Origin of the sequence: Bartonella sp. AA1HLJMS (assembly GCF_042197445.1) — a bacterium.
In the GTDB taxonomy this organism is placed as follows: Bacteria; Pseudomonadota; Alphaproteobacteria; order Rhizobiales; family Rhizobiaceae; genus Bartonella.
Map to the genome: position 1 here is coordinate 1 of NZ_JBHIRW010000006.1, position 57,671 is coordinate 57,671.

General features: G+C 38.9%; 37 protein-coding genes and 1 pseudogene. 25 read left to right on the forward strand and 13 right to left on the reverse strand.

What is annotated here, in order from left to right:
- Nucleotides 1–30 precede the first annotated feature (30 nt).
- The 3 genes from korA to ACFIQE_RS03110 all read right to left on the reverse strand — a co-directional run bounded on the left by korA (nt 31) and on the right by ACFIQE_RS03110 (nt 1,691).
- Nucleotides 31–330, reverse strand: a complete 300-nt coding sequence (gene korA, locus ACFIQE_RS03100) for a KorA family transcriptional regulator (protein WP_015857010.1) — start codon at nt 328–330, stop codon at nt 31–33.
- Nucleotides 331–447: 117 nt separating this feature from the next.
- Entirely contained in the window at nt 448–1,077 is a 630-nt protein-coding gene (locus tag ACFIQE_RS03105; protein WP_375673644.1) for a TrwN protein, read from the reverse strand.
- Nucleotides 1,077–1,691 (reverse strand): hypothetical protein, encoded by a 615-nt coding sequence (locus ACFIQE_RS03110; RefSeq protein ID WP_375640656.1) that lies wholly within the window; start codon nt 1,689–1,691, stop codon nt 1,077–1,079. The genes ACFIQE_RS03105 and ACFIQE_RS03110 overlap by 1 nt, the downstream gene beginning before the upstream one ends.
- Before the next feature lie 128 nt (nt 1,692–1,819).
- Here ACFIQE_RS03110 and ACFIQE_RS03115 point away from each other — a divergent pair, with 128 nt between their 5' ends.
- A complete protein-coding gene (locus ACFIQE_RS03115) occupies nt 1,820–2,107 on the forward strand; it encodes an H-NS family nucleoid-associated regulatory protein (RefSeq protein WP_015857007.1) in 288 nt (95 codons plus the stop codon).
- A 1,575-nt stretch (nt 2,108–3,682) separates the two neighbouring features.
- Here ACFIQE_RS03115 and ACFIQE_RS03120 read toward each other — a convergent pair.
- On the reverse strand, nt 3,683–4,960 hold the full coding sequence (locus ACFIQE_RS03120) for a ubiquinone biosynthesis hydroxylase (RefSeq protein ID WP_375707259.1): 1,278 nt from the start codon (nt 4,958–4,960) through the stop codon (nt 3,683–3,685).
- Nucleotides 4,961–5,701: 741 nt separating this feature from the next.
- Between ACFIQE_RS03120 and ACFIQE_RS03125 the strand changes: the two genes are divergently transcribed.
- The 7 genes and pseudogenes from ACFIQE_RS03125 (at nt 5,702) to ACFIQE_RS03155 (ending at nt 15,464) form a co-directional block, all read left to right on the forward strand.
- Nucleotides 5,702–8,143 (forward strand): DNA translocase FtsK 4TM domain-containing protein, encoded by a 2,442-nt coding sequence (locus ACFIQE_RS03125; protein ID WP_375707260.1) that lies wholly within the window; start codon nt 5,702–5,704, stop codon nt 8,141–8,143.
- Nucleotides 8,144–8,866: 723 nt separating this feature from the next.
- Nucleotides 8,867–9,127: pseudogene (locus ACFIQE_RS03130) on the forward strand (DNA translocase FtsK); the annotation flags it as partial.
- Nucleotides 9,128–9,248: 121 nt separating this feature from the next.
- Entirely contained in the window at nt 9,249–9,857 is a 609-nt protein-coding gene (locus ACFIQE_RS03135) for an outer membrane lipoprotein carrier protein LolA (protein ID WP_375707261.1), read from the forward strand.
- A 33-nt stretch (nt 9,858–9,890) separates the two neighbouring features.
- On the forward strand, nt 9,891–10,706 hold the full coding sequence (locus ACFIQE_RS03140; RefSeq protein WP_375621032.1) for an exodeoxyribonuclease III: 816 nt from the start codon (nt 9,891–9,893) through the stop codon (nt 10,704–10,706).
- Between the two features lie 61 nt (nt 10,707–10,767).
- Nucleotides 10,768–12,249, forward strand: coding sequence for an efflux transporter outer membrane subunit (locus ACFIQE_RS03145; protein ID WP_375621031.1), 1,482 nt, complete (start codon nt 10,768–10,770; stop codon nt 12,247–12,249).
- Nucleotides 12,246–13,472, forward strand: coding sequence for an efflux RND transporter periplasmic adaptor subunit (locus ACFIQE_RS03150; protein WP_375621030.1), 1,227 nt, complete (start codon nt 12,246–12,248; stop codon nt 13,470–13,472). Before ACFIQE_RS03145 ends, ACFIQE_RS03150 begins: the two co-directional genes overlap by 4 nt.
- 3 nt (nt 13,473–13,475) lie before the next feature.
- A complete protein-coding gene (locus tag ACFIQE_RS03155; RefSeq protein ID WP_375621029.1) occupies nt 13,476–15,464 on the forward strand; it encodes a MacB family efflux pump subunit in 1,989 nt (662 codons plus the stop codon).
- A gap of 991 nt (nt 15,465–16,455) precedes the next feature.
- Here the strand turns inward: ACFIQE_RS03155 and ACFIQE_RS03160 are convergent.
- Nucleotides 16,456–16,629 carry a hypothetical protein gene (locus ACFIQE_RS03160; protein WP_375707262.1) on the reverse strand — a complete coding sequence of 58 codons (174 nt, stop codon included), beginning with the start codon at nt 16,627–16,629 and terminating at the stop codon, nt 16,456–16,458.
- A 929-nt stretch (nt 16,630–17,558) separates the two neighbouring features.
- Between ACFIQE_RS03160 and ACFIQE_RS03165 the strand changes: the two genes are divergently transcribed.
- A complete protein-coding gene (locus ACFIQE_RS03165; RefSeq protein WP_375707263.1) occupies nt 17,559–22,511 on the forward strand; it encodes a DEAD/DEAH box helicase in 4,953 nt (1,650 codons plus the stop codon).
- A gap of 1,188 nt (nt 22,512–23,699) precedes the next feature.
- Nucleotides 23,700–23,834, forward strand: a complete 135-nt coding sequence (locus tag ACFIQE_RS03170; RefSeq protein WP_375611713.1) for a hypothetical protein — start codon at nt 23,700–23,702, stop codon at nt 23,832–23,834.
- A 19-nt stretch (nt 23,835–23,853) separates the two neighbouring features.
- On the opposite strand, the gene ACFIQE_RS03175 is transcribed toward ACFIQE_RS03170, so the two are convergent.
- From ACFIQE_RS03175 to acs, 4 genes are all read right to left on the reverse strand, one after another.
- The gene (locus ACFIQE_RS03175; protein WP_375621027.1) at nt 23,854–24,522 is read right to left on the reverse strand and encodes a YdcF family protein; all 669 of its coding nucleotides are present in this window, start codon (nt 24,520–24,522) and stop codon (nt 23,854–23,856) included.
- Between the two features lie 4 nt (nt 24,523–24,526).
- Complete coding sequence (locus ACFIQE_RS03180; RefSeq protein WP_375621026.1) at nt 24,527–25,480, reverse strand: cell division protein FtsX; 954 nt, start codon at nt 25,478–25,480, stop codon at nt 24,527–24,529.
- On the reverse strand, nt 25,473–26,132 hold the full coding sequence (gene ftsE / locus ACFIQE_RS03185; protein ID WP_273723097.1) for a cell division ATP-binding protein FtsE: 660 nt from the start codon (nt 26,130–26,132) through the stop codon (nt 25,473–25,475). Before ftsE ends, ACFIQE_RS03180 begins: the two co-directional genes overlap by 8 nt.
- 555 nt (nt 26,133–26,687) lie before the next feature.
- Nucleotides 26,688–28,631, reverse strand: coding sequence for an acetate--CoA ligase (gene acs / locus ACFIQE_RS03190; protein ID WP_375621025.1), 1,944 nt, complete (start codon nt 28,629–28,631; stop codon nt 26,688–26,690).
- A 1,322-nt stretch (nt 28,632–29,953) separates the two neighbouring features.
- Between acs and ACFIQE_RS03195 the strand changes: the two genes are divergently transcribed.
- Nucleotides 29,954–30,277 carry a hypothetical protein gene (locus ACFIQE_RS03195; protein ID WP_375621024.1) on the forward strand — a complete coding sequence of 108 codons (324 nt, stop codon included), beginning with the start codon at nt 29,954–29,956 and terminating at the stop codon, nt 30,275–30,277.
- 131 nt (nt 30,278–30,408) lie between these two features.
- On the opposite strand, the gene ACFIQE_RS03200 is transcribed toward ACFIQE_RS03195, so the two are convergent.
- The gene (locus ACFIQE_RS03200; protein WP_375621023.1) at nt 30,409–31,098 is read right to left on the reverse strand and encodes a YggS family pyridoxal phosphate-dependent enzyme; all 690 of its coding nucleotides are present in this window, start codon (nt 31,096–31,098) and stop codon (nt 30,409–30,411) included.
- Between the two features lie 167 nt (nt 31,099–31,265).
- Between ACFIQE_RS03200 and leuS the strand changes: the two genes are divergently transcribed.
- Both leuS and lptE read left to right on the forward strand, forming a co-directional pair.
- A complete protein-coding gene (gene leuS / locus ACFIQE_RS03205) occupies nt 31,266–33,908 on the forward strand; it encodes a leucine--tRNA ligase (RefSeq protein ID WP_375707268.1) in 2,643 nt (880 codons plus the stop codon).
- Entirely contained in the window at nt 33,895–34,491 is a 597-nt protein-coding gene (gene lptE / locus ACFIQE_RS03210) for an LPS assembly lipoprotein LptE (protein ID WP_375621022.1), read from the forward strand. Before leuS ends, lptE begins: the two co-directional genes overlap by 14 nt.
- On the opposite strand, the gene fsa is transcribed toward lptE, so the two are convergent.
- Nucleotides 34,488–35,141 (reverse strand): fructose-6-phosphate aldolase, encoded by a 654-nt coding sequence (gene fsa, locus ACFIQE_RS03215; RefSeq protein ID WP_375621021.1) that lies wholly within the window; start codon nt 35,139–35,141, stop codon nt 34,488–34,490. The genes lptE and fsa overlap by 4 nt on opposite strands.
- Nucleotides 35,142–36,291: 1,150 nt before the next feature.
- On the opposite strand from fsa, the gene ACFIQE_RS03220 reads away from it, so the two are divergent.
- The 8 genes from ACFIQE_RS03220 to ACFIQE_RS03255 all read left to right on the forward strand — a co-directional run bounded on the left by ACFIQE_RS03220 (nt 36,292) and on the right by ACFIQE_RS03255 (nt 47,417).
- Nucleotides 36,292–38,487 carry a primosomal protein N' gene (locus ACFIQE_RS03220; RefSeq protein WP_375621020.1) on the forward strand — a complete coding sequence of 732 codons (2,196 nt, stop codon included), beginning with the start codon at nt 36,292–36,294 and terminating at the stop codon, nt 38,485–38,487.
- Nucleotides 38,488–39,507: 1,020 nt separating this feature from the next.
- Complete coding sequence (atpH, locus tag ACFIQE_RS03225; RefSeq protein WP_375621019.1) at nt 39,508–40,089, forward strand: ATP synthase F1 subunit delta; 582 nt, start codon at nt 39,508–39,510, stop codon at nt 40,087–40,089.
- Nucleotides 40,089–41,624 carry a F0F1 ATP synthase subunit alpha gene (atpA, locus tag ACFIQE_RS03230; protein WP_273790513.1) on the forward strand — a complete coding sequence of 512 codons (1,536 nt, stop codon included), beginning with the start codon at nt 40,089–40,091 and terminating at the stop codon, nt 41,622–41,624. The genes atpH and atpA overlap by 1 nt, the downstream gene beginning before the upstream one ends.
- A gap of 20 nt (nt 41,625–41,644) precedes the next feature.
- Nucleotides 41,645–42,556, forward strand: a complete 912-nt coding sequence (locus tag ACFIQE_RS03235) for a F0F1 ATP synthase subunit gamma (RefSeq protein ID WP_375613175.1) — start codon at nt 41,645–41,647, stop codon at nt 42,554–42,556.
- Between the two features lie 19 nt (nt 42,557–42,575).
- Nucleotides 42,576–44,201: a F0F1 ATP synthase subunit beta gene (gene atpD / locus ACFIQE_RS03240; RefSeq protein WP_375613176.1), complete on the forward strand. Its 1,626-nt coding sequence runs from the start codon at nt 42,576–42,578 to the stop codon at nt 44,199–44,201.
- A 108-nt stretch (nt 44,202–44,309) separates the two neighbouring features.
- Entirely contained in the window at nt 44,310–44,726 is a 417-nt protein-coding gene (gene atpC, locus ACFIQE_RS03245) for an ATP synthase F1 subunit epsilon (protein WP_375611725.1), read from the forward strand.
- A gap of 23 nt (nt 44,727–44,749) precedes the next feature.
- Nucleotides 44,750–46,378, forward strand: a complete 1,629-nt coding sequence (locus tag ACFIQE_RS03250) for an MFS transporter (protein ID WP_375707264.1) — start codon at nt 44,750–44,752, stop codon at nt 46,376–46,378.
- A gap of 31 nt (nt 46,379–46,409) precedes the next feature.
- Nucleotides 46,410–47,417, forward strand: a complete 1,008-nt coding sequence (locus tag ACFIQE_RS03255; protein ID WP_375611727.1) for an HlyD family secretion protein — start codon at nt 46,410–46,412, stop codon at nt 47,415–47,417.
- 468 nt (nt 47,418–47,885) lie between these two features.
- On the opposite strand, the gene ACFIQE_RS03260 is transcribed toward ACFIQE_RS03255, so the two are convergent.
- Nucleotides 47,886–48,170 carry a hypothetical protein gene (locus ACFIQE_RS03260; protein WP_375673637.1) on the reverse strand — a complete coding sequence of 95 codons (285 nt, stop codon included), beginning with the start codon at nt 48,168–48,170 and terminating at the stop codon, nt 47,886–47,888.
- 850 nt (nt 48,171–49,020) lie between these two features.
- Between ACFIQE_RS03260 and ispG the strand changes: the two genes are divergently transcribed.
- The 3 genes from ispG to ACFIQE_RS03275 all read left to right on the forward strand — a co-directional run bounded on the left by ispG (nt 49,021) and on the right by ACFIQE_RS03275 (nt 53,319).
- Nucleotides 49,021–50,262: a flavodoxin-dependent (E)-4-hydroxy-3-methylbut-2-enyl-diphosphate synthase gene (ispG, locus tag ACFIQE_RS03265; RefSeq protein WP_375611729.1), complete on the forward strand. Its 1,242-nt coding sequence runs from the start codon at nt 49,021–49,023 to the stop codon at nt 50,260–50,262.
- Nucleotides 50,263–50,764: 502 nt separating this feature from the next.
- On the forward strand, nt 50,765–51,916 hold the full coding sequence (locus ACFIQE_RS03270) for an MFS transporter (RefSeq protein WP_375632067.1): 1,152 nt from the start codon (nt 50,765–50,767) through the stop codon (nt 51,914–51,916).
- 803 nt (nt 51,917–52,719) lie between these two features.
- The gene (locus ACFIQE_RS03275) at nt 52,720–53,319 is read left to right on the forward strand and encodes a hypothetical protein (RefSeq protein ID WP_375632066.1); all 600 of its coding nucleotides are present in this window, start codon (nt 52,720–52,722) and stop codon (nt 53,317–53,319) included.
- 1,686 nt (nt 53,320–55,005) lie between these two features.
- Here ACFIQE_RS03275 and ACFIQE_RS03280 read toward each other — a convergent pair.
- Complete coding sequence (locus ACFIQE_RS03280; RefSeq protein WP_375629668.1) at nt 55,006–55,908, reverse strand: polyprenyl synthetase family protein; 903 nt, start codon at nt 55,906–55,908, stop codon at nt 55,006–55,008.
- A gap of 425 nt (nt 55,909–56,333) precedes the next feature.
- Here ACFIQE_RS03280 and rpmF point away from each other — a divergent pair, with 425 nt between their 5' ends.
- A complete protein-coding gene (rpmF, locus tag ACFIQE_RS03285; protein ID WP_005774555.1) occupies nt 56,334–56,513 on the forward strand; it encodes a 50S ribosomal protein L32 in 180 nt (59 codons plus the stop codon).
- Nucleotides 56,514–57,671: the final 1,158 nt, after the last annotated feature.

The following is a 57,671-nucleotide window of genomic DNA, read 5'->3' on the forward strand; positions in this document are numbered from 1 at the left end:
GTTAAAGCTGCAGAAAATGCAGCAATTTTATTACGAGCTGTTGTGTGAAGAATATTTAATTGTTTCATGTTCTTTATCCTGATTAAGATTAAAACTCCCACAAATGACCCCTCTTTCATGAAGAAACTTAAAAAGATATTTTGGATCAGCCCAAGTTCTTAGTTTTCCTCTTTGTGTAAGTAACGTATATTTATTTGGCTTTCCGGTGATTGGATCATCGGAAATAAACGTAAAATACCATTCCCTTTCTGAAAGCATCACGACTGTAATCTCACGTGCTGCTTTTTGACTAAATGCTATATCAACGCTGTTTTGTTCTATCATTTTCATTATCGTTGCCCTCAATTAGAATAGATTTTGTTCAATCTTACTAATTAGAGCTTTAACATTTTCTTATCTACCTTTCATTATAATATCCTATCAAAATTCTGGATTTTCGTGAAAATATCAGTCATCACTCAGTGATCTTCTCGATGAAGAAAAATCTTCAGCTGAAAAAGCATCGTGGGCGCTACTTTCTTTATGTGTAAATGCATCTTCTTCTCCTTTTGAAGAGAGAGGAAGAGAATCTACTTTAGTTGTCTGTTCTGGTTCTTCTTTTTTAAGCTTTATAGGCTCCTGCAAGCCCTCATTTCCTCGTACAGCAGCTTTTACTCCAATATATGAAGTAATTTTTTGCATACGGGCGTGGTTTGAGTTTTCTGTATTGTAAAAATTCAGCACAGACTGCAAAGTCGCTTTTTCAAAGATGCACTTTGATGTTGTTTGTTCATAGCAGTAAGTTAAAGCGCTTTGTACAGCTGTAATATTTCTGCAAAAATCAAACGCATCAAAAAGAGAAAACAATTTCACATTCCCAACATCAATTTGCCCTAAAATTATGTTAAAATTATGTTCACTCTGTTTAGCTGTTGCGATTGTTTCCTTAAACTGAGATGATTGATAGAAGAAGTTATCTTTATCATCTGTTACATAGACATTGTCCCGCGCTTCTTGTTCGGCGATAACTGAAAATGTTATGGGAGGCGTATTGGATATGTATGCAGCAGCAAAAAATGTGAAATCTGGAACAATCATTAGCAATACACCTTATTATGAAGAATTTTATTAATACAAATGCTAATTCTTTGTAGTACATTTTCTCGTTGTTTTTTGATTTTATAAATTTGCAGAATGAGATTGTTTAGCTTAGAATATTCTTTGTGATTATTGCTTTGTTCTCTTCTAAGAATATTTCTAATATATGCGAATACCCAACCAACAAGATAAAAGTGTGGAATAAAATAGAGCACATTACGCCAACCAATATTATTGGAATCACGAAGAAAGGCGCTGCTTTTAAAAAATAATAATCTTTGATACTGTATTGAAGCTGCTTGTTTTATATAATTCTCTAGTTGCAAAAATCTTTTCAAAAAAAATTTATACGAAGTAAAAAGCCGTTGTGTATGAGGGGAGGTTTTCTTGTCATAATGAACTACACTATCATTATACAGAGAGGGCTTGTTCTTTGTTGCGTATTGCCATAACTTATAGAGTGACGATTTATATTTACTTTTGACTACTGATTCATAAGAGTCAGAGAGGTGTGATGGCGCTTGAGCACTGCATTTAGTAGTTCCAGCAATTGAACTGAAAAAAGATGCAGTGGTGGTAATTGATATACCAATAAACAGCTCTTTGTGGTTCAAAGCACATCTCCGTCAAAGTGATATATGTATCGTAATTTTAATTTCGATAATAAATGGACAGAAATTGTCTATAATTGTGTTTAAAATATGGCAAAAAGAAATTCTTTTTTGCAAGGGGAGTAATTAAGGTGAATGATCTCAAAAATATGAATTTTGATGAACTACAAGAGATGCGTACACAAATCGATGTGGAATTAAAAAAACGGCAAGCAAAGGAAAAGCAAAATGCGCGACGAAAAATTCTTGAAATTGCTAATGCCCATGGAATTGATATCGCTGATCTTGTGAGCAAAGAGCGCCATTATAGAAATCCCAATAACCAATGGGAATTATGGAATGGGCGTGGACGTAGACCTAAGTGGATTAAAGAGTGGTTGGAGAATGGGTATACACTTGATGAACTCGAAGTAACGTAACACGTGTGCGATCTTTACAAGATAAGGGAATACCAAGGAATGTAAATGCAAGAAGTATGCTCTTTTGGGTAATTTAATTGTATAAATATACTGAACGAATATATTAAAGTATTGAGTTACCAAATACAATGATAGGGAGCGTGAAAAAGTTTATTTAAATGCAAAAGGTATTGTTGTTATAATCTGGTAAGAATAATGATGATGCCAGATTGGAATATTGTAATTGCTTTTGGCATGTGAGAGAGGGGGGATATTTTACTTCTTTTTATCGTTTCATTAACGTTGCTCTTTTTAGTCTATGTAAATAAATAGTTTTATTGATTATTTACAAAAATGGTCGAAATGAGAATAATTTATTGCATAGGGATTTTAACTCAATATGTAAAATGATAATTTTATCAATTAATGTGTTAATAAATTAGCATACTTATATTTTTGGAATACTGTTCTGTAGAACAAGCCTGATGTTATAGATTTTGTTTGGTATTTTTTCTGTAAGATTATATATGAGGCATTTACTTTATTTATCGTTCGTTTAGTTGAGATGAGTGAGTGTGTAGAAAATGGAAAATTTCTATGGCTGTTATGGGTTTTATAGAATTTATGACATATTTCTGAGCGTTTGTGATTAAAATTCATTTATGAGCGTTTATGAATAATGAATAAAGAGCGTATTTGAAAATAAAAGGATTGGATTATTTCTATTGAAGTTTATCTTCTTTTATGGTGTGAAATAGGGGGATGATATGCGGTTTTACAATTGTGTGTGATGGTATAGAGTACGGAATACTTTGTTATATATTGGAATATTTTTTCTAAAGTCGTGTGGTATTCCACAATAAGTTAAAGAGTTTGTCTGAGAAGCAGAATGCCCCAAACGGAATACATTTATGTTTCCAATTTACACGCTTTTTTAAAAGAAAAATTTTTCAATGCAACTAAGCTTATTTTATAGCGCTTCTCGTGAATAGTATAACGTAAAAGTCTCTATGAGCATATAAAATCCATTGTACACCACCATTTTTACTTCAATAAAAAGTATAAGCCGGTGCCATTATATACTTTACTCGCCTCCAATATTGCTAAAGTCCTTAGTTCTTGAGAGAGGGAGGCTTTTGTCGCTTTGTTTAATTGTTTTATTTATACGACACTTTCGCTTGTGATGTGCAAGCGAATGATTTTGATTGCTTCAACATGAGAGAGATTTGAAATAAGGGTATTTTATGATCTTTAGATTTCTCACTCAGTATGAGAATAATGAATTTATTATTTATAAAGAAAAGTGTTGTGTGCTAAAATGTCTTGTTTATTTTATTATGCTGTGAAATGGCTCCTTTAAAGGTGTGGTGATATAAGGCAACCTCTTTGAGACATTAAATGTTTTTTTCAGTGTATGGTGAGTATTCTTAAAATGTAGCTTGCTTGTCGAGTCTTATGTGGAGTGAAATATGGGGGGAGGAAGGCAAGAGAAAATTACTCGACAGGAATCCGGTTTGCAAACAGATTAGATGAGATAGGAATTTTTTGTTCTTTGAAGGAGGGAGGCAAAGGTTATAAAATAGTATGAATTTTTGTTTAAAGTGGGAAGCCGTGTAGAAGACGTGGGGCATTTGGAGTGAGTCCGGCAGCTTCTTGAATGAAGTATTTTTTTATTTTTGGTGCTTGATTAATGATTCCAAGGCCGGTATCGCGGAGCATCCTTAAAAGAAGGTTATCATTAGAAAAGAGTTTATTAAGCCAATCATTGCTTAAAGCCATACGGACAATTTCAAAACGTCTCCAGCTTTGATAGCGCTCTAAAGCTATGAGGGAGCCAATATCAAGACCTAGTCGTGCTGTTTCAATAATCACTTCAGCCAGCGCAGCGCTATCGCGTAATCCTAAATTGAGTCCTTGTCCTGCAATGGGGTGGATGGTATGGGCGGCATCGCCAACAAGAGCAAAACGTGGTTTAATGCATTGACGTGTTAAAGAAAGGCTCAAAGGAAAAGCTTGACGTTCGCCATCCCAAGAGAGTTTACCTAATCGATGGCCAATGCGTCTTTCGAGTTCTGTTTCAAAAATAAGTGCATCAGCTTTGAGATAATATTGCGCAGTTCTATGATCTTCATTCCACACAATAGCGGATCGGTTGCCTTTGAGAGGGAGAAGAGCGAAAGGGCCAGCAGGTAAAAAATGTTGAATTGCTTGACCATTATGGGGTTTTTCATGTTCAACTGTGCAGATGATTGCTGTTTGTTTATAGGGATGAGAAAAATTTTTCAGACCAGCTTTTTGGCGTAATTTCGAATGGGCTCCGTCAGCTGCAATAAGCAATTTTGTTTGCCAAACCTCTTCATTATTTAAAGTGACGGTTGTATGTTGATCTTCTTGATGAAAATCAATGACACGGGTGTTTGTAATAACAGGGATATTGAGACCTTTGACACGTTTTTTTAAAGTGTTGATGAGTTCTCTATGCTCTACCATAGCAGCAAAGGGCTCGCCGGGATTAATGTCGCCTTCAAAGGTTAAAAGAGTGGGTTTGACAGGATCATTTGTGCTTGTATCTGTGATGATCATTGAATGAATGGGTTGCGCATAGGGTTTTATAGGTTCCCAACATTGTAATTGTTTTAACATACGAATAGAAGCAGCAGCAAGGGCAATGGTTCGTATGTTAGAAGCAGGGGGATCTCCTTGTGGAGCAGCATCAACGATTTTTATTTTCAGATTAGGGGCTGTTTGCTTGAGTGCTATCGCTAAGGTTAAACCGACAGCTGCCCCTCCGGCAATGAGCAGATCACATTGTTTAGTTTTATGAGATTTAATTTTTTTATTGGGTTGTACGTTTTTATTGCGATTAGAACACACAATACTTCTTCCATTGTTTATAGTTTGCTTTCTTTTAAAAAGAATATCTTTTTACATTGCCTAAAATATCTTAACCTTTACTTTTCTCTCTGCTTTACAAAAACGAGGTTTCTTTTTAGCGCCAATCTGATGACAGATTGGTTTTTCAGAGTTTTTCTGCTTAATCATTTATGTGATTCATCTTACAGATTTATCGGATAAGCTTTTTTTAATATCTTCTTCAATTCTTTTTACACTTGGTTGATAAAAAAGAAAACTAAAAATAAACAAAGATGGTCGTGTATTTTTTAAGTTGTGTGAGTTACTTCAGTATGCTTGTCCTGAAGGGGGCTATTTCGTTAGTATGATAGATAAAAATAGATAAAAATTGTGGTCATTCGTGATGGTTAAAACAGTATTCATATTTTGCCGTTATCATGATGTAGCGTAAAAAATATTATTTGTTTAGGAAGGTGCTTATAGCACCCATGTAACACTTTACACATGAGGTGTTTTTTGGTTGATCGTGTGATAAATATTCAGGGAGAGCTTTTTGTGCGCCTTATGAAGGATTGTCTCTTAGGGTGGTGGGTATATGAATGATATAAAGTGGTTAGAGGTAGAACACGCTAGATAAGAAGTCGGATTGTTTACAGGCTATTTGTTTACAAATCGGCACAGAGTTTAAGCTTCATGCTTTTTTAGAGAGAGAGGGAGTTATAACTCTTTAAAATATGAAAGTTTTGTATTTGGAATTGATAGATGCACCGAAGTTCTTCTCCTTATGATTCATTAGAAGTGCGAAATTCTCAAGGTTCGCGTCTTATTGAGATGTTTTTACGTCAGATAGGAGTATTTATTGGGCTCGGGCTTTTGGGCTTTATTATTTTTTGTGTGTTTGCTTTGGCGACGTGGAATGTTGCGGACCCATCTTTAACCCATGCAAGTACAAATGAGGTTACAAACCTTATGGGGTGGATGGGGGCAATTTTTTCAGATTTTATTATGCAGTTTTTTGGCTTGGCCAGTCTTTCTGTTTTGTTGCCACCGTTATTTTGGTCTTTTCTCTTGTTGGCGCAAAAGAATATCTACAATTTGACTTTGCGCTTTTTTTTATGGGTGCTATCAACGATTTGTTTTTTAATTGCTTTTGCCCTTATGTCACCTGTTGCTTCTTTTACTTATTGGCCATTGCCAATGGGATTGGGAGGGGTTTTAGGAGATAAAGTTTTAAGTGTTGCTTCTTCAGTCTTTCCTCTTTTTCTTTCTCCTCCTTACACGGTGTTTTTCAGTGTTGTTTTTATTCTTTTAGGTTTTTTCACCGCTGCTTTTGCTGGTAATGTGATATGGCGGCGTCGAACAAAGAAAAGAAAAGAAAAAAGCATTCCAAAAGACGAAATCGTTAATCCAGTCTTTGAGTTGGAAGAAGATACGGAATATGCCGCAGAGGAGGATCGTGAAAATCATGGTTTTTTTGCGACAACTTGTGGCGCTCTTTTGCATCTTTTTTATTTTTTACAAGCGCGTTTTTTTCGTTTATTCTGTTTCAAAAGGCGTTTTCAGAGTAAAGGGCAAGGAAAGCCATTTGATCGGATTGAGCCAACTTTTTTAGGTGAAAAAGTAAAGTGTGAGGAAAATCAAAATAAAGCCTATGTTTCTCCTGTTAAAAATCGAAAGTTTTTAACAGCTTCTTCAAAGGGTGGTTTTGTTCTTCCTCTTGTAGATTATCTTTCGGTTCCACCACCGTCTGTTAAGGATGCAAAACTTTCTCCTGCTGTTTTAAGAGCAAATTCTCAGGAGCTTGAAGGGGTTTTGTTAGATTTTGGAGTCAAAGGAAAAATTATAGATGCTTGTCCTGGACCGGTGGTAACTTTGTACGAATTTGAACCGGCAGCAGGCATTAAGTCTTCCCGTATCATTGGTTTGGCAGATGATATTGCACGCTCGATGCGTGCGATTTCGGCGCGTGTTGCGGTGGTTCCAGGACGTAATGTTATTGGAATAGAACTGCCTAATGCAAAGCGTGAGATGGTTTATTTACGAGAAATGTTGCAGGCGCAAGAATTTATTGACAGCAAAGCCAAGCTAGGACTTGCTTTGGGTAAGACAATCGGGGGGGAAGCTGTTGTTGCAGATTTAGCAAAAATGCCCCATCTTTTGGTTGCTGGTACAACAGGATCGGGAAAGTCTGTTGCTATCAATACAATGATTTTATCATTGCTTTATCGTATGACACCTGAACAATGTCGTCTCATTATGGTGGACCCGAAAATGCTTGAGCTTTCGGTTTACGATGGCATTCCCCATTTATTAACACCCGTGGTGACGGATCCTAAAAAAGCCGTGATTGCTTTAAAGTGGGCTGTTCGTGAAATGGAAGAGCGCTATAGTAAAATGTCAAAACTAGGCGTTCGTAATATTGATGGGTTTAATGCACGTCTTAGGGAAGCTGCAAGTCAGGGAGAGACAATGGTGCGGACAATTCAAGTTGGATTTGATCGTGAGACTGGTGAGCCTCTTTATGAAACGGAAACACTTGATTTTAGTCCTATGCCCTATATTGTTGTCATTATTGATGAAATGGCTGATTTGATGATGGTTGCTGGTAAAGATATTGAAGGAGCGGTTCAACGTTTAGCACAAATGGCACGTGCTGCCGGTATCCATGTAATTATGGCGACACAGCGTCCTTCCGTCGATGTTATTACTGGGACGATCAAAGCCAATTTTCCTACACGTATTTCTTTTTCTGTGAGTTCAAAAATTGATAGCCGAACAATTTTAGGCGAACAGGGGGCCGAGCAATTATTGGGACAAGGAGATATGCTCTTTATGATGGGAGGAGGACGTATTCAGCGTGTGCATGGGCCTTTTGTTGCGGATGATGAAGTGGAGCAGGTTGTTGCGCATCTCAAAGAGCAAGCACGACCTGATTATTTAGAAACAATTACGCAAGAAGTTGAAGAGGATGGTGCTGATGTTTCTTTGTCTTCTCCTTCAGAAGATGATCCCTATAGTCAAGCTGTTGCTATTGTGCTTCGTGATCGTAAGGCTTCAACCTCTTATATTCAACGCCGTTTAGGCATTGGTTATAACCGCGCTGCGACATTGATTGAGAGGATGGAAGAAGAAGGTATTATTAGTCCAGCAAATCACGCAGGGAAACGAGAAATTTTAGTGCCTGCTGAAGAAGAGCGCTTTTGAAAAATCTTTATAGTTGTTTTTTATAATACCTTATAAAATAAGTGTTTATCCTATTGTATCGTAGAAAGTCTGCATTTTCATATACCAGCTCTCAATTTGCGATAGCTCCTTGGTACTTAAGACTCCTTATAAGGGGATTCTTTATCTTATATAACTTTTATCCATACACCAACCTTGCTTGTAATGTGCAAGCAAATGATTTGAATTGATTTAATATGAGAGAGTATGTGATGAGAGAATCTTATTGTATTTGGCGTTATGATTTAAGTTAAAAAGATAAATTGTTATAAATCAATATCTTGGTATAAAATAATGTCATTGCGAGTGTAGAGGGGGGTAAAAGCATGTAAGGTTTGGTATTTAAGTGTCTTTTTAAGTGCGCTCTAAATATTTAGGGCAAGGCTGATCTGTCGAGTCTTAATATAAATGAATTATATGGGGTGGGAAGCTAAGTGAAATTTGCTAAACTCCAAACTGTTTACAGAGTGGTTCGGATGAAGATTTTTATTCTTTTGGGTGGGAAGGAAGTCAAAAAAACATTTTTGACACTTAAAAGAGCTTTCAGGTTCGCGAGTAATATGTTTAGTCCTTAATCCATTATGTATTGACTATAATTTATGTTGCTTCATAGATTAGGGGTGGGAAAGAATATATTATGCGTTTAGAAAATCAGCAGAAAAGCAGGAAAATTTGATGATTTCGGAAACTTAAACGCAGACTGGTTATTTGGAAACGATACCGCAAGAAATAAAAAAGGATGTTTCTTTAGCTTTTTCTTTAGCAGATGATTCCTATTGTCAAGCTGTTGCTATTATGCTTCGTGATCGTAAGGCTTCAACTTCTTATATTCAATGTTGTTTAGGCATTGGTTATAATCGTGCCGCCACATTGATCGAAAGGATGGAAGAAGAAGGCACCATTAGTCCAGCTAATGATATAGATAAGCGAAAAGTTTTGGAGACTGTCGAAGAAGAATACTTTTAAAAATCTTTTGATATTTTTTTCAAACAATATCTTTATCTTATAAAGAAGAGTATTTATTCGTCGTTGATCACTTAAGTTATGAATTATAAAGTCAATTAAGTATTGCTTGGGAGCATTTTTTATGAAAACGTCTTTTTTACTGCAAAGAAGAGTCTTTGGGTTGGTGGGAATTATTGTCTTTTGGTGTTTAACTGTTCCTGTTTTTTCGCAAGCATCTAATAAAGTGATAAAGGCGCAAAATGTTGTGAATCACTTTGCGGCAATCAAAACAATGACAGGTGATTTTATTCAGTTTAGTCCAAAGGGAAAAATGTCTCAGGGGACATTTTATTTAGAGCGCCCAGGGAAAATTCGTTTCATTTACAAAAAAATGCCTTTACAGATTATTTCAGATGGCCAATTTGTGGGTATTAACAATCGGGCTTTGAATACTTGGAACTTTTCACAACTTTCGCAAACGCCAATGAAATTTTTGTTGGATGATAAAATTGATGTATCTTCTGGGCGCTTGTTCGCATTTCGCGAAGATCCAGGGGCTGTAACGATTGTTCTGCGTGATAAAACGATTGGGGCAGGGCAAATAAGGATGGTTTTTGATTCTAAAGGCTCTGCTTTGCGACAGTGGACAATTGTTGACCAACAAAATTTGGAAACTACTGTGCAGATTATGAATGTGCGGACAGACGTCCGGTTCGCTAATGGGATGTTTGCACTTCCTTCGAAGAAATGAAGAAAGAGTGTTACGTCATTGGGATTAAAACAAATGTTCTTTCGTATTGCGACTTGGAATATTAATTCTATTCGTTTGCGTCTTGCACAGGTTTTTCAGTATTTGGAACTCTTTTCCACAGATGTTTTGTGTCTACAGGAAACAAAATGTCCAGATGCTTTATTTCCAGTGGAGGCTTTTGAAGCAGCGGGTTATAAGCATATCGCATTGAGTGGACAAAAATCTTATAACGGGGTGGCTATTGTTTCTCGTTTGCCTTTTAAAAAGGTAGAAAAACGTTTTTTTTGTCAAAACCAAGATTGCCGTTATATCTCAGTTATTGTGGAAGCCCATGGGAGAAGCTTGCGGATTCATAATTTTTATGTTCCTGCTGGGGGAGATATCCCTGATGCTGATGTGAATGAAAAGTTTCGTCATAAGCTTGATTTTTTAGAAGGAATGTCCTCCATTCGTGCGGATCAAGGCGATGGTCTTTCTTCTCTTTTGGTGGGAGATTTAAATATTGCTCCTTTGGCAGAGGATGTTTGGTCTCATCAGCAATTGTTGAAGGTTGTAAGCCATACTCCCATTGAAACCGAGCGTTTACAGGATTTGTGTTGTCAAGGTGGATGGGTTGATCTGATGCGGTTGCATATTCCTGTTCCTACCAAGCTTTACACATGGTGGAGTTATCGTGCTCGCGATTGGGCATTTACCGATTATGGGCGGCGGCTTGACCATGTTTGGTCTTCTCAAGATTTAGCCCCTTTTGTTGTAGATCTTTCGATTTTTCGTGATGCGCGCGGATGGGAACGTCCTTCAGATCATATTCCTGTGCAAACTGTATTTGATTTTTCACGTCAAGTTTGAAATAAGAGGTAAATAAAGTATTAATATTAAATAATGATTCTGAAAGAATGCGGGAGACTGGATGTATATCAGAAATCTCAAATGGGGCGCTTCTCGTGGATTATTTTTTAGTGTCTTGTTGTGTTTGCTTTTGTCAGGATGTATGGTTGGTCCTAATTACCAGAAAACATCTTTTCGTGTTCCAGCAGTTTGGGGAGAAAAATCTGCACAGACTGCAGGGCAGCCCATTGCGCTTGCCGGATGGTGGCGGCATTTGAATGATCCTGTTCTAGATGCGTTAATGGATTACGCGATTTCTGGAAATAATAATGTTGCTGTTGCCAAAGCTCGGGTACGTGAGGCGCGTGCGGGTTTAGGACAGGTTGTGGGAACTCTTTTGCCAAATGTGTCCAATTCAATTTCAGGAACCCGTAGTCGTTCTGGACAGTCTGATGCATTGTTCAACCAGTATAGTAGTGGTTTTGATGCAAGCTGGGAGCTTGATTTTTTTGGTGGGCATAAACGTGCGGTTGAAGCGGCGCGTTATGGCCTTGATGCGGCTGTGGAAGATATGCGCGCTACCATGGTGACATTACTAGGAGATGTGGCAACAAATTATGTGCAAATGCGTGGCTGGCAACAAAAGTTGTTTATTGTGCGGCAAATTGCTGTATCACAACGTAAAACTTATGAACTGATGCGCGCTAGATTAACAGCTGGTGATGTTTCTGAGCTTGATGTTTCAAATGCGCAAGCACAAATGGCAAATACAGAAGCAGATATATCACAGATGGAAGCGAATTTAGCAATGAGCGTTCATCGCCTTTCTGTCTTAACTGGTCGTGTGCCTACGGCATTGAAGGATCTTTTACAAAAAAATGCTAAGCATGCAAAGATTCCACAACCACGCTGGCCGATACCAGCAGGAATTCCAGCCGATATTTTGTTAACACGTCCAGATTTGCGACGGGCAGAGCGTCAATATGCGCAAGCGACAGCACGGATTGGTCAACGTGAAGCAGATCGTTATCCATCACTTACTTTAACAGGTAATATTTCGACAGCAGCAACGGCAATTGATCAATTATGGAAAAATTCAACGATTGGCTGGTCTTTTGGACCTGGTCTTCGTTTTCCTCTTTTTAATGGAGGTCAGGTCGAGGCTTCTATTGCGGTAGCGCGCGCGCAGCGTGATCAAGCTTTTATTACTTATCGAGCTGCTGTGTTGGAAGCTTTAGAAGATGTAGAAAATGCGCTTGTAAGATTAACGAAGGAACATCAACGCTTAGAAAAGCTAATCGTTGCGAATAAAGCTTCTCTTCATTCCTTAAAACTTTCACGGAACCTTTTTGAGAATGGAAATACTAGTTTTCTTGAATTGTTAAATGCTGATCGCTCTTATTATTCTGCACAAATGGCGCTTAAAGATAGCCGTGTTTCTTTGGTTACGCAATATATCACGTTGATGAAAGCATTGGGGGGGGGCTGGGATGGCGTTGTTGATGTATCGCGTCCAGAAGTCGTTGATAATGCACCTCGTTCGCGTGCAAAGGTAGGGAAATGAAAAAAAACTTACTCAAAAATTTCATTACAAAACACAAAAAACTTTCCTTCTTTTTAACTGCTATATTTCTCATTCTCTTGCTGTTATGGTTACGTTCTGTTTTTTTTGGAACATCTACTCCAACTTATATAACAGCGGTGGTGAAACGTGGGGATATTGAGGAAAGTGTTTTAGCTTCTGGTCTTGTACGTCCTTACCGGTTGGTGGCTGTTGGTGCGCGAGCAACAGGGCGTGTGGTGTCAATGCATGTTTCCCCTGGAAGTGTTGTGAAAGAAGGCGATCTCTTGGCAGAAATTGATCCTACAGATCAGGAAAATGATTTAAAAAGAAAAAAAGCAGCATTATCGCATTATTATGCGAGTTTGGTAGAACAAGAAGCCTATCTTTCTCTTGCACAGAAAAATTTAGAGCGTCAGAAAAAAATGATTGAAACACGGGCGATTTCACGGGCGAACCTCGATGAGGCTGCGACACAGGTGAAAATACGCGAGGCGCAAATTGAACAACTTCGTCAGCAGATTGTGCAAGCACAAATTGATGTGGAGAGTGCAGAGGTTAATTTAGGTTATACACGCATCACTGCCCCTGCAGCGGGAACGGTTTTGGCAACAGTTGTGGAAGAAGGGCAGAATGTGAATGCGGTTCAGTCGGCGCCAACAATTGTTATTTTGGGTGATTTATCAAAGATGACGATTAAGGCGCAAATCTCAGAAGCAGATATTCTTAAAGTCCGAGCTGGACAACCACTTTATTTTACAGTTTTAGGTAATTCACAGCGTCGTTATGAAGGCGTTTTAGAAAAAGTAGAGCCGGCTCCTGAAACAATTCGTGCTGATGTGAGTATTAATCCTGGTATGGTGAGTGGTTCTAGTGCTTTAATATCATCGGCTATCTATTACAATGGAATTCTACATGTTGATAATGCGGACAATTTTTTGCGAACCTATATGACTGCTCAAGTTCATATTATCTTAGGGCGCGCACAGAATGTCTTGTTGGTTCCAAGTAATGCTTTACGCGATGAGACAAGAGAGCGTAAAGCATGGGTTTCTGTTTTGGTGGGGGAAAATAAGTTGGTTACTAAACAGGTGAGCGTTGGGTTGAATAATAAGGTTATGGCAGAGATTATTTCAGGACTTAACGAGGGTGATGTCGTCGTCACCAGTTCGTCTGATGGATTGATGCCCGAGTCTTCTAACATGCATAGCGAAGACGAGAGTTAAAGCATGAGCACAAATCAAGCAGATGCTGTCTTCGTCTTGGAAAATATTGTGCGCAAATTTCCTGCGGGCGAAGCGTTTGTTACCGTTTTGAAAAACATCAATCTTACCATTAAACGTGGTGAAATGGTGGCAATTGTAGGTGCTTCCGGTTCAGGTAAATCTACCTTGATGAATATTTTAGGCTGTCTTGACCGCCCAACTTCTGGCCGTTATTGGATCTCTGGTAAAGAAATAGCTTCCCTTTCTGCGGATGAATTGTCGGCTTTGCGACGTAATCATTTTGGTTTTATTTTTCAGCGTTACCATTTGTTGAATGAATTGACAGCTCTTGGTAATGTTGAAATTCCGGCTATTTATGCGGGAAGTGCCGTGGAAGCAAGGAAACAGCGGGCACAGGATCTTTTAACACGTTTGGGCATGGGTGATCGGATAAATCATCGTCCAAATCAGCTGTCCGGTGGTCAGCAACAACGTGTTTCTATTGCTCGGGCGCTCATGAATAATGCGGAGGTCATTCTTGCAGATGAACCAACTGGTGCATTGGACAAAAAGAGTGGGCAAGAAGTATTGCATATTTTGGATGAACTTCATCAAGAGGGACGTACTATTATCATTGTAACCCATGATATGCAGGTGGCTGAAAGAGCAGAGCGTATTATCGAAATCAGTGATGGGGAAATTATTGCTGATAAGCGGTCAAGGGTTGCAAAAACAAAAGTTGGTGGAAAATCTCTTCAGGAACAACAAAATCTAAAAGGCCAACAAAAACTGGGCTTTTTTCGTTCTTTTGTTGAGCGATTCCGTGAGGCGTTTGTGATGGCTCTGTTGGCAATGAATGCACATCGCATGCGGACTTTTCTAACAATGCTTGGGGTGATTATCGGTATTGGGGCGATTATTGCTATGGTGGCTTTAGGGAATGGTACACGAGAGAAAATTCTGGAAAATTTTAAAAGTTTGGGTGCTAATACATTAACCATTTTTCCTGGCAAAAGTTTTTCTGATCCACAAGCAGAAAAAATAACCAGTTTGGTTGAAGCTGATGCAGAAGCCTTGTCTGGGTTACCTTATGTTTCTGGTGTAACACCTCAGATTTCAACAAGCTCAAAAGTGCGTTTTGGTGCAGTTGAAGTCAATGCTGTCATTGTGGGGGTGGGAGAACAATTCTTTCAGATACAGGGGCTTAAAGTTTTCAAAGGACAGTTTTTTGATCAAAAAAGTGTCCATGATCGGGCGGTTGATCTCGTGATTGAAAAAGAAGCATTGTCTGTTCTTTTTCCCCATAGCCATGAAAGCCCTCTTGGCAAAGTGGTGCATGTGGGTAATGTTCCAGCGCGTATTATTGGTGTTGTTGATTCGCAAAATCACGCAAATGGAAATGCATCAAATACATTACAGCTTTATTTGCCCTATACAACAGTGCAAACGCGTTTTCTTGGTACAACAGAAGTTCGTGCAATTACTGTTAGGATTGCTGATGATGTCGATTCACATTTAGCGGAAAACATGGTGAAACGTTTTCTCATTATGCGGCATGGTGGAGAAGATTTTTTCATTAGAAATTCAGAATTCTTTCGTGAACGTATCATGGAGAGTACACATATCTTAACACTTTTAATTTCTTCAATTGCAGCGATTTCCCTGATTGTAGGTGGTATTGGGGTGATGAATATTATGCTGGTCACCGTTTCTGAGCGGATCAATGAAATTGGTGTGCGTATGGCAGTTGGTGCACGCCAAAGTGATATTTTGCAGCAGTTTCTCATTGAAGCGGTGTTGGTTTGTGTCATTGGTGGTGGTTTGGGGATCTTGCTTGGGCTTTCTATCGGTGGCTTGTTTCTTCTGTTTAAGGCACCTATCCATCTTATCTATACCATTGAATCGATCATTATGTCTCTTACTTTTTCAACCCTCATAGGAATATGTTTTGGCTTTTCTCCAGCGCGGCAAGCTTCACGGCTTGACCCTGTTGTCGCTCTTTCACGCGATTAAGCTTTATCAATTGGGGCATGTTTGTTCGTGATGCTTTCCACTGGATGAAGCATTTATGAAGCGAAACATGAATGGAAAAAGTTTAGCATTATTTGCTGCTCTATTTTAGAAAACGCTTTGTTCATTAAGTGGAGCGTACCACTAGAGGTGAACGTTTTATAGGGCACCCCATCATGTGAGATATGGTAGGCATATAAGCCTTATTGAGGCATTAAATGTTTTGAGAATGCATGATGAATATTTTTAAATCTTTCTTGTCGAGTCTTATGGAAGTAAATCCTATTAAGGAGAAGTTAAATGGAACCCGTTAGAATGAGATTGCTTGCAGACTGAATTTTGTTAAAAATTCTCGTCTTCTGAGATGTGAAGAGGAGAACAAATGAAATATACTGCGCGACGATTCTTAAGATTTAATCTAAAAAGAGGCGGGGGAAGTGAATAGTATATTTGCTAACAAACAAAAGAACAAAAAAGAAGGTTGATGCCAAAAACAGCTTAAACCTCCGTTCTTCCAAAAAAATGAACTGATATCGAGATAGTTGAGCAGTTTAAGAGGTTTCGTTTAGTCTTTTTAAGATTTTCGGAAAAGAGGTTATGAGGATTTCTCACTTTTAGTTTTGCAGAGGGTGGTGCAAATTATAGGTGTTTAGGTTTATGCAAATAAATTATGATCGTGCTCAAGTTTTAAAATGTGACCTAAGACACAGCCATTTTCTGTTCCTTTATGCGAGTAACTTAGCTTTCTTTAGAATATTTTGTTTAAGGCATCGCTTTTTTCTGCCTTATCTCATGATTTTGAAGCTGAAGGATAAACAAGCCATTTGAGTTTCTAGGGTAAGGATGCCGTCAGATACTCGGTAGGGGGCGTGATCTTAAGAACTAATACCGTGAGATGCGGGTTTGATTTCATGAGTTTGGTGAGGAAGACAAAAAGTTTGAGAGGCGGATGGCTTCTTATGTTGAATGATGTATGAATGAAAAGGGCTTTCATTTATTGAAAAAGAATAAGCTCATATTCAGCAGGTGTGAGATGAAGTAAGAGAACACCGTAATACCAAGCTGCAGTTATGTTGCTAAAGAACATAATGGCGCTAGTGATGAGCAATGGTATGTCTAGTTGGTATGGTATTCTTCCTCCTGCTACAAGTCCGATACAGAGCGCCATTGTGTTGCACATTGACACTCTTGTTTTAAAGAAAGATTTCTCAAGGTATCCAAGCCTATTTTGCGACGCTGTTCATGGTAAATCTATTGAGCACCTCCATCTTTACGCTTATGAAGTAATAAGCCGGGCACCATCATTATATTTGCCAGCTCGTGGGTGTTGCGATAGACCTTGCATTAAGACGGTTCATAAGAGCCATTTTTAGTCATTTCTTGTACAGTTTTTCTCCACACACTCATTCCGCTTGTGATGTGCAAGCGGGTGGTTTTGATTGATTCAAGATAAACAGATTTGAAATGAGAAAATCTTACGTTATTCAGAGTTCTAATTTAATATGAATGATGCTATATTATCATTATAAATCAATATATTGTACATATAAAAAAGAATTCTAAAACCACCCGCTATAAAGTATAAGAAGCGAATAATTAGTCTACGAAAGAACAAAAGACAAAGAAATATTTCAAAAATCAATATTTTGAATATCACAACTAATATTTTGCGTATTTATAGTGAAATTATATGCATGATCGTTCGTAAAATGCGCTGTTTTGTGTGTGGAGTTTCTTCCTTGGTATCTTGTGTGTTCGCAGGTGTCCTATCCATTTCCTCCTCTCATTCTTAAGCTAAATCCTAAAATTATTGCGCACTTTATTGTGTATTCTTAACAAAAGGCAAAAAATATTTTCAAAATCATCACGCCTTACCGTTTATTTCCATAGGGATATAGACATCAATAAATGCATCATATGATTTGGGGGATACTCAAAAAGATCAAAAGATTCTCTCTTGTTGATTTAATTAAGCATAGAAGAAATGTCTTAAAATCAAGCAATTTTAAGCTTTTTTAAGTTTTTTGGGTAGAACAAGAGGCATTGACGAATTGGTTTAGATTCGATAGTTGAAGGTATTTTTCATTGGGGAGAAGCATGACGCTGCAATCGCTTTTACAGACATATCGTGATGAAGCGCGTACCGAACGAGATAAAGGTACATATTTTGAGCGTTTTGCTCTTGCTTATCTGATACATGATCCTCTTCAGTCTGGGTGTTATGAGAAGGTTCAAACCTTTAAAGATTGGGCTCGTGAAAATGCTTGGGATGGTCGGGATACCGGTATTGATCTTGTGGCAAAGCTTCGTGATGAAGAGGGATTTGCAGCAATCCAATGTAAATTTTATGATGCAGCTTATCGGATTAGAAAAGCAGATATTGATAGTTTTATTTCGGCATCAGGGAAAGCTCCATTCAAGCGGCGTGTTATTATAGATAGTACTGAAAGTACTTGGAGTGATAACGCTGAAACAATGATACGGGGGCAGGATATTCCTGTTATACGGATTAATCTTTCCGATATACAACAAAGTCCGATCCGTTGGGAAACTTTTGCAGCCCAGGGCAAAGTTGTTTTGGAGGATAAAAAGAAGTTGCGTCCACATCAATTGGAAGCATTGCGTGATGTGCGTGCTGGGCTTGCTCAAGCAGATCGGGGGAAGCTTATTATGGCTTGTGGTACTGGTAAGACATTTACCAGTCTTAAAATTGCTGAGGATTTGGCGGGTGAAGGCAAGTTTGTTTTGTTTCTTGTTCCTTCCTTGGCACTGATGTCACAGACGGTTCGTGAATGGACAACGGATGCAGGAATCGGATTGAGATCTTTTGCTGTTTGTTCCGATACACAAGTAGGAAAGCGTCGTAAAAATAGTGATGATGTTGCTGAAATTGATGTGTTTGATCTTGCTTTTCCGGCGACAACCGATGCTGCTAAACTTGCAGAACAGGTGGCGAAGAGTGTTGCAGATAAGATGACCGTGGTGTTTGCAACCTATCAATCTATTCAGGTGATTGCTGATGCTCAGAAAAACTATGGTTTGCCAACATTTGATCTTATCATTTGTGATGAAGCGCACCGTACAACAGGGGCAACGCTGGTGGGCGAGGATGAATCCAATTTTGTTAAGGTGCATTCTAATGATGTTATTTGCGCCAAGAAACGCCTTTATATGACAGCGACACCACGCATTTTTGGTGATAACGCAAAAAGTCGCGCGAATGAAGTTAATGCCGTTCTTGCTTCGATGGATGATGAAAAGCTTTTTGGTAAAACACTTTTTTATCGGGGTTTTTCATGGGCAGTACAAAATGATCTTTTAACAGATTATAAGGTTATTGTCTTAGCAATGGACGAAAAATTGGTCAGTTCCGCTGTTCAGAAGCGCCTTAGTGATAGCGATACTGAGCTTATTCTTGATGATGCAACAAAGATTATTGGCTGTTATAAGGCTTTGACAAAACAAAATATGAAGGCTGATGTTGGTGCGGATTTATATCCTATGCATCGTGCTTTAGCGTTTTGTAAAACTATTAAAAGTTCTGAACTTGTGCGTGATGAGTTTTCTACGGTTGTTAGAGAATATCTTGATTATACGAAAGAGGATACAGAAAATGAGCATTTTCTGAAGTGTGAAATTGAGCATGTTGATGGCACTTTTAATGCGAAGGATCGTGGTGCATTACTTGACTGGTTGAAAGCTGATAGTGGTGAGGATGTTTGTCGTATTTTGACCAATGCTCGGTGTTTGTCTGAGGGGGTGGATGTTCCGGCTCTTGATGCGATCATGTTTTTAAATCCACGCAAAAGCCAGATTGATGTTGTGCAAGCGGTTGGGCGGGTGATGCGTCGCTCTGAAGGTAAAAAGATGGGATATGTCATTTTGCCAATTGGTATTCCTCCTGATACTCCAGTGGAACAGGCTTTGAACAACAATGATAAATATCGGGTTATCTGGCAAATTTTAAATGCTTTGCGTGCGCATGATGATCGTTTTGATGCGACGATTAATAAGGCATCCCTCGGGCAAGATATCAGCAATGTAATTGAGATTATTGGTGTCACGCAGAGCACTGAGTTACAGGCTGTTACGGCTGTTGTAGACAATCTTCCGGTTCGCTCACAGCCTGCACGAGCGGGAATTGGAAGTCTGGAGCATGATTGCTTTCTTACAGAGCAGGTAAACGAGGAGTTTTCTTTCTGCGTAGATGAACTTTCTCGTGCGATTTTGGCAAAGATCGTTAAGAAATGTGGGACACGTGATTATTGGGAGGATTGGGCGAGCAATATTGCTGAAATTGCTAAGAATCATATCACGCGCTTAACAGGCATTCTGGCAGAGCCAAATACTGAGGCGCGTCAAGCCTTTGACAGGTTTGTGGCAGAACTGCGTGATGACTTAAATGATGCTGTTACAGAAGCTGATGCGATTGAGATGTTGGCACAGCATATTATCACGCGTCCTGTCTTTCAGGTGTTGTTTGAAGGCTATCAGTTCACACGTGAGAATCCTGTCTCGCGTGCTATGCAGCGTATGCTTGATGTGCTTGATGAGGCAAATCTTGATAAGGAATCCAAAGATCTGGAAAAATTTTACGCAAGTGTAAAATTACGAGCCAGTGGCATTACGGATCCAAAAGCAAAACAGAGGTTGATTGTAGAGCTTTATGATAAGTTTTTTCGTTATGCTTTTCCACGCACTGTAGAAAAACTAGGCATTGTTTATACCCCCGTCGAGGTTGTGGATTTTATTTTGCACTCTGTCAATGATGTCTTAGAGCAAGAATTTGGGCAAACGCTTGGCTCACCGGGTGTGCACATCATGGATCCTTTTACTGGAACGGGTACTTTTATCACGCGGCTTTTACAATCGGGTCTGATAAAGCCAGAAGAAGTGAAACACAAATTTTGTCGTGAAATTCATGCCAATGAAATTGTGCTTTTAGCCTATTATATTGCAGCCATTAATATTGAGACGACCTATCATGGTCTGATGGGGGGCGATTATGTTCCGTTTGAGGGAATTTGTTTGACCGATACATTCCAGCTTTATGAGCAAGAAAAAGACCTGATCAGTGATTTGCTGGTGGATAACAGTACACGTCTGGCGCACCAGAAGGAACTGGATATTCGTGTTATTGTTGGCAACCCCCCTTATTCTTCTGGACAAAAAAGTGAAAACGACAATGCGCAGAATATTGGCTATCCTAAATTGGATCGTCGCATTCGTGAAACCTATGCCGCTCAATCTAAAGCAAGCAATGTTAATGGACTTTATGACAGTTATATTCGTGCCATTCGTTGGGCAAGTGACCGTATAAAAGACTGTGGTGTTATTGGTTTTGTGACAAATGCAGGTTTTATCAGTAGTTACTCTACGGATGGTTTACGAAAATGTTTAATCGAGGAATTTAGCAGCCTTTATATTTTCCATTTGCGGGGGAATCAACGAACTTCTGGAGAGCTCTCTCGAAAGGAGGGGGGAAAGATTTTTGGTTCTGGGTCTCGCGCACCTATTGCGATTTCCATTTTGGTTAAAAATCCGGATGCACAACAGCATGGGAAAATATATTTTCGTGATATTGGAGATTATCTCACAGCAAAAGAAAAGCTCCGTGAACTTCAGAGGTTGGGGAGTATTAGTGGTATCACACGTGAACACAGCTGGCAGATGATTACACCTGATGAGCATGGCGATTGGCTGAATCAGCGCAATAATGATTTTGAAAAATTTCTAGCCTTAGGTGACAAGAAAGGCAGTGATAAAAGGCTCTTTGAAAATTTTTCTGGCGGTATACAAACTAGTCGTGATGCTTGGACATATAACTCAAGTCGTGAAGCTTTAGCAAAGAATATGAGCAATATGATTGCTTTTTATAACAGTGAAGTAGAGCGTTTTAATGCTGCGTATCTACATTCTGATCGCAAAGCACGTGCAAATGCTGTGAACGATTTTGTCAATACAGATTCTAGAAAGATTAGTTGGAGTAGTAGCCTTAAAGAAGAATTAATAAGGGGGAAAGCTTTTAAATTTAAAGATACGTATATTACCCAGAGCCTTTATCGTCCTTTTACACAACAGTGGCTCTATTACAATCGTGTTTTTAACCATAGAGTTTTACAAATGCCACGTATTTTTCCTCTGGAACAAGCGGCTGAAAATAAGGTGATACAAGTTACGGGAATTGGAGCAAGCAGTGGCTTTTCTGTTCTGATGACTAAGAATTTATCTAATCTTCATGCAATGGATACTGGTCAATGTTTTCCACGGTATGTTTATGAAGATGCTGTGTCCTTGAAAAATAAGGAGGGGGATCAGGTTCATTTGTTTGCAAATTTTGCAGAGGAAAGCAAAGAAACTGGTTTAGAGCGGCGTGATGCTCTTACGGACGAAGGGTTGGCTTATTTTAAGGCAGCTTATCCTGGTGAAATGATAACAAAGGATGATTTGTTTTATTATGTTTATGGGATTTTGCATTCTGAAGATTATCGTGCTCGTTATGCGCATAATCTGTCTAAACAATTGCCGCGTATTCCAACAGTTAAAAAGGTAGAGGATTTTTGGGCTTTTGTTACAGCGGGGCGCAAGCTTGGTGATTTGCATATGAATTATGAAGAGGTTGAACCCTATCCCGTTACCTATAAACAGGGTGATCCAAGAACTTGGGTGATTTCTGATGAGAAGGGTTTTTATCGTGTTGAAGCAATGAAATTTGCTGGTAAGCGTGGTGCTATTGACAAAACCACCGTGGTTTATAATGCGAATATCACGATGCAGAATATTCCTCTTGAAGCTTATGAGTATGTGATCAATGGCAGGCCTGCTCTTGAATGGGTTATGGAGCGGCAGGTTGTCAAAACGGATAAAGCGAGTGGGATTGTGAATGATGCCAATCGCTATGCTGTTGAAACGGTGGGTAATCCAGCTTATCCATTGGAATTGTTTCAGCGGGTTATTACTGTAAGCTTGGAAACAATGAAAATTGTGCGCAACCTGCCAAAATTGGAAGTGAGAGAAACTGAAAAGGTTAAATTATCCATTGTGCGGTAAAATAGCGCTGTGTCGTAACAAACTGGCACTATCACACACCTTGTCAGCTCGTGGGTATTGCGACAGCCCTTGGCACTTGAGACAAGTCCATAAGAGGCATGTCTTTCTTGTACAGTTTTACGCTGCGCAGGCTCTCTTCCTTTGTGATGTGCAAGTCCTATGTGATGTGCAAGAAAATGGTTTTGATTGATTCAATAGAGAGCAGATTTGAAATGAGAGAATCTGATGATATTGAGAGCTCTCATTCAAGTTGTAGCGTAATAAATTTTCATTATAAATCAATATATTGTATGTGATAAAGCACCTTAGGCAGTGAGGTCGCTAAAATTATGACGCATGAGCTTTAGCGGTAGTGATGAATATTCTCAGGCAGGGTTTTCTTGTCTAGCTTTATGTGAGTAAACCATATAAATGGGGAAGCTGAGTGGAACCTGTCTAGAGAAAGTGGATTGTTTACAAATCGTTGCTAATAAGAATCGTCGCCTTTTGAGATGTTGAGAGGAAATGAAAATTCTCATGAAATCTGTCTTTTGAGGTGTTCTGATATTGAAGTGAGCAGGTGGAACGCGTTAGACAAGAAGCTGAGTTATTATTGTTTACAGATCAATAGAGTTTAAAAATTTTCGTTCTTTTTGGGGATGAAACCAGACAAAAGGTGATCTTAGAGAGCGAAATGATTTCAAAAAAGATTGCGATAAAAAACGTAGGGTATTTGTCGCGGTGTGCGTTTTGAGCTTATTCCTATCTGTGATCTAAAATGCTCTTATGAAGACGCTTTGTATAATGAAGAGATTGTTTCTAATGTATTGATTTATAATGATAGTTTAACCTTCTCTCTGTTGAATGAGAAATCTAACTATTATAAATTTTCTTATTTTAAATCTATTAAAATTATTTTTTTGCATGTCATACAAGGTTGGTATGTTCGTGTTTAAGAAAGGGGTAATGCATGCCTCTTACCAATCATCCCAAGAGGTTTAAGAGCTATCGTAATACTTGGGGGGTGGCAAAATATAGGGTGAGGCGGTTTGCATTTTTTATGAAGGGTAAGACAGTGGTATAAATAGATTTTTATGACAAGTCTGGAAATCTTATGGCTGTCTGGGGGCTCTATTTACAAGAGCTTATATATTGGGATGGTATGTACAGATCCGCGCTGTGAGATATGTTTGGGATGTAAGAGATGTTTTGGGTGAACGTGCAAATACAGTGACACGTGCATTGGGATGTTCTGCGTTGTATGAGGGTAAGCTCTGTCGAGCTTTTATAGAGGCAACTCGTGTGGAAGGGTATGAAGCGGTTCGTGGGTGGCAAGGTTTTTAAAAAGTCAGAAGGATAAAGATTAGAATGCGGTTCTGATATAGACTTGGAGCGTTTTAATATATTGGAATATAAGAATGCGGATTTGATTGATCTGTTGTATTGCGCTTTCAGCATTGTTCTTTTTAACAGGATAGGCAATGAAATGGATATCAGGCATTAAATATTTAAGTTCTCGCATTGAGCGCCACACATGGTAATCATGGGTGACGATATAAAGGGTTCTATAGTGGTGTTTTTTGATCCAAGCGGCGCTTTCTTCGGCGTTTCCTCTGGTGTTAATCGCTTGATGCCCAATGTCAATACAACAGGAGATAAGCCGTGGGGTAATATGCATGTTGTGCATGAGACTTTTCAGATTGGTTGTGGTGTTTACGCCACTGATGAGGAGACGTGAACCAAACCCCCTTTGTAAGAGATTAAGTCCTGTCTCTATTCGGTTTTCTCCACCTGTAAGCACGATAATGGCATCCGCTTTGGGGAGAGGTGTTGGGGGAGAAAGTCGTTCAGTTTTTTCAGAAAAAATGATAAAACCGCTCCAGAAAATGAAAACAATGATTGAAAGAGTAAGGGTTGTCGGTGGAAAATAGCGAAATAAAAAGCAGGGAGACCAACTATTATAGTGGGGCCGTTTTGGAAGAGGACGTTCTAAATTTTTTTGCATCAATGAGTTGGGGCTGTTGTGAGTCATAAAATTAAAATAAACCGTTTTCACATTGATCGATTTTTTTCAGTTGCGCTAAAATAGTCATGCGGTTGGTAAGGGTGGTGAGAAAAGAAACGAAAATAATAAGCAGAGTGATTTTTCCGTAGGGGATGGAACTTATGGAAAGATGTCCAAACAAAGCTGTTACTTGGCTAGCTTCTACTCTTCCCAAGTTATAATTCGTCCAGAAGCAAAAGGCTGAAAACAGAAATATGCTTGTAAGACCACCATATAAAGCACCACGCAGCGCAGTTTTAAAAAAATGCCAGTCAAATTGGCGCGCAATGAAAAGAGTTTCAGTACCAAGGAAATATAAGACATTGATAATATGTGCATTTTCTGCCAATGCATTGCGGGTGGCAAAAATGATGGTGAGGATAAGAGAGCCTAAAACCAATGCTAAAATTGAAAAACCAATGAAAACAGTGGTGTGTGCCATGGTCGCAAAACGATGAACCCAAACACGGTGATCATCAAATTGACCTCCTGGAATTTGGGTTTTAATGGCGTGATTAATGGCTGAAAAATTGATTTTTTCATCCCCATTCAGGGTCACAATGATGAGGCGGGGAAGGGGTAGTTCATTGACATTGAAGCCTGTTCCAAGCCATGGCTCCAGTAACTTTTCTGTAGCTTTTTGGTCAACAATTTTTGCATCTTGTACACCAGAAAATGTTTTAACCAATTGTACGGCATCACGGAGTGCTTTGTTGATATCAACATTGTCAATGGGGCGTATTTGTATTGTTGCTTCATAGCTAATCTGATTACTCCAATTTTGGGCGGCACGTTGGACCAAATCAACACCGATTAAGGTGAGGCTTGAAAGAAATGTCATAATAGCAATCACGGCAACTAATGCTTTTCCAGAAATATTACCACTGGGAATAATCGCTGTTGTATTTTTTTTATTGCTTGTAAAAATGGGGAAAGACTTATTCATGAATCGTCATCCGTCCGTTATGGAGAAGCATACGTCGTGCTGCAACTTGTTCCATTAAGGCAATATCATGGGTAGCAATGATAACAGCTGTTCCAAAACGATTTAATTCAATAAACAAACGCAGTAGGCGTTTTGCCAAGGGCGGATCGACATTTCCGGTGGGTTCATCGGCAAGTAGAATTTCAGGTTGATCAATGAGTGCGCGTGCAATGGCTACCCTTTGTTTTTCCCCACCGGAAAGAACCGGTGGTAAAACATGAATATGATCTCCAAGACCTACCCAACAGAGAAGATCTTCCACTTCACTGCGATAGGTTGCTTCTTCTTGTCCTTTAATGCGTAAAGGTAAGGAGACATTTTCATAAGTGGTCATGTGGTCGAGTAAACGAAAATCTTGAAAAACCACCCCGATACGTTGTCGCAGCGCAGGGAGCTCTTGTCGTTTGAGCAATGCTGTGTCTGTTCCAAAGAGATCAATATGACCGCGGGTGGGTTTGAGTGCCAAAAACATAAGACGCATCAGCGACGTTTTCCCTGCTCCAGAGGCACCTGTGAGAAATTGAAATGATCCAGGAGGAATATGAAAGCTAATATCACGAAGGACCTCAGGGCCCATTCCATAGCGTAGGCCGACATTTTCAAAATGAATCACTTTTTATTATTACTCCTGATTTTATATTGCATCATTTATTCTAAAAACTCTTACTTTCATTGCTTTAGATTTTTGTTGTAAGCTTGTTTATTTTAGATTTCATGGTTTTCAATATTTTTTATACACCCTCGTTATAGATAAATATTTTTGCTCAAGAATATTATCACTTATACTTTAATATTATCACTTATACTTTCTTTTTTTAGCCTTATTTATGATTTTAGCAGGAATTTCAAAGGGATTCTAGCATAAACATCAGAACTATTTTTCCTTCTTACTCAGAGGCTTTTTTTGCATTGAGTGGACATTAGGTGATTTTAAAAAGCTATGTTGCTCTTTTTATCTTACTTTCTTATTCTTGTTCGCATCCCAATCCTGAGGTTTTTGCTTAAATTATTTCTTACCTGTTATGAAAAAAAGCGTTTGTTGTTAGAATGATTGAGCTTCTCGTGAATTGTTTTATTTTTTATTCTCCTCGGTGGTTTTCGTAATAATGCTGAGATAATTTTAGCAAAAAAAACAAAAACCACCGTATGTTGTATTGCGTCGTGTTTTTTAGTTTTGTCGGTTGGCAATTAGATCTTCAACAACTTGTGGTTCGGCAAGGGTTGAAATATCTCCGAGAGTATCAAAATCGTTTTCAGCGATTTTTCGTAAAATACGTCTCATAATTTTCCCTGATCGCGTTTTGGGAAGCTGTGGAGCAAACTGAATTTTATCCAATATGGCAATAGAACCTATTTCTTGTCTCACATGCTTGATAAGGTCTTTTTGCAATTCTTCACTTGGCGCTGTTCCTTCCATGAGGGTCACAAAACTATAAATTCCTTGTCCTTTAATGGGATGCGGGTAACCCACAATAGCTGCTTCTGATACAGCGGGATGAGAAACAAGGGCTGATTCAATTTCAGCAGTTCCTAACCTGTGCCCCGAGACATTGAGAATGTCATCAACTCGTCCTGTGATCCAATAATAACCGTCGCTATCGCGCCTACAGCTATCGCCTGAAAAATATTTTCCTTTATAGGAGGAAAAATAAGTTTGAATAAAGCGTTCATGATCCTTATAAAGTGTGCGCATTTGTCCGGGCCATGAATCACTGATACAAAGAGTGCCTTCTGCTTCACCTTCTAAAACATTGCCTTGGGCATCAACAATTTGGGGTTGAACACCAAAGAAAGGACGTGTGGCCGATCCTGCTTTGAGGGGGGTTGCACCGGGCAAGGGTGTGATCATATGCCCTCCTGTTTCCGTTTGCCACCATGTATCGAGAATCGGACAACGGTCATTTCCAATTATATGATAAAACCATTCCCATGCTTCTGGGTTAATCGGTTCGCCTACCGTGCCTAAAAGACGCAACGACGTCCTGTCTGAGTGTTCAACAAACGAATTTCCTGCTCCCATTAAGGCGCGGATAGCTGTTGGTGCGGTGTAGAGTGTATTGACTTGATGCTTGTCGACAATTTCCCAGAATCTGCCTTTGTCAGGAAAGGTTGGTGTGCCTTCAAACATTAAAGTGGTCGCACCATTACATAAAGGTCCATAAACCAAGTAAGAATGGCCGGTTATCCAACCAATATCAGCCGTACACCAGTAAACTTCATCGGGGTGGTAATCAAAAACATATTGGTGAGTCATCGAGGCAAAAACAAGATAGCCTGCTGTGGTATGCAAAACACCTTTAGGTTTGCCGGTGGAGCCTGAAGTATAAAGAATAAAAAGCGGATCTTCAGCATTCATGGGTTCTGCTGGACAAGCTGTTTTGGCATGAGCTATCTCTTCGTGGTACCAAAAATCACGCCCCTCTACCCATTGAATGGGTCCACAAGTCCGCCGTATAACCATGACTTGGTCCACCTGCACGTTTTGGCGCGCGGCTATCTCAATGGCATGGTCAACGTTGTCTTTTAAGTTGATCCGTTTGCCGCCACGCAAGCCGTGATCAGCGGTAATCATAAAGGTTGATTCACAATCGACAAGGCGTCCTGCTATTGCTTCAGCAGAAAAGCCAGCAAAAATAACCGAATGAATAGCTCCAATGCGAGCACAAGCAAGCATGGCATAGGCTGCTTCGGGAATCATAGGAAGATAAATGGTTACTTTATCGCCTTTCTTAATGCCACGACTTTTCAAAAGATTAGCAAAACGACAAACATGTTCATAAAGCTCGTTATAGGTTATTTTTTTATCATGATAAGGATTATCTCCTTCCCAAATGAGCGCGATTTTGTCTCCATGGGTTTTCAGGTGGCGATCAATGCAATTATAGGTAACATTTGTTATCCCATCTTCGTACCATTGAATGGAGACATCTCCGTTAAAAGAAGTGTTTTTTACTTTTGTAAAAGGTTTAAACCATTCAATGCGTTGACCATGTTTGGCCCAGAAGCTTTCTGGATCATTGATGCTTTCTCGATACCATTGTTGATAAGTTTCCTCATCGAGTAAAGTATTTTTTTTGATCTCTTCTGATATTGGATAAATTTTTTCAGTCATGTTTCCCTCTTTTTATTGTTTGGAAAAATCTGCCTCTGTATTTTTGTATGGTTATATTTGTGGCAGAGTTTTCCCAAAAGTTTTTCATTGTGAGGTTAGACTAAATGACAAAGATTAGAATAGTCAATTTTTAAAATCTGATACGTTTTTCTTAAAAAGGTATTTTATGCTTTTAGGATATTCAAATATGGCAAAGACTATTGCGGTATAGAGCTTTTTATAAACGCACAAAGGCACTAAAAAATATCATATAAAAAGGGAGATGAAGGTGCTTTATTGATTATCGCTTTAAATGTTTTTTATTTTGTATTCCCTTATTAAAAAAAGAATAAGTTTATTAATAATTAATTAAACCAAAATATCAAAAATAATGAAAAGAATTACTGTATATAAAGTTTATTTTATAGTTACTTTCCAACTGTAACTACCACTTTTAAAAACCAATAGCATATATAGGGATAAAGACAATGAGAATACAAAACATTCTTACGATTTCATAACAAATATTCATTATAAAAAAATCCTGATTATAAGATGTGATCCACAATAGATATCTCTGAAAATTATTTTATGCACAGATGTAGATATTTAATTTTGGTATATTCTTACAAATATACTTACAAAATTATTTAATTTCAGAGATATCTTTGTCGCCATATGACCGAATGTGTTGAATGAACCAAAAATATTAATTCTCCTTAATTATCCACATTAAAAGTAGTATCACAATGATACATTTCAAATGGTTATTACGTATTTTAGATCATTGTCAAAGATAAATTTTAAAAATGGAAATAAAAATACTATATAAATCATATATATGTTATGTATATATTAATATTTTTCTTAAAAAGATAATAATATTATTTACAATATTTTAAAATATAAGAAATACCCCATGGTTTTTCTTAATTAAAGTTTAAAATCAGAAAAATTGCGCATATGAAAAGTTGAAGTTTTTCTCTTTGTTTACGAGAAAGATAAAGAAATAATGATAAAGAAATATCGTTATTGGGATCGATCTCATTGCCATTGTTTTGCCTACATGTATTATGCGCATATGCATGGGATTCGTTCTTTTATTTTTCAGGCGAATATTGACCGTATGTTATGCTTTGTAGAGCATGGAAAGCCTCTATGCTATCGTTGATCTTATAGATTGCTAGCATGTTGTTTAGCGCCGCTCTTGGTGCTCTATTGGGTATTTGAGATGTTTATTTTGCTCAAGTGACTTACATGAAAGAGTTTTGTTATTGTATTATGCAGCCATAAGCCTCTTTTGCCTGCTTTACGCCATTGGCATGCGGGGAAATTGTTTACGCATGTTGGAGAAGTTAAGAGAATGCGTGATTTTCAATGAAAATCATTGCGATAATCGTATTCAATATTCTTTTGCTATTAGTGATTTTGCGACAGTTTTTTCATTCATGCTCAACGCCCCTCTTATCATTTTGCTTTTATATAAGGATTTATTTTTTATGTTGCTTTTGCTGGAGAGGCGGTCAGAGGGGAGTAAAGTAGAAGCAATGTGCGATAATATGAGAGCAAAATTGCAATGCTATCTTGAAGCTATTGTATGTGTTGTGGATGTGCCGGTGAGAAATTTGAGAAGACCAGCTTTTTTGCTTATTTTGCTAACAGGATGAAAGAAGGACTGAAATCTTTTTTGCTAGAATTGCTCTTTTATTGATATTGAAGGAAATATTTTTTCTCATTTCTGCTGTTTTTGGCTTGTTCGTAGAATTTTCAATGGGAATTTATATGAGGGGAAATTGCTTTACACAGGGCGTTTTCCAAATAAAGCGGAGCCAATGCGAAGGACATTAGAGCCAAACTGTAGAGCGGTTTTGAAGTCACTGGACATACCCATGGAAAGCTTTGGAAGACCTGCTTGTTTTGCTAATTTTGCTAAGAGCGCGAAATAGGGGCCGGGGTTTTCGTCGACAGGGGGAATGCCCATAAGTCCGATGATATCAAGTCCATAATTGTTTTTGCATTGAGAAACAAAAGGGATCACTTCTTGTGGTGCGATACCACTTTTTTGCGGTTCTAAGCCAATATTGACTTGAACATAGCAGGGAAGATGCCTTTTTTGCTTTTGCATTTCTTCCATCAAAACTTTGGCTATTTTTTCACGATCAACCGTTTGGATGACATCAAAAAGTTTGACAGCTTCAGCGGCTTTATTCGATTGTAGGGGACCGATGAGATGGAGTTTAATATTTTCAAATTGTTGACGTAACCCGAGCCATTTTTGTGCTGCTTCTTGTACGCGGTTTTCTGCAAACAAAGATTGGCCTGCTTGCAAAAGGGGTCGTATATCAATAGCAGAAACAGTTTTTGAAACAGCGATAAGTTCAATTTCTTCTACAGGGCGTTGTAACTCTTGACATGTTTCAGCAATGTCTTTTTGAAGGTTTTGCCATGCTTCAATGGAAGGGGCATCGAGGGGCGTTTGTGTATTCATGTTTTTGTGCTTTACCTTTTTTGTTCAAGAGTTGGTCGTTTTTTTTTAAAGTTTTATAAAATACTTAGGGAAATATTTCACGAAAATGTTGACGATGAGGTTAATCCATGGTCAAGCATAATAAAACAAGTTTTTTGGTTCAGTTTTATTAAAAGAGTATAATGGGAATGACGATTGAGCATTATAAGATAGGCGAACGCTATAATCCACGTGCGAGAGAAAAAAAATGGCAAGAAATTTGGGATGAAAAGAAAATTTTTCAGACTGTCCAAGAAGATGCTCGTGAAAAATATTATGTTTTAGAGATGTTTCCTTACCCTTCTGGGCGCATTCACATGGGGCATGTGCGCAATTATGCCATGGGGGATGTGGTTGCACGCTATAAACGCGCCAAGGGGTTTAATGTCCTTCATCCCATGGGGTGGGACGCTTTTGGGATGCCGGCTGAAAATGCTGCTATGCAAAATAAAGTGCACCCTAAAACTTGGACTTATCAAAATATTGCGGTGATGCGTGGGCAATTAAAGCAATTAGGGCTCTCGATAGATTGGACTCGGGAATTTGCGACTTGTGATGTGGAATATTACCACCGCCAACAAATGTTGTTCCTTGATTTCTATCAAAAGGGGTTGGTAGCACGTAAAGTGGCTAAGGTGAATTGGGATCCTGTTGATCATACTGTTTTGGCCAATGAACAGGTTGTTGATGGGCGGGGATGGCGTTCTGGTGCGTTGGTGGAACAACGTGAGTTGACGCAGTGGTTTTTCAAAATTAGCGACTTTAGTGAAGATCTCTTGGCAGGGCTTGAAGAGCTGAACCAATGGCCGGAAAAAGTTCGCACCATGCAAAAAAATTGGATTGGAAAATCACAAGGTTTGCTGATTCGTTGGGCTTTAAAGTCGGCGGGTGATGCTGATGATGTTTGTGAGAAATTTGATGAGGTTGTTTGTTATTCAACGCGTCCTGATACACTGTTTGGCGCTTCCTTTTTGGCTCTGTCTGTTGATCATCCTATTGCACAAGCTTTGGCAAAAAAAGACAAAGCGTTGAGTGCTTTTATTGAAAATTGTCGGTGTGGTGGAACGACAACGGCAGCACTTGAAACAGCTGAAAAACAAGGGTTTCTCACGCCCCTTTTGGCTGTTCATCCTTTCGATTCAACAGTACATATTCCCGTTTATATCGCGAATTTTGTGCTTATGGATTATGGAACAGGGGTTGTTTTTGGTTGTCCAGCTCATGATCAGAGAGATTTCGATTTTGCGCGTAAATATGATCTTCCAATAAAACCCGTGGTTTTGCCAAAAGGAGAGCAAGCAGAAGATTTTGTTATTACTGAAACACCTTATACGGGTGATGGGGTGATGATCAATTCTAGTTTTTTGGATGGTTTGACACCCCGACAAGCTTTTGAAGAAGCTGCTAAAAAGCTTGAAAAACAAATGCTCAATGGGCAACCGCAAGGGAAGAAAACAGTGCAATTTCGTTTGCGTGATTGGGGGATTTCGCGTCAACGTTATTGGGGGTGCCCCATTCCGATGATCCATTGTACAACTTGTGGGGTTGTTCCTGTTCCACGTGCTAATTTACCGGTTGTGTTGCCTGATGATGTTACTTTTGATCAACCAGGAAATCCTCTTGCACGACATGAAACATGGCAGAATGTTACTTGTCCTTCCTGTGGTCAACCTGCCAAACGCGAAACCGATACCATGGATACATTTGTTGACTCTTCTTGGTATTATGCACGCTTTACGGCTCCTTTTGCGCAGGGACCTGTTGACAAACAATCAACAGCTGAATGGTTGCCTGTGCAACAATATATTGGTGGAATTGAGCATGCCATTTTGCATCTTCTTTATGCACGCTTTTTTATGCGTGCTATGAAATTGGTCGGTCATGTGACGGTAGATGAGCCTTTTAAGGGGCTTTTTACCCAAGGTATGGTGGTGCATGAAACCTATCGAGATGGTAAAGGGTGGGTTTCTCCAGCAGAAATTTCGATTGTTGAAAAAGATGGAAAGCGGTGTGCTTATAAATTAACCGATCAAAGTGAAGTGACGATTGGTTTGATTGAGAAAATGTCAAAATCAAAAAAGAATGTCGTTGATCCTGATGATATTATTGCATCTTATGGCGCTGATACTGTGCGTTGGTTTGTGTTGTCAGATTCTCCTCCCGAGCGGGATGTCATTTGGACAGAATCTGGTGTTGAAGGTGCACATCGCTTTGTACAGCGTGTTTGGCGCCATGTGGCTGTGAGTGCTTCTATTTTAAAGGATGTGGCGCCTTGTGCAGGGCATCAGGGAGCGGCTTTGGAACTCTCAAAGGTCGCACATCGCACGCTTTGCGCTGTAGAAGATGATTTGGAAAAATTCGCTTTTAATCGGGCTATTGCACGCCTTTATGAATTCTTGAATATTATGGCGCCGTTGTTAAATAGGATAGAAAGTGTTGACGATGAAATGAAAGCTTCTTTACGTCAAGCTATGGATTTTTTTCTTGCTATGATTGCACCCATGATGCCCCATTTAGCAGAAGAATGTCATGCTGCTTTAGGGGGAAAAAATTTAATATCTGCGCTTGCTTGGCCTATTTATGATCCCACGTTAACCGTTGCGGAATGCTATACTTTGCCAGTACAAATTAATGGTAAAAAACGTGGTGAGGTGAGCGTTGCAGCAACTGCTGATGAGGTGATGATTAAAGAAGCGGTTTTGGCGTTAGATTTTGTAAAGGCGCAGCTGATTGAAAAGCCTGTGAAAAAAATCATTGTTGTTCCACAAAGGATTGTGAATGTCGTTTTTTAGAAGTTCTATTCTTGTCATTTTAGCTGGTGTATTCACACTGTTGTGTGGATGCAAAGTTGAACCGCTTTACCGTCAAGAGTTGCAGAGTGCAATGACAATGGATTCTGCTTCTTATGGGAATCCTGCTTCTGGACAAGCTTCTTTGGGATTAGCGCAAAAGCTTGCTTCTATTGTTGTGGAAGAACCTTCGGATCGTTTTGGACAAATGGTGCGCAATCATCTTCTATTTCTTTTGTATGGAAATGGTGCTAAACCTTCTCTACCTGCTTATCAATTGGCATTGCAGATATCCGTCTTTACCAGAGAATCGATGCAGATAGAGGTTGATTTCGAGAAAAAGAGAAAGGGACGACCTTCTGTTGGAACTGTTATGAGCAGAGCTTCTTACACTTTGCAGGATATGAAAAATACTCTTGTTGCAAAAGGAACAGCAATGATGAATGCATCTTTTGAGCGACTTCGTCAAGAATATGCAACGCTGCAAGCAGAAGAAGATGCAAAAAAACGTGTTGCGGAAGAGTTGGCTGAACAGATCTTTTTGTTACTTTCAAAAGATCTTTCCAATAAAAATTCTAGATATTAAGCAATATTTTGTCCTGTTTTTTTCCAGTCGTCGAGGAATATTTGCAACCCTTTGTCGGTGAGAGGGTGTTTGACCAGTGCTTTTAAGATTGCTGGTGGAACTGTTGCAATGTCAGCACCACTGAGTGCTGCTTCTTTGACATGATTAACGGTGCGGATTGAAGCGGCCAAGATTTGTGTTTCAAAGTTATAGTTATCATAAATTGTGCGAATTTCATGAAGCAGTTCACTTCCATCATTTCCACAATCATCAAGTCTACCAATAAAAGGTGAAACGAATGTTGCGCCTGCTTTGGCGGCTAATAAGGCTTGATTGGCAGAAAAACAAAGTGTGAGATTTGTTTTTAGTCCTGCTGCTGTGAGGGCTTTACAGGCTTTTAATCCATCGAGTGTTAAAGGAAGCTTGATACAAATATTGTCGGCAACCTTTGCTAAAACAGCTGCTTCTTTCATCATGTTTTCAAATTCTGTTGCTGCAACTTCAGCAGAAACAGGTCCGCTAACGAGAGCACAAATTTCTTTTGTAACATCAAGAATATTGCGTCCTGATTTTAGGATAAGAGAGGGATTGGTTGTGACACCATCAACAAGGCTTAAATTCTGTAACTCTTGAATTTCTTCAATATTGGCGCTATCCACAAAAAATTTCATCTCTAACCTCTTCTTTTTAGCTTTATCCTATTTTTTGTTATGCGCTATTGTTGACTGCAAAAGCAAGAGAAAGAATTAATATCTGTGTAAAGAACAAGAATGCTATGGTGTTAATCATGTACCCGTTTTCGGTAAAGAAATATGATTTATCGTTTCCACACCTATTTCATAGTGTTGCTCGTGATAAGGCATAGAATTCATTGCGTACCAACATTTTTGCGTATTGGCATCTTTGCGTAGCGGTGTTTTTATATTTATGGAAATAAGCTAGCATTATCAAACACTTTGCTCATTTCCTATTTGCGATTGCTCTTGATATTTGAGAGTGCATCATAAGATACCTTCCTTTTTTAGGGGGTATGTTTAACTTTGTTTTTGATGAAAGCGGATGGATTTATTTTGTCGTAAAACACTGTTGAAGAACGCCTGTAAAATTTTACGCATGAAGGGTTTTTTATGGTCAATTACATTGATTTATTCTGTGTTCTCCATTCTTCAACAATACGCTTTTGTGCTGCTTGTATTGTTGCTTGATTCTCAATCAAGCTGAAAGATGTATACACGTGTTTTCACGTTTTGGCACAAAGCCAAGGTGAATATTGTAACGGCTCCATTTGCAATATTATTCTCCCTATAATTAAAATCATGGGATACTCTTTACATCAATAAGGATTTACAAATGTTCCTCGATGGGGTTGAAATGAGAAAAATTCATCGTATTGAGGGTTTTATTACAATAGGTAAAATGATGATTATATCTTTATAAATCAGTTTGTTGAAGATAAATTGAGATATGAGGCGGTAAAAAAATAAACGTGTGTGTTGGGAAGAGGTCACACTATGGGATCGCTTTGTTGAAGGATGCACTTAACCGATAGCATGTTGAATGCTTAATAGTGATGCGCTTTATTTACACAAAAGAATGGCGCTGGTTTTTTTGCTATAGAGTTTTTTGTTATAGACGATGAGATTGGTTCTTTTACTGGCACTTTGGTGATGAAATGAGTATTAAAAAGAATTTTTGTTAGAAAAGTGTTGTAATCGGGGGGATTGAATCCTGCAATGAATTTTATAAGAGTGTTTAAAGATTAAGGTTTAGGCCTGTTGGTGCTCAATAGGTCGTAGATTGGTTTAAAAGATGAATTCAAACATGATAGAGGAAAAGATTGTATCCGTATTGGTTCCTCTTCCTGTTGCTCACGCTTATAGTTATAAAGTTCCATCTTCTATGGAGGTGAACGTTGGTTCCTTTGTTCGGGTTCCGTTGATGGGGCGTGAGCTTTGCGGTTTTGTTGTGGATGTTGGAGAGCAGACAGCCGATGGGCAAAAGTCTGCTCCTGTGGCGCGTGAAAAATTACGCTTTCTTCTTCATGTTTTTGATTGTCCCCCATTAAAGGCAGAAATGATCACATTTTTGCGTTTTGTTAGTCGCTATACAATGGCACCTTTTGGTCTTGTAGCACGATTGGTTTTGTCGGTACCGGCTGCTTTAGAGCCGGAAGCGCAGATGCTGGGTTTGCGATATTGTGGTGGAAATGTAGAACGTCTCACACCAGCGCGGTCACGGGTTTTGGAATTGGTGCGTAATGAGAAGATATGGACAGGTTCTGGTCTGGCACATGCGGCTGGAACTTCGGTTTCTGTTGTTGAAGGTTTAAAAGCGCTAGGAATTTTTGAAGATGTTAAGGTTCCTGCTCCTGATCTTGTGGCAATGCCTGATCCTGATTTTTGTCCCCCTCAGTTGCAGGGAGCGCAAAGTGAAGCAGCAACATTATTGCGGGAAGGTGTTTTATCTTCTCAGTTTCAAGTTTTTTTGCTTGATGGTGTTACGGGATCAGGAAAGACAGAAGTTTATTTTGAAGCGGTCGCTCAAGCTTTCAAAGGGGGCAAGCAGGTTTTAATTTTATTGCCGGAAATTGCTTTAACACAGCAGTTTTTAGATCGTTTTTATGCACGTTTTGGCGCTGTGGCAGCAGAATGGCATTCTGATTTGACGCCACGTCGTAGAGAACGCGTCTGGCGGCAAGTTGCAGAAGGGCGGGTGCGTGTCGTTGCGGGGGCTCGTTCAGCACTTTTTCTTCCCTTTCATGAGCTTGGCTTGATTGTTGTCGATGAAGAGCACGATAGCGCTTATAAACAAGAAGAGCGCATTTTTTATCATGCGCGTGATATGGCTGTTGCACGGGGCTCTTTTGAGCATTTTCCTGTTATTTTATCTTCAGCCACACCGTCGATTGAAAGCCAAGCCAATGTTTTAAAAGGGCGTTATCAAAAGGTGCATTTACCTTCCCGTTTTAAAGAAGCTGCACTTCCACAGTTGCGGGTGGTTGATATGCGCCAAGGGGGGGTGCAAAAGGGGCGCTTTATTTCCTTTGCTCTTGAAAGGGCTTTAAAACAAACGCTTGATAAGGGCGAACAAGCTCTTCTTTTTCTTAATCGTCGTGGTTATGCACCTTTGACTTTATGCCGAATTTGCGGACATCGTTTTCATTGTACCGATTGTTCAAGTTGGTTGGTAGAACATCGTGCGCAAGGGCAACTGAAATGTCATCATTGTGGATATCATGAACCACTTCCTGAAGCCTGTCCTGAATGCGGAACCTTAGATCATCTTGTGGCTTGCGGACCAGGTGTGGAAAGAATTGCCGAAGAAACACAAATGCTTTTTCCTCAAGCGCGATCATTGATCCTTTCAACAGATCTCAAAGGAGGGATTGGGAAGTTGCGAAGCGAATTACAAGCCATTGCCAATGGCGATGTGGACATTATTATTGGAACACAGTTGGTCGCTAAAGGACATCATTTTCCCAAGCTCTCTCTGGTTGGTGTTATTGATGCTGATCTTGGTCTTGCCAATGGCGATTTACGCGCAAGTGAACGTACCTATCAGCTGCTTTCTCAAGTTACCGGAAGAGCAGGGCGTGTGGGATTGAAAAGTTTAGGATTATTGCAAACTTATCAACCAGATCATCCGGTCATCAAAGCCTTACTTGCATGCCAGCCAGAAGATTTTTACACACGTGAGATTGCAGCGCGTCAGCATTATCATTTGCCCCCCTATGGGCGGCTTGCCTCTTTGATTGTGTCTGCACAACAGCGCCAAGCAGCAGAATATTATGCGCGCGCATTGCGTCAGGCAGCGCCACGGGAAAAAAATATCTCGGTTATGGGACCAGCAGAAGCGCCTTTGGCTTTGGTTCGGGGGCGTTATCGTTTTCGGCTTTTGCTGCAAGGACAGCGTTCTTTTGATATACAAGGGTTTATACGTGCAATGCTTAGCGGTACACCCAAAATGCCCAGTTCCGTTCGGGTTCAAATTGATATTGATCCGCAAAGTTTTTTCTAAAACCAGTATCGCATAAAGTGAAGGTCTCTTTGCTTAAGGTGCTTTACTTGAACTCTTATATTATTCAGAATAAGCATCTAGGCAGCAAAATATGATACATGTCCATTGCATTAAGTGGAGCCACGGGAAAAAATATCTTTGTTATAGAACCAGCAGAAGGGCCTCTCTTCTTCGAGGGCACTATCATTTCGGCTTTTACTTCTTTTTTGTATGAGGGACAGTATTCTTTTGATAGGCGGATTATAAGGGCTGAAAATGCTTAGTTGTACACCCAAAATACCCAATTCTATTCGCGTTCAAATTGATATTGATCTATGTTTCTTCTAAAATCAGTGCAATATAGTGCCATATAAAGTGAAGCTACGCGGGCTTAATGAAGGGCGTGATTTTGATAAAAAAATTTGAAAAGAGAGAATTTGTCGATATTTGAAGCTTATCCGGTATGAAAAATGATATATTATCATTATAAATCAATGTTTTGTATATTTAAAGAGTGTGCTTACAAGAAAATATTACTTGGTGAAATTTTTTAAAAGGAGTGGGTATTTGAAGAAAAAAGAGCAATGTTTTCTTTAATTTTTAGGAGGATATTCATTGTTTTTTCTTTCTTATCAGTTTGAAATAATAGACTTTTTCAATCGCAGCTGCATCTCATTAAAGGTCTTGTGGTGATAAAGGGAGTGTTTTTTTATGGTGACAAGAGCGTTTGGTGGCAAGGGCATTTGAAGAAAAATCAAAGAGAGTGAAAAAATCGCTCAGAGAATGTCAAAAAGAGGCATAAAAAAACTGTGATGCCATCCTGTATATCTAAAAAAAATGCTTTTCAAAAATATTTTGAATATTTTATTAAAATTTTTAAAAAGCAGCGATTTGTGGTGTTGCGAGTCGGCTATGTCTATGCTAGAAACCAAGTGATTTTTGTTCTAGGTTTTAAGAAAAAGATTCTTAAGATTGAGAATGTCTGTTTCATTTCATCTGATAACTATCAGAGAGTCGCTCAAGGGAAAGAGGCGGTATTTCGTGTCGGATTCATTTTCTCTCATACCGCTGCCGTTGGTAGATCAACGCTATGCGCAAGCGCTTTTTGATTGCGTTCAAGAAGCCGGAAACGTTGAAAAGGTTGAAAAGGCAGTAGAGGATCTTTTACTTGTTTTGGAGCATAAGGATTTAAAACGCTTTGTGCTTAGTCCATTCTTTTCAGTTAAAGAGCAAATTAAGGTGATGCAATCTGTTTGTGCAAACATCAAATTTGCTGATAAAAACGCAGGGCAGGTCATTGGTAATTTTTTACGCGTTATTGCAACAAACCGTAGGCTTAGTGCCGTATTTGGTATTTTACGTGCTTTCCAGCATTGTGTTGCACGCGCTCGTAGGCAGGTTACTGCGCAAATTGTTTCTGCGCGCCCCTTAAGTTCTCAACAAAGACAAGAGTTGTGTGAGGCTTTGGAAGGTGTTGTTGGAGGAAAAGTCTTGCTGCACATCATTGTGGATCCAACAATTCTTGGTGGATTAATCGTTCGTGTGGGGTCGTCTCAAATTGATACGTCTCTTCTCACAAAATTGTCTTCACTTAAGCTTGCATTGAAAAAAGAGGTCAGCTGATGGATATTAGACCATCTGAAATTTCAAAAATTCTAAAAGAGCAAATCAAAAACTTTGACCAAAAGGCTGAGGTTTCAGAAATTGGTTGGGTTCTCTCTGTAGGGGATGGTATTGCTCGCGTTTATGGTTTGGATAATGTCCAAGCAGGGGAAATGGTCGCCTTTCCAAACGGTGTGCGTGGTATGGCACTCAATTTGGAAGTTGATAATGTTGGTGTGGTCATTTTTGGCTCAGATCGTGATATTCGTGAAGGTGATTGTGTAAAGCGGTTAGGTGCTATCGTCGATGTTCCTGTGGGTCCCGCTTTGCTTGGGCGTGTGGTTGATGCGTTGGGAAACCCTATCGATGGTAAGGGGCCCATTAAAGCAACAGAGCGTCGTCGTGTCGATGTTAAGGCTCCTGGAATTATTCCGCGTCAGTCTGTCCATGAACCGATGTCGACTGGATTGAAAGCGATTGACGCACTCATCCCTATTGGACGGGGGCAGCGTGAATTGGTGATTGGTGATCGCCAAACAGGAAAAACAGCAATTTTGCTCGATACATTTTTAAACCAAAAACCTTTTCATGAAAAAGGGGCTGGACGAGAGCAAGATAAAGTTTATTGTATTTATGTGGCTATCGGTCAAAAACGTTCGACGGTGGCACAGTTCGTTAAAGTTTTAGAAGAACGTGGAGCGCTGGAATATTCTATTATTGTTGCAGCGACTGCTTCTGATCCAGCACCACTGCAATTTATTGCACCTCTTGCTGGGTGTGCTATGGGTGAGTATTTCCGTGATAATGGGCAACATGCTTTGATTGGTTATGATGACTTGTCAAAACAGGCGGTGGCGTATCGTCAAATGTCTCTTTTATTGCGTCGTCCTCCAGGTCGTGAAGCTTATCCGGGAGATGTTTTCTATCTGCACTCGCGTCTTTTAGAGCGGGCTGCGAAGTTGAATGCGGAAAATGGATCTGGGTCGTTGACAGCTTTGCCAGTTATTGAAACGCAAGCAAATGATGTTTCTGCCTATATTCCTACAAATGTGATTTCGATTACTGATGGGCAAATTTTTCTAGAGACTAATTTGTTTTATCAAGGAATTCGTCCTGCTGTAAATGTTGGTCTTTCTGTATCACGTGTTGGTTCTGCTGCACAAATTAAGGCAATGAAGCAAGTTGCTGGCTCGATTAAAGGTGAATTGGCGCAATATCGTGAAATGGCAGCTTTTGCGCAGTTTGGCTCTGATTTGGATGCGTCAACCCAGCGTCTGTTAAATCGGGGTGCGCGTTTGACAGAGCTGTTGAAGCAGCCGCAATTTTCTCCACTCAAAACAGAAGAACAGGTGGTGGTTATTTTTGCGGGTGTGAATGGCTATCTTGATGCTTTGGCGGTTTCTGATGTTGCGCGGTTTGAGCAGGGACTTTTAGTGCTGTTGCGTAGTGATTATCAAGATCTCTTAAAGGCAATTGCTGAGCAAAAGCAAATAACAGATGAGCTGAAAGATAAGTTGATAACTGTTCTTGATACTTATGCGAAAAATTTCTCGTGATGAATTGATGGAATGCTTGAATGGCTTCACTAAAAGATCTTAGAGACCGTATCGCTTCGGTTAAAGCAACACAAAAGATTACCAAAGCTATGCAAATGGTTGCAGCGGCAAGGTTGCATCGTGCTCAAGAGGCAGCGCAGTCTGCACGCCCTTATGCGAAGAGAATGGCTGATATTTTGACCAGTGTTGCTGCTGATGTAGATGGTGTTGATGCGCCTACTCTTATGCGTGGTACGGGGCGCGATGATGTGCATCTTTTGGTGGTGTGTACTGCTGAGCGCGGTTTGTGTGGTGCTTTTAACGTGCAAATTGCTCGTCGTGCACGTGAACAGATTAAGGCATTGTTGGCGACTGATAAAATAGTAAAAATTATCACTGTGGGTAAAAAAGGCGCGGATATTTTATCGCGTGATTACAAAGGCTTGATAATTGATCATATCGATTTGCATGCTGTAAAGCGAATTGGTTTTGCAGAGGCAGTGATGATTAGTCAACGGATTGTTGATTTATTCAATGAAGGTGCTTTCGATGTTTGTACGCTGTTTTATTCTGAATTTGTTTCCGTAATTAATCAGCGTCCAACAGCCTTGGATTTGATTCCAATGGTTGCTCCAAAAGCAGCTGTTGGGGCAATAGATATTGTGGAGCAAACCGATCATAACAAAGGTTCACAATCGATTGTTTATGAATATGAACCTGATGCTGCGTCTCTTTTAGAGGCCCTTGTACCACGTAATCTTTCGGTGCAAATCTTTCGGGCTTTGCTAGAAAATGTTGCTGGTGAAATGGGCGCCAAGATGACAGCTATGGATAATGCATCGCGCAATGCGGGTGAAATGATTAGTAAATTGACGGTGGCTTATAATCGTCAACGTCAAGCACAGATTACGACAGAATTGATCGAAATTATTGCGGGCGCTGAAGCGCTTTAAATGGAGAAGGTAAAGATTGATGGTAAAAGCAGTAACCTCAAGCAAAGGAACAGAAAAAGGTGAAAAAAAGAAACCAGCTGCTCGTTCCAGCGTGAAAAAAGCCGCTTCGAAATCTCAAGTGGATGTAAAGGCTTCCTCTGTACCTGCGCGTGATGCAGCTAAAGATACACCTGTAAAAAAAGATACATCCGCAAAAAAAGAAGAGCATGCAAAAGGCGCTGTTGGTGAAATCAAGCAGATTATTGGTGCTGTCGTTGATGTGCAATTTGAAGGTGAATTGCCAAAAATTCTCAACGCTTTGGAAACAGAGAATTTAGGCAATCGCTTGGTATTAGAAGTTGCGCAGCATTTGGGTGAAAATACTGTGCGTACGATTGCTATGGATACGACTGATGGTTTGATGCGGGGCCAAAAGGTTGTGGATACAGGCACACAAATTAGCGTTCCTGTAGGAGAAGCAACGTTGGGACGTATTATGAATGTGATTGGGGAACCGGTGGATAATGTGGGACCAATCGCTTCAACCAAAACACGTTCTATTCACCAAGAGGCACCTGAATATGTTGAACAATCGACTGTTTCGGAAATTCTCGTAACCGGTATTAAAGTCGTGGATTTGTTAGCCCCTTATTCTAAAGGGGGTAAAATTGGCTTGTTTGGTGGTGCTGGTGTTGGAAAAACCGTTCTCATTATGGAGCTTATAAACAATATTGCAAAGGCACATGGTGGCTATTCTGTATTTGCTGGTGTGGGAGAACGTACACGTGAAGGAAATGATCTTTATTATGAAATGATCGAAAGCCGCGTGAATGTGAATCCAAAAGAGAATAATGGTTCAACGGAAGGGTCAAAGTGTGCCCTTGTTTACGGGCAAATGAATGAACCACCAGGAGCGCGTGCGCGTGTGGCTCTTTCAGGATTGACAATTGCAGAAAGTTTCCGTGATGAAGGACAAGATGTTCTCTTCTTTGTGGATAATATTTTCCGTTTCACGCAAGCAGGAGCTGAGGTATCTGCTCTTTTAGGGCGTATTCCTTCTGCTGTTGGGTATCAGCCGACTTTGGCAACAGATATGGGGGCGTTGCAAGAACGTATTACCAGTACAAAAACAGGCTCTATTACTTCCGTTCAGGCAATTTATGTTCCGGCAGATGACTTGACGGATCCGGCGCCGGCAGCGTCTTTTGCTCATTTGGATGCAACAACTGTTCTTTCGCGCTCTATTGCGGAAAAGGGGATTTATCCAGCGGTTGATCCGCTTGACTCTTTCTCGCGTATGTTGGATCCATTGATTGTGGGGGAAGAGCATTACACGGTTGCTTGTCAAGTGCAAACCATTTTACAACGTTATAGAGCGCTTCAGGATATTATTGCTATTCTTGGAATGGATGAACTTTCTGAAGATGACAAATTGCTGGTGGGGCGGGCACGTAAAATTGAACGTTTCCTTTCGCAACCTTTCCATGTTGCGGAAGCCTTTACTGGTTCGCCGGGGAAACTCGTTCCTTTGGAAGAGACAATCAAAGGCTTTAAGGGGCTTTGTGCTGGCGATTACGATGATTTGCCAGAAGCTGCTTTTTATATGGTTGGTTCGATTGATGAAGCACTTGAAAAAGGAAAGCGTCTCATGGCAGAGGCTTCTTAGTAAGAAGCTTCTTATTCAAGAGAAAACTGTCATGGGTATTTTTCGTTAAAAAGGACGAGTCGTTGGAGAAAACGGAGAGTCCTTATATCGGGTATTTTGGAGACTTTTGTGGAAAACAATAGAGAAGAGCATTTTTTATTTGAGCTTGTATCGCCTGAAAAAATTGTGTTTTCAGAGCAGGTAGTGTCTGTTGTTCTTCCTTCAGCCTCAGGTTATTTGACAGTTATGGCGCATCATGCGCCATTGGTGGCAAGTATTGTGTTGGGCAGTGTTCGTGTTCGCACCTCTGTGGGTGAAAAATTATTTGTTGTATGCGGGGGTGTTGCAAATATTACCTTTTCAGGCTGCTCTTTATTGGTAGAGCACGTTGTAGCTGTAGAGAATCTTTCTTTTGATGTATTAGAACAGCAGATTTTGCAGATTCAAGCGACGTTAGAAGGAGGGACAAGTGATGAGGACAATCATAAAATAGAGGCTTTTTTCCAGCAGTTGTCAGCTGATGGTGCTGTGTTGATAGAAGCGTAGCAGAGTATACAGGAAAAGATGACATGAGCGGAAAAAAGAGTACGGTTGTGTCTGCTAAAAGGAGTGCAAAACCTTTTCCTCGTCCTGGTCGTGTCTTTGCGGGACCTTTGCCAAAGTGCTTTGTTTATATTTTTGCTTCTCTTATTTTGCAATGGGCTTATGGTTTAGGGGCTAATATTGTTCAGTCTAACATTGTCCATCTTACGGGTGATTTTCATGCAACTTTGGCCGAGACGACATGGCTGGTAGCGGCTTATATGGCGCCAAATGTGAGTGTAGCGATTATGTTGATCAAAATCCGCTATCAATTTGGGCTGCGCGCTTTTGCTGAATTATCAATTCTTGGCTTTGTTTTAGTTTGCGTGTTGCAGCTCTTTGTTACGGATTTGCGTTCTGCATTGATTATTCGCTTTTTTGCTGGGATTGCTGCTGCTCCTTTGGCTTCGCTTGCGCTGCTTTATATGATGGAGGCTTTTGCTCCAGCAAAGAAGTTTACTGTTGGTCTTAGTTTGAATTATATGAATGCGGCTTTAGCGGCACCTTTATCACGTTTGATTTCTCCTGATTTGCTGGAAAATGGTGGTTTTTCCAGTCTTTCCGCTCTGGAAATGGGGTTGGTTCTTATCAGCTTGGTCTGTATCTATACTTTGCCTCTTACTCCTGTTGTGCGTAGTAAGGTTATTCAAAAATTAGATTGGATAAGCTATGGTTTGATTGCTCTTGGTCTTGGATTAAATGCTGTGATCATGTCTGTTGGCATATTGTATTGGTGGTATGAAGCACCATGGATTGGTTGGGGGCTCGCACTTGCTATTTTCTCGTTGGCTATTGCTATTATTATTGAGCTTAATAGAGAAAAACCGTTGATTGATCTCCGTTGGATTTTCAGTAAAGAAATGGTCCAATCTGTTTTTATTTTATTTATTTTTCATGTTTTTTTATTGGAGCGGTCAAATTTGCCCGTAGGGTTTTTTAATCTTTTTGGTTTGCTCAATCGTGAGATGGCGCCCATGTATCTTGCGGTGACATTAGGGATTCTGTTAGGAGGGGCTGTTTGTGTCTTTTTTTTACGGGCGGGGCGTGAGGATTATTTTTATTTGTTGTCTTTGGGTTGTTTGGCGTTAGGAGCTTATTTAGATAGTCATGTAAACCATTTAACGCGCCCACAAGATATGATGTTGAGCCAAGGGTTGGTGAGTTTTAGTTATGCACTTTTTTTGCCTCCGGCTCTTTTCAAAGGGTTTGTGATCGCTGGTGAGCGAGGACCGCGTTACGTTTTAAGTTTTATTGCTGTTTTTTTGCTAACGCAAGTGACAGGGGGATTGATGGGGTCGGCTTTTTTTGGCAGCCTTCAGTTTTATTTTGCCCATAAGAACTTTGAGTCCTTAACACAAAATATTATTATTACTGATCCGCTTATTTCTGGTGAGATGAATACTTTATTTTCGCCTTCTTATGGTGTTTCTGTTCCCAATGGCTTGAGAAGTGAGCAGGATACTTCTATGTTGATAGAGAAATTTAAGTTAACAGCAAATATTTTTGCTTATGATGACGTTTTTCGGCTTTATTTTTATATTTCAATGGTTGTATTCGTTATTTTTCTTGTCACAATGATTGTTAAGTCATGCTCTTTGCGTGCATTAGAAAAGTAGAGTAATGTCATAGAAAGAGGGGTGCAAAAAAATGATAAAAAAATTACGGTCAAAAGCTACGATTGTTGCATTCCTATCGGGCATTACGGGTGTTTTGCTGATTTTGTGGGCTTGGAGGCTTCCTCCTTTTGTGAGTAACATTCAAATAACGGATAATGCTTCTATTAAGGGCAATGTTACTCTGGTTAGTTCACAGATCTCTGGGGTGATTGCACGGATTTATGTGCAAGATTATCAACGTGTTGAAAAGGGAATGCTGCTTTTTGAGCTCGATGATTCTCTTTTTCGGCAGCAGCTTGCACGGGCACAGGCTGTTCTCGATTCAAAAAATGCAAAACTGGCAAGTATTGAATTACAAGCACAGCTTTTGCAGGGCGAAATTAATACAGCAGAGGTGGAATTGGCGCGTTCACGAGCATTTTCCAATGTTGTTCCAGATAGTAAAAAGTTAGGTTTTGGTGATGCGGCAAGTTCTGTTTCTCGTCCTCTTTCACAACTCTTGACAGCTCTCGAAACAAAACGCCAATTGCAAAAACAATTGGATCTTGAACGGCAAAGTTTACAGTCAGAAATTGCGGGAGCGAAGGTGAGTGTTGAGTTGGCAAAACTTAATCTCGATCACACAAAGATTTTATCTCCTCGAACAGGCTATATTGGATTAGTTGGAGCGCGGGTAGGGCAATATGTTATGCCGGGGACACAATTGGTCTCTGTTATTTCTGATGATATTTGGATTATTGCTAATTATAAGGAAACGCAACTTTCTCAGATGCGTGTGGGACAACCGGTTGTTTTTTCTGTTGATGCATTGAACAACAAAAAGTTAACAGGGCGTGTGGTTCGTTTTGCACCTGCTACAGGCTCAGAGTTTTCATTGTTAAAAACGGATACGACAATTGGTAATTTTATCAAAATTGCGCAACGTATTTCAGTACGGATTGCTTTAGATCCTGGGCAGGAAGGAATTGAAAAACTCATTCCTGGCATGTCCGTGGTTACCTATGTAGATACTTCGCAGCGAGTCGATTCTGGAGGATGAAATTTTGGGTTTTTTCAGTTTAATTTTTGCGTCATTTACTTATAGCAAGTGGTTGTTTACATTGGAAGATTTCGTTTGGTTTGCTATACTACATGTTTTAAAGCTCTTAGGCTTCTTATACTTTTATGTCATGATGTAAAATAATGTTCCTTAGAATATTAAAGCGCATGCATCTTTACTCACTTCCATTTCTTTTGAACTAACTCAGTAGGGGGGGAGTATTGGAAGCTTTGCCTGTGGTTTTGCACAACACTGTCCTTTGAGGTGTGGTGTCACCGCATGTTTGGAAGATGGGGGTAGGGGGGGATGCCAGATAAAAAACTGGATTATAGACTGGGTCGGATGGGAAACTTATCCTTTTGGGAGAGGGCGTAAAGTTAGGAGGAAGACGTAAAGTTTATATTTTGTAAACCATAAAAATGCCCGTTTTGAGGCGGGCATTAAAAGGGAAGGTTATTGGTTGTGTTATTAATTTTTACGGATCAGTAAGAAGCTTACTAAAACGACTCCTGCTGCTAATGCGAGGGTTTTTTTAGGATTTTCTTTCGCTTTTTTCTTTAATTCTGTAGCATGTTCGTTGAGGTGATAAAGTGCGTGACGGCCTTTTTGTTTCCATGTGTTAAACAGCTCAGAAATGTTTTCAAAGCTATCATTTTGAAAACTCCAATGATTTACGGGGACCAGCTCTCTTTTTAAGAGTGCTATACGTTTTTTAATTTTAGCATTTTTTCTATGGGGTGAAAATAGACACATTTATTGACTCCTTCATGTGTTAAATTGTTGCGTGACAGTTGGAATTGTGTTTGGGGTTTTGCTATAACGGCTTGAACATTGAAAGGTTGCATTGATAATGCCGCGCGTGGGTGAGATGAGAATTAAAAGTTTGGGTTTAATGAGGCATTTCTTAATGTACTTGAGTTCATTTCGTGATGGTGTTTGTTAAGGATGTAAGGTAAAAATTTTTACAAAATGGTGTAAGATTCATTCATAAAGATGGTGGGCGATGTCTTCATTTTTTTGTTTGTTTAAAGTGTTGGGATAGCTTTTGGCACTTGAAATAGTTTATAAGGAGTTTTTATCTATCTATTCTCTTGTGGCTGTAGGGAGTGGTATTGATTGATTCAATTAAGAAGATTTAAAATGAGGAAATCTTACGATATTTGGGGTTGCTATTCAAATTTGTAAAAAATAGATTATTATAAATCAATATGTTGGATTAATTTGGCGATGTCTTTCATGCATTTTTAAAAATTGCGCTTTGATAGGCGTTATCTGTTGTGTTGTAAAACATTGTTTTGTGGTGACGTTGATTAAGGTATCGGCATGCAACTTAAAAATACAGTATTGTCTCTGTTTTGTTTCAGTTTCTTTTTGAAGCAACCAAGTGTAGAAGTATAAACTTGAACAGAAGTAGTAGAACTTATCCGGTGCGTCTATAGAATGAATCTACCTATGAATTGTATTGCATCAGTGTTAGTAGGTAGAACCTTTTGAGAGCAATCTGTTAAGATTGGTGGGCGGTGTAATTTTCGTCCTTTGAAGCGCGGAGGAAGTCAATGTAAATAATGATTGATAGCGCAGGTTTTAAAAATTTGAGGACTTGATGAGTACGACCTATTTTTTATCTAAACCACTTGAGCGTCGTCGATCTGTTGGTGTTGTTGTTGGTGATGTGATTATTGGGGGGCAGAGCCCGATAGTTGTACAGTCAATGACTAATACAGATACCGCTGATGTTGATGCAACTGTTTCTCAAGTAGCTGCTCTTTGGCAAGCTGGTTCACAATTGGTTCGAATTACTGTTGATCGCGATGAAGCGGCGGCGGCTGTACCAAAAATACGGGAGCGATTGGAGAGGTTAGGATTTTTTATCCCATTGGTGGGGGATTTTCATTATATTGGTCATAAGCTTTTATCTGAGCATCCTGCGTGTGCTGAGGCGCTTGCAAAATATCGCATCAATCCTGGAAATGTTGGTTTTGGCGCAAAAAAAGATCGTCAATTTGCAGAAATTATAGAGATTGCTTGTCGGTATCATAAACCTATTCGCATTGGCGTGAATTGGGGCTCTCTTGATAATGCGTTGTTAACACGGCTTATGAATGAAAATGCACAGCAAGAAAATCCTTTATCGGTTGCTGAAGTGATGCGGGAAACTGTTGTTCAGTCGGCTTTGCTTTCGGCTGCTTTAGCAGAAGAGTTAGGATTGGGGCGTGATAAAATTATTCTTTCTGCTAAAGTGAGTGATGTCCAAGATCTTATTGCTGTTTATACCACCTTGGCGGCGCGTTGTGATTATGCTCTTCATTTGGGATTAACGGAAGCTGGGATGGGAACAAAGGGCATTGTTGCTTCTTCGGTGGCTTTGGGTATTTTATTACAGCAAGGGATTGGTGATACGATACGAATTTCCTTAACACCAAAACCTGGTGGTGATCGGACACGAGAAGTAAAGGTGGGGCAAGAACTTTTGCAAGTGATGGGGTTTCGGCAATTTTTGCCTGTTGTTGCGGCTTGTCCTGGTTGTGGGCGCACAACCTCAACGGTCTTTCAACAATTGGCACAAAAAATTGAAGCAGATTTATACAAAAATATGCCTGTTTGGCGTGAAAAATACCCTGGCGTTGAAAGCTTGAAGGTTGCTGTGATGGGATGTATCGTCAATGGACCGGGGGAGTCAAAGCATGCGGATATTGGAATCTCTTTGCCTGGAGTGGGGGAAAGTCCTGCGGCACCTGTTTTTATTGAGGGACAAAAGGTAAAAATTTTACGGGGTGATCACATTGCTGAAGAATTTGAAGCGCTTTTGAGTGATTATATTCATACACGCTTTGGGCAAGGTTGAGGTAAAAATCGCATAAGGTTGAAGTAAAAAGGGTGTGTCGTTTTTTTTAAAACAAGCTGTCTTCAATGTGAAGATGGTGCTGTTGTATGCTGCTTTAGCTATGGTCAATACTGTTGTTGGTTGCTTATTATTTTAGGTAAAACCAGATGATATGCCTGTTTTAGAATCAGAAGCTTATGAAGGATATTAATGAGTTTGAGTGTGTTAAGACTATTAAGCAAAACGATATGAATACTTTAAATAGATCCGTAAATGTTGTTGCTGGTTTTTTGGCTGCTCTTGAGACAGTAAAATATTTAACGGATTCTTCAAATATCAAATTATAGAAAGAACATTGTTTATTGATTTTTCAGGCATTTTCCCAGCATTTTTTGGGGTATCAAATTGATAGGATTGGAAATCCTTATAGCGATTATAGTCCTATTTGTCGTAAAATGTAAGCTTTTATATGGATATAAAATGATGTATACGGGTGCCTTTTTTGGCGTTATTGGGGGAGTGCATGACAAGTATATTAGCGTTTGGCTTTTTATTTAATGGTATAAGGATTTTAACTGGCGCCTTTATTGTCTTTTATATGCTTGAAAAAGGCTTAACGCTTATTGATATTGGTGTCATTAAGTCGTTTCAGGCTTTTATTATGATGGTTACCGATATTCCTCTGGGATATTTTGCTGATCGAAAAAGTTATAAAATATCGATCGTTTTGGCAGCGGCTTTTGCTGCCACATGGCTCTTTCTCATGGGATTTTCTACAAGCTTTTATGGTTTTCTTTTGGCAGAAACTTTTAATGCCTTATCGCTGACATTAATTGCTGGAGCCTATAATGCTTTACTTGTTCAATATGCAAAAGAAAAATTGACATCCACTAAAAAAGTGCTTGGTTCCAGCTCTCAATATAATTACATCGGCATGTTTATATTCAGTTTAATCGGGGCATATTTTGCTGATTATTCTAGCCAATATATATGGTATATCGCGGCGTTTTTAATGTTGATGACAACACTATTTGGTTTGTTTTTTCTTGATGACTTGAAGGGGGAGAAAAAACCAAATAAAGCGAATTCTCTCATTTGTGAAGCTAAGGAGATGTTGTCTATTTTTATTAAAGTTCCTTATATCTCTTTATGCTTTTATTTTTCATTGATCTTTTTCAATATATTCTCGCAGTATTGGCAGTGGATATTTAAAGATCATAATATTAATGTCACTTATTTTGATCTTGGTGTGACATTTTCACTTATATTGTTCTCTCAGCTCTTGGCTAGTCTTCTCTTTACAAAACTAAGTGAAAGAGTGAATTTTATTTTATTGTTGTTTCTTTCGGCTTCACTGATTTTTACCGTTGCTTTCTTTGAACCAAGAAAAGAAATGGCTGTCATTTTAGTCTGTATGATTTTTTATCTCATTAAGTATACATATCTTCGTGTAGAAGTTGTTTTGCATGATAGTATTAGTGATTATTTCAGGGCTACATATGAATCTTTCTTGTCAACTGTTGGGAGATTTAGCTTATTGGTATTTTTTTACATGAGTGCGTATATGGTCAATATATTTGGCTTTTTCTCACTCGTTTATATTTTTGCTATTTATTTATTGATTTACTTGTTAGCAGTATTTTTTTTAGAAGGAACTCTCAAAAAAGTTCAGTGAGAATATTAACTTATTACGATACGTGTTTTATAGGGTTTCATAGTGGGGCAAGGCTTTGATTTATTAAGGCGCATCGTTGTTTTTGCATGTTGAATGAGAAAGACTGAATAGTCTCAGTTATTCTTATTTAAAATCTATGTATGTTGAAGTAATCAAAGTCATCTGCTTGTACATTATAAGTGGGCTTGGCATAATAATCGTTAAAAGGGAAATAAAAATGCTGCTTATGAATATTGCACAAAGAGTTGCTGATAAGATTGGACGCTGATAAAGAAAATGATTGTGCCAGATTATATGCTTATTAAGGAATGGTGATAGAGCAGTTTTCCCGTTTTTATTGGTTCCTTGCTGGTAACACTTTATCTCATTAGAGCTAATTTAAGCAGTCGGACAATTTATAGCCTGTCCTCATAAGAATTCCCGTATGATCGATTTTGATATTTTGATGATCTATTTTATTGTTGGTATATTTAGCGGATTTTACCATTGCCTCCTTTAAAATATCAATCATCTTGTTGAGATAATTTTTTTACGTTGTACATTCTCATTTTTGAGTATTTTCTCTTTGATTGTGGCGTTAGCTCTGTATTTTCTGATGTTAGAAAATACTCTTAATCCAGATAATAAACTTATCTATGGAAACTTTGAATGACAGCCCCCTCTTTGAGAGGGAATAAAACCAAGTACAGAAATATTGTTGAGTACAATTTGCTACAAATAAGCCACAAGAAAACAGCATATATTGATATATTTGATAGGAATCTGTTAAGCCGTACAAATTATGGTCATTAAAAGGTAAAGCGATGAAATCGTTATCCATAACGCGTGTTGTAACATTGATAACTCTTTTTTCTGTATTTGTATTGGTGGGATGTACGCGCGTGGATAGTCTAGAACAGTACGATAGACTTTACGAAAAATATATCAGTGAAAATTACGGCGCTTTTGAACATTTTCAAAAGCATGAACAAGCAAAAAAATTTGTATACAGCCATGGCTATCAGAATATCGTACCAAAGTTTGACATTATACGGCATCGTCACATACTGATTGTTTTATGTGGACGTTTTGTTAATTTATTGCGTGGTGATTATAATGAATGGATATCAGCAGATATGTTACTCAATGTCATAAGCAGTTTGCGTAATGACTATAACTGGAGAGAAAGCGATTTTATTTGGGCCTATAATATGTCTATGAATTCTACCGACCCCATGATTGATTACGCGAAAAAATTTCTTAATTCTTCCAGCGGAAATGGCATCAGCCCAACAACACAAATTATTGACCTTGTGTCTAGTATGAGAGCTGGTCATGGTGACAATACTAAACAAATAGCGCGTTTTTGCATAGAGCTAAACACGATATATGACATGATGAAACCAAGAAGAATTTACAAATGACATTGAATGGATAATGAGAAAAATTCTCTCAAAGGATATTAAATGGCTATAATACTCTTGATAATCGCGGCATTTTCTTGGCCATGTTGCATGTTTTTTTTATTATGGCTTCAAAAGGTGGACATATTTTCCAGCTTTTACAACAGGCATAGGTTCACTTACAATGATGCTTTTCATCTTAATAAGAAAATTGCACTTAAAGGAGGAAATTTGCACTTGGATTGAAAAAACTACTTATCACAAATTAGATTGCGCTATTATATATAATAATAAGGACTTTTTTTATCTTTCTGTTGCAATGATCATTCTCTGTTTAATCTTATCAATTCTCTTTTTATGTGATAATTGAATAAACGAGATAAAGAGCGTGATGAATTAAAGTTGTACAGTGATCATGATTATTATTCAATTGAAGTTATTACACACTTTTGTAAATAAAAATGTTTCTGCTTTTGAAGGAGCATGCCGACACAATTATTCACTTTGCTAGCCCCTAATGTTGCGGACAGCCCTTGGCTTTTAAGACGGTTCATAAGAGGCATTTTTTTAGTCTTTTCTTTGATGTTTTGCCCTACGCGGCTCTCTCTGTTTTTGAGGTGCAAGCAAGTGATTTTTATTGATTCAATATACACAGATTTGAAATGAAAGAATCTTACGGTATTCAGGGTTCTTATTCAAGTTGAACAACCGCGAATTATCATTATAAATCAATGTATTATATATTTCTTGCTAAGAAAAGAGAGATCGGTAATAATATTTTTTTGGTCTTTCGTTCTATTGAAATTAATGGCTTTATTTATCCTGTTATGCCGTAACATACTGTCATTTGAGGGGGTGGTGAAGGTATCTTGTTTGATACATTAAGTATTTTAAGAAGTACATGGTGAATATTCTTAAGTCTTGCTTATCGCGTCTTTAGTTTAAGTGAATCGCATGCGTGGAAAGCGAGAGAAACCTACTCGGTAGGAAACTAGACTGTTTACAGAGTAGATTGGATTAAAAGACTTTGTTCTTTGAGGGTGGCATAAAAATCAAAATAGCCATTATGTTCATTTTTTTCTGATATTTTAAATACGAGCTTCAAAAAAATAATGCTTAAACTAAACAATGAGCATTTTTGTAAAAGTGTTTTTAGAGAGCAAGCAATACACGACTGAATTTACAGAATGTAACCATATTTGATCTTCTACAACAAGATAGCGTGGAAAGGCATAAAAATTACGACTCTCTACTGAGGGCATTTACTTAGGGCATTGTACTTCTTTTATTGTTTTTTGCGGGTTTATAAAATGCCTGGTTTTATACTTATTCTGTTTATTTTTGCCTTATCGTTAGAAGATTAAAGACATAAAGGAGAAAACGAGTTTTCCTCTTTCCGGTTGTTTTTTATTCGGCTTTAAAGCATCCACTGTAATATCTTTTAAAACATGGTGATTACGCATTGTTTTACATTTTGTTTCTTTTAGTCTTTAATGAAAGGCATTTTTCATGCAAAATAGGATACCTAGAATGCATTTGTGTTATAAATTTACGCGGCTTGTTTTAATGAAATTCCTCTTAAGATTTGTCGCACCCATTTCATGATAAGGACTATAATGGAGATTAATGGTAATGTTTCTTGGAAAAGTCTATTATGCATTCAATAAATATGACGGTGTACACTATGTACAATAGGGTGGATGAAGTTTAATTTTGGCGTATTGCACTAAAGTGTGCTGCTTGTTGGAGGGGGAGTGCTTTAGCGCCAAAAGGATGTAAGAATGCTTCTGCTTTACTGATGAGTGTATCTCGCTTTTTTTGGGTTTCTTTAATGCCGTAAAGATGAACAAAAGTGGCTTTTTGTGCCGTTTCATCTTTCCCAGCCGTTTTTCCTAGGGTTTGCGTGTTGGCGGTGACATCAAGAAGGTCATCGGTTAATTGAAAGGCTAAACCAAGATAGGTCCCAAAATCAGTAAGTTTTTCAGTTAATTCTTTAGATGCATTGCCAATGATGGCACCTGCTTGGCAAGCAAAGCTTATCAGGGCTGCTGTTTTCATGTGTTGTAGAGTGATGATGTCAGTACTTTCTTGCGGTCTTTTTTCAGCTTCAAGGTCCAGCATTTGTCCACCTAACATACCGCCAAGTCCTGCCGATTGTGCAAGAGATGTGATCAGCTTGATTCTAATATCTGTAGATAGATTACTAGCTTTATGGGCAATGATTTCAAAGGCAAATGTTAAGAGGGCATTGCCTGCTAGAATTGCTGTTGCTTCATCAAATGCTATATGGACGGTGGGTTTTCCACGCCGGAGTGTATCGTTATCCATAGCGGGAAGATCATCATGAATGAGCGAATAACAATGGACACATTCTAAGGCACATGCAACATCAAGAGAATGTTCTACAGGGACGTCAAAAAGTGTAGCACTTTGAATTACAAGAAAAGGACGCAAGCGTTTTCCACCGTTCAGCACACCATAGCGCATGGCTTTGATTAAATTTTTAGGGCGTGAAATTTCACCATTTTGGATTTGATCACTTAACAGGGTATCAAGCCGCTTTTCAACGGTATGTCCATGTTTTGCAAGAAGGGTGGTAAATTCGTGCATTCTTGCTTCCTTTGTTTTTACAAAAATGAAATTATGAAGTTTAAAGAGAAAGGTTGTCGCTTTTTCTTGTTTTCATAAATTGGCGTCGTTTTTTATTAAAAATCAACTTCTCTTTTTATCCGTATCTCTACTGTATGCGCAAATCCCTTTTTAAACCAAATAAAAATTGAATGAAGGGCTTATAAAAAAGCTTTCATTGGTGTATAAAATTCTCAAATTTTGCAGTGTTTTTGATATTCATTTGATTATTGTGACACCATTTTTGATAATAAGAAGGTCATTTTTAGTAAGAGGAGGATCATTTTGACATTGCCTCTTCTTTTTTATCAGTGTATAATATCTTCAAATTTTATGGTGTTTTTAAATGAAGCATTGTCATTTTTGACATTGCTTTTTCTGTTTTAATGGATTTGGAGTGTCTTTTTATGGCTGTACCTAAACGAAAAACCTCTCCAGCGAAGAGGGGCATGCGCCGTTCGGCTGATGCTCTGAAGGCGCCGACTTATATCGAAGATAAAAATTCTGGTGAATTACGTCGTCCTCATCACATTGATTTGAAAACGGGAATGTATCGTGGGCGTTCCGTTTTAGTAGTTAAAGACTGAGCGTTTTCTTTCTTTTCCAGAGGTCAACTTTTTTATTTCATCGATCAATGCACGCTTGGGGCGTGCATTTTCGCTTTAAGATGAATGTTGAGGCTCCCTTGCGTCGTCTTCTATCGATGTGGAATAGGGAATGTATCGTGGATGTTCCGTTTTAGAGGTTATAAAACTTTAGCGTTTTCTTTCTTTTCCAGTGGTGAACTTCTTTTATTTCATTAGTGAATGCATTGGGTAAGATGCGTTTTTCACTTTTTCTTGAGAACATGTGTGGGATAAAGTTTTGCTGTAGAGAAATGATTCTATTGTGGGAGATGATTTTCTTGTTTTCTTGAGAGGCTATAAGGGATTGCTTGTATCAGTGTCTTTTATGATGACTTCGTTAAGAGCTTGGGTATTGATATAAGTTAGCTCAGTAATAAAATCATTTTGTATCGCACTTAATCTTTATTGACTGTAGAGAGAATCCTATTAGACCGTAAAATATCGTCGTTTAAGGCGGTTGATCCATGTAAGGCTTTAAGCATACCGGTGTTTTTTATGAGAATATTTAAGGCAATGGTTTGTCTATAGGCTTATATTGTGACATGTGATTCTCCTTAAAAAAATAGAGATCGACATCACATTGATTTATAAAGATCATTTGTTGTTTTGCGCCTTGAATGGAAGGTCTATCGTAGGATTTTCTCATTTCAAATTTTCCCCCATGTTGAATCAATGACAATCACTTGCTTTTCGGTCACAAGTGGGGCTGGCATGTGGGTGAAAACTCTATAAAAAAGGAAAAATGTTTATAATGAATATTTTCAAATGTAAGAATTGTTGTAACATTGGGGTTAAGTGTATGCTGATGCCAGCGTGCTTTCTTATGAGCAGAAAAGAGAAAACCGTTACAAGACAGAAGGTGTACACATTCAATAACCTTTAGTGCTTTTTATGATAAAGGTATATGAGACTTTTTTATGAATATCACGCTGTATTTTCATGTTTTTGAACTAAGAATTGTCTATATATTTTTCTTATTTTTGTGAATATAAGGGATTTGTTGCGAACAGCTTGTAAAAATAAGTAAACTTAAAACCAGATATGTTATGTGTGGGGGTGAGCAAAGTATTTTATCAAAGCCGGTACGATTCTCCAGTTCATAGCTGGTTTATGAATGAT

Coding starts and splice junctions, on each gene's coding strand:
- ACFIQE_RS03140 (WP_375621032.1), top strand. CDS start 9,891: ATGTTCTTTCGTATTGCGACTTGGAATATTAATTCTATTCGTTTGCGT.
- ACFIQE_RS03250 (WP_375707264.1), top strand. CDS start 44,750: ATGAGCGGAAAAAAGAGTACGGTTGTGTCTGCTAAAAGGAGTGCAAAA.
- ACFIQE_RS03160 (WP_375707262.1), bottom strand. CDS start 16,629: ATGGCGCTCTGTATCGGACTTGTAGCAGGAGGAAGAATACCATACCAA.
- ACFIQE_RS03150 (WP_375621030.1), top strand. CDS start 12,246: ATGAAAAAAAACTTACTCAAAAATTTCATTACAAAACACAAAAAACTT.
- atpD (WP_375613176.1), top strand. CDS start 42,576: ATGGTAAAAGCAGTAACCTCAAGCAAAGGAACAGAAAAAGGTGAAAAA.
- ACFIQE_RS03165 (WP_375707263.1), top strand. CDS start 17,559: ATGACGCTGCAATCGCTTTTACAGACATATCGTGATGAAGCGCGTACC.
- ACFIQE_RS03125 (WP_375707260.1), top strand. CDS start 5,702: ATGCACCGAAGTTCTTCTCCTTATGATTCATTAGAAGTGCGAAATTCT.
- ACFIQE_RS03275 (WP_375632066.1), top strand. CDS start 52,720: ATGAAATCGTTATCCATAACGCGTGTTGTAACATTGATAACTCTTTTT.
- ACFIQE_RS03135 (WP_375707261.1), top strand. CDS start 9,249: ATGAAAACGTCTTTTTTACTGCAAAGAAGAGTCTTTGGGTTGGTGGGA.
- ACFIQE_RS03280 (WP_375629668.1), bottom strand. CDS start 55,908: ATGCACGAATTTACCACCCTTCTTGCAAAACATGGACATACCGTTGAA.
- ACFIQE_RS03255 (WP_375611727.1), top strand. CDS start 46,410: ATGATAAAAAAATTACGGTCAAAAGCTACGATTGTTGCATTCCTATCG.
- ACFIQE_RS03195 (WP_375621024.1), top strand. CDS start 29,954: ATGTTGGAGAAGTTAAGAGAATGCGTGATTTTCAATGAAAATCATTGC.
- korA (WP_015857010.1), bottom strand. CDS start 330: ATGAAAATGATAGAACAAAACAGCGTTGATATAGCATTTAGTCAAAAA.
- ACFIQE_RS03220 (WP_375621020.1), top strand. CDS start 36,292: ATGATAGAGGAAAAGATTGTATCCGTATTGGTTCCTCTTCCTGTTGCT.
- rpmF (WP_005774555.1), top strand. CDS start 56,334: ATGGCTGTACCTAAACGAAAAACCTCTCCAGCGAAGAGGGGCATGCGC.
- ACFIQE_RS03145 (WP_375621031.1), top strand. CDS start 10,768: ATGTATATCAGAAATCTCAAATGGGGCGCTTCTCGTGGATTATTTTTT.
- lptE (WP_375621022.1), top strand. CDS start 33,895: ATGTCGTTTTTTAGAAGTTCTATTCTTGTCATTTTAGCTGGTGTATTC.
- ispG (WP_375611729.1), top strand. CDS start 49,021: ATGAGTACGACCTATTTTTTATCTAAACCACTTGAGCGTCGTCGATCT.
- ACFIQE_RS03155 (WP_375621029.1), top strand. CDS start 13,476: ATGAGCACAAATCAAGCAGATGCTGTCTTCGTCTTGGAAAATATTGTG.
- ACFIQE_RS03260 (WP_375673637.1), bottom strand. CDS start 48,170: ATGTGTCTATTTTCACCCCATAGAAAAAATGCTAAAATTAAAAAACGT.
- acs (WP_375621025.1), bottom strand. CDS start 28,631: ATGACTGAAAAAATTTATCCAATATCAGAAGAGATCAAAAAAAATACT.
- ACFIQE_RS03105 (WP_375673644.1), bottom strand. CDS start 1,077: ATGATTGTTCCAGATTTCACATTTTTTGCTGCTGCATACATATCCAAT.
- ACFIQE_RS03175 (WP_375621027.1), bottom strand. CDS start 24,522: ATGACTCACAACAGCCCCAACTCATTGATGCAAAAAAATTTAGAACGT.
- atpA (WP_273790513.1), top strand. CDS start 40,089: ATGGATATTAGACCATCTGAAATTTCAAAAATTCTAAAAGAGCAAATC.
- ACFIQE_RS03200 (WP_375621023.1), bottom strand. CDS start 31,098: ATGAATACACAAACGCCCCTCGATGCCCCTTCCATTGAAGCATGGCAA.
- ACFIQE_RS03270 (WP_375632067.1), top strand. CDS start 50,765: ATGACAAGTATATTAGCGTTTGGCTTTTTATTTAATGGTATAAGGATT.
- leuS (WP_375707268.1), top strand. CDS start 31,266: ATGACGATTGAGCATTATAAGATAGGCGAACGCTATAATCCACGTGCG.
- ACFIQE_RS03180 (WP_375621026.1), bottom strand. CDS start 25,480: ATGAATAAGTCTTTCCCCATTTTTACAAGCAATAAAAAAAATACAACA.
- ACFIQE_RS03235 (WP_375613175.1), top strand. CDS start 41,645: ATGGCTTCACTAAAAGATCTTAGAGACCGTATCGCTTCGGTTAAAGCA.
- fsa (WP_375621021.1), bottom strand. CDS start 35,141: ATGAAATTTTTTGTGGATAGCGCCAATATTGAAGAAATTCAAGAGTTA.